This window comes from Shewanella decolorationis S12 (assembly GCF_000485795.1).
In the GTDB taxonomy this organism is placed as follows: domain Bacteria; phylum Pseudomonadota; class Gammaproteobacteria; order Enterobacterales; family Shewanellaceae; genus Shewanella; species Shewanella decolorationis.
The window spans coordinates 1-44037 of sequence record NZ_AXZL01000024.1 but is presented as its reverse complement, the minus strand read 5'-3'; the positions used below and the strand labels follow the sequence as shown (position 1 = coordinate 44037).

Here is a 44037-nt window from a genome sequence, read left to right as displayed (position 1 = left end):
AGAAAATTCAGACATAAAAAAATCAGCCGCAACTTAGGTTGCGGCTGATTATGAAGCCCTTGAAAGATCGTTCAACTATTTAAAACGATCTGTATTAACTCTATGGTCGCGTTTTTTGCTTTTATGTTTTGCGTTTTATGGTTAGGGCAGTTTATCGAACACCACCTCGAGATCTTTGCCGCTAAGCAGTTCGACAAATTCTTCACTCATCGCTTTACTCGTCTCGTTACTAAAAGTGCCGAGCGGAATTAAACCATCGGCGTAGCCAAAGTCCCTATAGAACAGGGCTAAATTACCCCAAGGGGCGTAATAGGTGATATCACCGCGTTTAGCGCTGGTGCCTTTTGGGGCCTGTGCTTTGGTGAGCTTTTGCTCGAGCATGGCGATTTTTTCGGTATTAGCATAGTCCTTAAGCGTGAGTCTTAAGGGTAAGCGGGCGTAGAAATCCTTTGCCGTTGGATTATCGAGGAGGGTAAATCGATATGATCTGCCGTTTGCGGTCACACTAATGTTCATCGAAATCTCTTTAGGTTGAGTCATGGCGTTTTTAGCTTGCTTTGATTTAACTTGATTTGGTGAAGAGTCGTTAAGCTTGATTCAGGGCTTGTCATACTAGGCAGGGGAGACACTCTCTAGCCATGTGACCACCTTACCCGCGTTGGCTTCTTGTATGGCGATATGCGTCATGGGTGTGCTGCCCGTCGCGCCATGCCAATGTTTGACATTCGCAGGGATCTGCACCACATCCCCTGGCTGGATTTCAAGGCGTGTTTGACCTTCTTGCTGTACCCAGCCCATTCCTGAGGTGACGATTAAGGTTTGCCCTACTGGATGAGTATGCCAATGGGTGCGACTGCCCGGCTCAAAGGTGACTAAGGCGCCAGATGCGCGACCTTCGCCCTTGGCCTGAAACAAAGGCTCAACGCGCACTCGGCCGGTAAAATAGTCTTCGAGCCCCGTCGCAGGGAGCTGAGTGCCATTGCGGGCAATACTAATTTGCTCAAAGGCAATCGCTGTTTTAGGCATTATCTCTGATACAGGCACTGATGCTGGCACTGGCTCTGTTGCCTGAACGCCAAGCGTTAACAATAGCAGGGAGCCTAATCCAAAATGCATGGGTTTCATCGATTTTCTCCTTTATTCAATCGCTAATAAATCACTTACTCGGCCCCTTATTCTTGCCACTTGCGGACGCGCAGGGTAGTTCATTCGTCGGTAATGCTTGCCTAATTCTCCAATTGTTAGGCATTTCGTATGCTAACGAGTTAGGTAGCGAGTAAGATAATTTCAAATGGCCGATTGCCTACTGCTACTGATAAAAACGGGTGAAAACTGATGAGTGAGATGCAAATGATGGATTGTTTTTCCCAAGTGCTTGCTGACAATGTGGCCAAAAGAACCCTTGGCGTCGAATGGGCATCATCTGAGGTCGAGGGGCTCGAGTTTTATCGGCAGAATGCGCCCACCTCCCATTCAGTCTGTATTGTCGAGCCAAGTATTGCGGTTGTGGTGCAAGGCGCGAAGAGCATGACCTTGGGGGAGCAGGTATTTATCTACGATCCGAGTCGATTTTTAATCACGTCTTTAGAGTTACCCGCCACCATGCAAGTGTTAGAGGCCAGTGCTGAAAAACCTTACCTCGGTGTCGTGCTAAAACTCGATTTGGCGGTGATGAGTGACTTAATGTTGCAAACGCCCTTAGCGAGGCAAAAGGATACAGTTACTGACCAAGGCATGATTTTAGGCCATTCCACCCCAAGCTTGCTGAATGCTTTCAGCCGTTTAGTCGCCTTACTCGATGAGCCTGAGTCGATTCCTGTGCTTGCGCCTCTGATTAAAAGAGAGATTTTTTGGCGAGTGCTTATCAGTGAGCAGGGCGCGCGCTTAAGGCAAATAGTCTCGGCGGGCAGCCACGGTTTACGTATCGCGCATGCTATCGAGTGGCTGAAGGTGAATTTTGCCCAGCATTTTAGCATTGATGATTTAGCCGATATGGCACGAATGAGTAAGTCGACCTTTCACCATCACTTTCGCCAACTGACCTCGATGAGTCCTCTGCAATATCAAAAACGGTTACGCTTGATGGAGGCTCGCCGATTGATGTTAAGCGAGAGCATAGATGCTGCCGCAGCCGCCTATCGTGTAGGCTATGAGAGTCCATCGCAATTTTCCCGGGAATACTCGCGTCTGTTTGGCAATTCACCCAAACGAGATGTCGATATCCATTGGTTATCATCGACCGGCCTGAGTGTGTAAGTTATTCGTAACAAACCAAATCGTTTAAATGATTTATTATGTGCGCAGCCTCATGGTAGGCTTACCTACTCAAGAGACTGCTTAAGTGGCGAGAGCCGCAGACTGGATTCGATGTCAGTCCATCCAATAGATCAAGGTAAAACAACCCCATGACCCAAGCCAAATTTGTTGAAGGTTCGATTCTTCGTCATATCCTCGTGATGAGTTCGACCGCCGCCGTGGGGATTTCTGCCTTATTTGTGGTCGATTTGCTCGATATTTTCTTCTTAAGTTTACTTGGTGAACATGAGTTGGCCGCGGCGGTGGGCTATGCGGGCAGTATTTCGTTTTTTACCACTTCTATCGGTATCGGCCTGTCGATTGCCCTCGGCGCGTTAGTTTCCCGCTCGATTGGCGCAAAGGATGTGGAGCTGGCTAAGCGTCTATTGCTCAATAGTGCGGCGGTGACCACCTTAATCAGCCTTTTCGTGAGTGTGGTGGTGACCTGCTTTATCCCCGAATTAGTGACTTTGGTGGGGGCGCGCGGCCATACCGCGGAACTTGCCGAGAGTTATTTGTACATTTTGGTGCCTTCTTTACCCTTTATTTGCCTTGCGATGGCCCTTGGCGGTGCGCTGCGTGCCGTTGGGGATGCCAAGCTGTCGATGATGTCGACCTTAGCGGGCGGCGGTGTTAATGCGGTACTGGATCCGATTTTTATTTTTCTGTTTGCCATGGGGATTGAAGGCGCGGCACTGGCGTCGGTGCTTGCCCGTATCGCGGTCTTTATCATTGCAGGGCGCGGCGTAGTGGTCAAACATCAACTGCTGGGTAAGTTTAACTTCAGCTATTTTGTTGCCGATCTCAAACCGATTTTCGCCATTGCCGGGCCTGCCATGCTGACGAATATCGCTACACCTATTGGTAACGCGTTTGTGACCCGCGCCATTGCCGATTTTGGTGATGCCTATGTTGCCGGTTGGGCGGTGCTTGGCAGGTTAATCCCAGTCACCTTTGGGATGATTTTTGCGTTATCCGGTGCCATTGGGCCGATTGTTGGACAAAACTTTGGGGCGGGCAGATTCGACCGGGTGCGTGAGAGTTTAACCAAGGCGATTCAATTTTGTACCTTGTATGTGGTGGTGATGTCGCTATTGCTGTTCTTGCTCAAATCGCAGGTGGTGAGCCTGTTCGATATGAAAGGCGATAGCGCGGCGCTTATCGAGTTTTTCTGTAGCTATATCGCGGTGTTTTTTACTTTCTCCGGCATTTTATTTGTGGCCAATGCTTCGTTTAATAATCTAGGCAAAGCTAAATATTCCACTCTGTTCAACGTGGGTAAAGCGACGTTAGGTACTGTGCCATTTGTGTATTTCGGCGCGCAGTGGGGCGGGGTATACGGTGTGTTAATCGGCCAAGTATTAGGCTCGATTCTTTTTGGGATCATGGGCGTGTGGGTGGCCTACCGCTTAGTCGATAAGGTCGCACTGGCAAGCTGCGCGAGCGCAGCACAGCCTGTCGTGAGCGATACCGAAGAGGCGCAGAATAAGTGCCAGCAGCTACTCGCGGGAGATGAGGAAGAAATTGCCAATTGTGTTGGCCAAAATCTGCCCTCATCTACGAGTCCGTTTTCATCCTCCCATGTGCAAATGGGCCAATTGACCGAAGAGCAGGAATGCGAGGCGGCCGCTAACGCAGTGGATTTTGATAAAGCAAAACCGAATACGCCGTAGCGCCTTAGATAACCATCCTGGTAATTTAAAGAGATAAAAATTGATAAAACATAAAGGCCACTTTTCAGTGGCCTTTATGTTTGGCATATTCGCATTAGCGCGAGAGCGTTTTATGCGAGTGCGAGCATCATGAGAGTCACGACACAAAGAGGCTTAACTTGCCGCCTTATCTTCCGCGCTAGAAGCGTCGACACCTGCAATGTCTTCTGCCGCTTCAGGGAATAGAGTTTCTAGGGCTACGGCTTCTGGCGTTTCGGCTTCAAGACGTGCGCGCTCCGCTTTAGAAATATAACGCGGCTTTGCACCTACCTTGGGCTTCTCGATTTTGTTCTGTTTGGCTTTTTCGCGCTTAGCCATCTTCTTAACGATCTTTTGCTTCTTGTTCATAACATCTCTAATTCGGTTTTTGCCTATGCAGGCTGAGTCCAGTGGCTCAATTAAAGCTGGATTCTAACTGAATATTGCCAATCTCTCCATGTTTTGCTGTTAAGGCGCAGTCGAAGTTGTATCTAGAGCGAGATCAAGGCTGTGCTAGAATATGGCGTTTTTTACGGCTAATGCACTTTATTTATGTCAAGATTAGCGCGAATTACCTATTTAACATATTGATAGTCATCAATTTGTAATACTTTAAAAAAGCAATGGGCGGAGGTCATTTGTTAACTAAGATCACTTTCTTTGAGCGTTTCGAGCAGGATATTTTATCAGGGGCTAAGACCATTACCTTAAGGGATGAAGCCGAGTCCCATGTATTTGCCGGGCAAATTTTACCGGTATCGACCTTCGAAGCTGACCGTTGGTTTTGTGATATCAAGGTGATTGAGGTTGTGCCTGTATTGTTTTCGGCGCTGACAGAGCAACATGCTGCCCAGGAGAATATGACGCTGCCTGAGCTGCGCCGAGTGATCCAAGAGATTTATCCTGGCCTTGAGCAGCTATTTCAAATTCGCTTTTGTGTTGTGAATACAAGGGCGCACTCTATTAATTAACTCAATTGACTAAGTCCATTGATTTAGTCGATTGATTTAGCCCATTGATTTAGTCTACTGATTAACCCAATTGGTTAACGCTATTGACTAAGTGCTGCTTAAAAAATAGGCTGGCTTGTTTTGATGCAAGCCAGCCTATTATCTTTCAAGTGGAATGCGAACTTATATCGCAGACATCAATTAACTAACCGTCCAAGGTAGAAGTTTTTGGGCTATGCGGTTTGATTCACCCAGTCGCACCGCGGCGCGATAACGCATTCTGTAGAGCAGTTGGTAACACAAGGGCACCAAATACAGACTTGTCACCGTTGAGAACGACAAACCGCCGATAATCGCGATGGCCATTGGCGAGTACGGTGGGCCACCGCCGCCGATTTGTGTATCGCCCATTGCCAGTGGCACTAGGCCTAGTACGGTTGTTCCCACTGTCATCAGTACCGGGCGCAGACGGGTAATACAGACTTCGCGTATGGTGTCCGATAGCTTATCGAGATCCGGTGTCATCTGGTTGATTTGGTCGACCAATACGATGCCGTTATTCACCACAATCCCCATTAAAATCAAGATCCCTATCATAGCCATGACTGATATTGGCGTGCCTGTGAGCAGCAATGCCCAAAAGACGCCAGTGATCGAGAACAGAATCGAGGTGATAATTGCCGTCGGTAATAGCAAGGATTCAAACAGCGCCGCCATTACGATGTAAATCATGGCGATAGCAAGCAGCATATTAATGGCCATCACGCTCTGATCTTCATCCTGACGCTCAAACCCACCGCGCAACGAATAGTTATAACCATTCGGGAAGCGCACATTTTCCATCACCTGTTTGATCTTCGTTTGGGCTTCCTCTGTGGTGAGGTTATCTAAGTTCGCCCCAATAGAAAGCGAGGTTTGGCGATTGTAGTGCTTGATGGTATCGAATCTAGGTTGGATCTCGGTACTGGCAAGGTTATCAAGGGTATACAGACGTTGGTCGATACGCACGATCGGCAGTTGTTTTAGCTTCTCGAGGGATTTTTGCCATTCCTTCTCATAGGCCATTTCGATACGCAGTTCCCCATTGGGATCGTGCCTAAATGAGCGTAGCGGTGAGCCGCGCAGGGCCATTGAGATGCTAGAAGCCACTTCGTTGAGTTTTAAATCCAGTCGTGCCGCCATCTGACGATTTATGCGGATCACTACTTCCTGCTGTGCGCCGTTCACTTCGGAGCGCACATCCACTAGACCCTTAATATTGGAGAGTAAGGGTAATACTTGCTCACTCAAATGGATAAGTTCAGAGGTGGAACGACCAGTCAGTGTGACGCGAACGCCCGAGTTATCATTGCCCCAGCCGAATTGGGGTTTGGCGATGGAGTACTTAGGAAAGCCATTGCGAATTTTTTGCTTTAATTCATCCAGTGGTATTGGCAAGTCTTTTTTCAGCAAAATCACGGATGAAGCGTCGTCTGGCGCATAGTAGCTATACACTGAGTCGATATGGAATTCCTCTTTATTATTATAAAGATACTCTTCCATTTGGCTCACCATTGCCTCGGTCACATTAAGATTATGCCTACCTTCCACTTGGTAGTTGACGTAAATGCGCTCCTTACTTTGGCTGTCCTCCTGATCCTGTTTAACCATTAACAGCGGCAGGGCGGTGGATACTAAAATCGCCACCGAAATCAGGCCTGAACGCCAAGGACGCAGCAGCACCCAGTTGAGGCTACGATTGTAGAAGTTTTGTAACTTACCTGGCGCTTTCTCTGGCGTGATATCGAAGTGGAACTTAGTCAACATCAATGGAATTAATGTTTTAGCCACTAACAGCGAGGCCGCCAGCGAAATACAAATCGCAATCGCCACATGCTCAAGGAAAATAGTTAGTTGGACTTTTACGCCAAAAATATTGGGTAAAAATACGATAGCTGTGGTCATAGTGCCCGCAAGTACGGCAAGACTGACCTTATCGACCCCTACCATCACTGCGTTTTCACTGTCTTGAGCGTTCTGTATTGTTTGGCCTTGCTTTTCCTGTAGCACACTTTCTGTCACCACGACCGCATTATCGATAAGCATACCGACCGCCAATAACAACCCCATCATCGACAAAATGTTTAAGCTGTAACCCAGTAGATACATGGCGGCCAGTGTCATACCAATCGAAATCGGTACTGATGACACTACAATCATGGTCATCTTGAAATTTCTCAGGAATAAATACAGCACGATAAAAGACAGCAAGGCGCCGATTAATCCCGACAGCAGCAGATCCGAGAGGGAAGATTTTACGCCAGAGGCTTGATCTTCCATGATAAACAAGCGAATACCTTGGAATTGTTGATCTTGCTTGGCAAACTCAATCACCTTTAATACCCGGTCAGACACTTCCACTAAGTTGGCGCCGGATTCTTTAAACACATCCAGACCCACGGCGTAATGCTTATCTAAATGACGGCCTTCGGTCCGCTCAGGTAGCGCAAATTGCACATCAGCAACGTCACCCAAGGTCAGTCCTGGCAATAGCACTAGGGCTTTAATGTCTTCTAGATTGCGAAACTCGCCCTTAGGAGACACCTGATAAACCAGATTACTTTCCCGCAAAGTGCCAGCACTCAACACAAAGTTTTCGCGGCTAAGACGTGTCTGTAACTCGGTTGCCGAATAGCCACTGGCGGCGAGGCGGTTGGCATTAATACGCACTTCAATCTGCTTTTGCTCAACGCCATAGAGGCTCACCTTAGAGACGCCTTCGACGCGCTCCAATGGCCGCTTTAATTGCTTATCGAGCAAATCGAATGCGCCAGAGAGTTCGCGGTCGCTTGAAATACGTATGGTCAATACCGGCATATCGGCCGTAGAAAATTGGCGGATAAACACCCGCTCAACATCCTTGGGCAATAAATGCCGCACCGCATCGATTTTTTCCCGCGCTTCTAAGCTTTTAGTTGCGACGTTCTCACCCCATTTCATATTGATTTCGATTTCCGAACCCTCTTGGGAGGATTCGGATTCCAGCTCATCAATACCGCCCATAGTGGCGAGTGACTCTTCGAGCACCTTAGTGATATCGCGCTCAACTTCCGCAGGGGTTGAGCCTTTGTAAGGTACTTGCACCACAATTTGTGGAATATCGATGCCGGGGAACATTTCGAGCGGCAATAGGCGACTAGAAGCCAAACCAAACAGCAAGATAGCAAAGAAAAACATGCTGGTGGTGACTGGGCGTTTTATCGCTAAACGGGTGAGGTTCATAGGCGAGCCTCCGCAGTTTCTGCCGTGTTGTCTTGCTCTGTGGCGGTATGCGTAAACTCTTTACGGTCAAACAGGGCATAGAGCACAGGAATCACAATCAGGGTTAATAGGGTTGAGAGGCTCAGACCAAAGATCACGGTAATCGCCATCGGTGCGCGAACCTCTGAGCCATCGCCTAAACCTAAGGCCATAGGCAGTAAACCTAATGTGGTGGTTAGGGTGGTCATCATAATCGGGCGCAGACGGGATTTGGCCGCGACCTTAATGGCCTCAAGCTTGTCCACGCCTTCGGTGCGCAGCTGATTAATCCTATCGACGAGTACGATGGCGTTGTTAACCACAATCCCCGCGAGCATGATAAGGCCGATAAACACCACCACACTCAAATGGGTTTGGGTGATATAGAGCCCCAGCACGCTACCTGCCAGCGCCATCGGCACAGCGAATAAGATCAGCAGCGGATGCAGCAGCGATTCGAACTGACTCGCCATCACTAAGTACACCAGGAAAACTGCCAGGATTAATGCAATCTTCAGTGATTGGAATGAATGCTCCATTTCCTCATTTTGCCCACCAAAGCGCGCTTGAACCGAGGCGGGCAACACTTGTGCCGACAAAATTTGCTGCGCTTCGGCTACTGCGTCACTTAAGTCGCCATAGGCAAGGTTGGCCGATACTAAGGCCACACGTTGTTGGCTGATGCGGTTAATTGCCGATGGGCCTAGTTGCAATGACACTTCGGCCACTGCGCTCAGGGCTATGGGTTGGGAGCTATCAGGGTTGATGATTAAAGTATCAATATCACTGATTTGATCCCGCTCATCCAGTTCACTCCGAACGAGTATATCAATCTTGCGGTCACGAACTGTGTATTGGCTGGCGACCGTGCCACCGACGCGCTGGGCGATGCGATTGGCGACCGTGGGTGCATCCATACCTAAGGCGGCTAAGCGAGCATGGTCGAAGCGAATGCTGAGTTCTGGTTGACCATCACGCAGGCTAGTATTCACATCAGCGAATCGCTCGGAGGCGGAAAGCGCCTTAACCAGATTATCGGCACTGCGTTTGAGCAAGTGTAAATCGTAACCTGTTAGCTCAATCTCCAATGGGGTTTTAAAGCTGAAGAGTTCAGGTTGCTCGATTTTGGCTTCCAGCTCAGGGATGCGGCGTGCGGTGTCTCGCAGCACTTGCGTTACTTGGTGATAAGCCGTGTGATCGTTCAGAACGACCTGTAAACGCCCCCAGTTTTCGCCGCCACGGGCGGTATCAGAGGTCATTAGGCCGCCGCTGCCCGCTTGGCTGTAGGCATGTTTGACTTCCGGCCTGTCTTTAATCGACATCGCGAGTTGTTGCAGCACTTTATCGGTTTCACCGACCGCCGTGCCAGGAGGCAGCAGGATCTCCACATAAAACTCCCCTTGATTCATCGGTGGGATGAGTTCCATGCCAAGACGGGGGAGCAGGCTGATACAGGCGCCTGTGATCCCAATGGTCAGCAACAAGGTGGCGACTTGTTTACGTAGCGCCATCGCCAGCAGTTTGTGATAAACCGACTCGATAGCGTGGTAAACAAAGTTAAAACCACTGCTTAGTGGGCGCATCACTAACCCGAGTAGCCAAGAGAAGAAGCGGCCAATGACTAACGCTAAAGTCAGCAATGCACTCGGTAAGTAGCTAAAGAGCAACACAATCGGGAAGGAAAATACCGTCGCGCTATAGTGTTTTAACTTACCTAGCTTAGTAGTCGGTTTCTCCTTCGGGGTTTTCTTGATGAGTTCTGGCAGTGCTGTAAAGCCTTCGCGGGAGGCTAGCATTGGAATCGAAGTTAAAGCCACTAGGAGTGATGCGAGCAGGGCAAAGGTCACTGTGAGGGCTTGATCCGAGAACAGGGCACCGGCAATTCCATCGACAAAAACCAAGGGGACAAACACCGCGAGTGTGGTTAGGGTGGAGGCGAAAATCGCGCCCGCCACTTCTTTGGTCCCAGTCACTGCCGCATCTAACTTGCTCATGCCTTCGCTGCGGCAGCGGTCGATGTTCTCCAGTACCACAATGGCGTTGTCAACCAAGAGCCCAATGGCGAGCGCAATACCGCCTAATGACATGATGTTCAAGCTGATATCGGCAAAGTACATCATGTTAAAGGTGGCAATCACCGAGAAGGGGATCGAGATAGAGATAATCAGCGTCGGGATAATATTGCGCAGGAACAGGTAAATCACCAGCATAGACAAAATACTGCCCATCAACGCGGACGAGGTGACTTCGCTAACGGCACTCTCAATAAACTCGGACTGATCGTAAATCACTTCCAGTTTGTTTTGCTTAGGATCTTGGTTGATTTTGACTAGCTCATCGCGCAGCTTTTTAGCCACCGCGACCGTGTTGGCATCACCTTCCTTATAGATAGCCAGTTCAATCGACTCTTGGCTGCCGATACGAGTGATGTCGCTGCGCTCTTTAAAGGCATCGGTAATGCTGGCGACTTCAAATAGACGTACTAAGTTCTGTGCGTCGCGATAGACGATCACTTGTCCCAGTTCTTCCAATGAATTGAATTGGTTAAGGGTACGCACTAGATATTCGCGGTCGCCTTGGATCACTTTACCCGCAGATAAGTTGATGTTTTCCTCGTTGATGCGGCGTTTAATGTCATCGGCATTCAAATTGAGCTGGGATAACTTTTCCTGATTGAGCTGAATATGCACTTCCTGCTCTAAACCACCGGATAAACGCACCGCGGCCACACCAGAGAGGGCTTCTAAACGTCGTTTAAGCTCTTCCTCGGCGTAGGTGCGCATCTGCTTGAGTTCAGCCTCAGACGCATTAGGCACCGATAGCGCGAGACGCATGATAGGGTCAAGATTGGGGTTAAAGCGCAGCAATAATGGCTTTTTAACATCCAGTGGTAGGGCGATAGTGTCGAGTTTTTCACGCACATCGAGGCTCGCCATATCCATAGTGGTGCCCCATTCAAACTCGAGCACCACATCGGACATGCCAGAGCGGGAGATTGAGCTTATCTTACGTAAGCCTTTCACCACGCCGACGGCTTCTTCAATGGGTTTTGAGACCAGTTGTTCTACTTCAACGGGCGCCGCACCATCGTACATGGTTCGAATGGTTAAGGTGGGGTAGCTTAAATCGGGTAGGAGTTTTACCGCTAAGCGCGAAAACCCCACCATACCGAATAACATAATGGCCAGCATGAACATCCATACCGTGACTGGCCGTTTAACTGAGGTGCTGATGATTGACATGAAAGACTCCTATCAGTTCTTCGCTGAGGCCAAATCGAGTGGGGTAATGACTTCAACTAAGGATTGGTCTTTCAAATTTTGCTGACCACGGGTCACGACTTGCTCGCCGGGTTTGATACCGGAGACGACTTCCACCGAGTCACCTTCGCGGTAGCCGATTTCGACTTCGCGGCGGCTCGCGTTGCTGCCGTCAATCACATACAGGGCTTGCTTGTTGTCTTGGTTGATCAGGGCACTGTAGGGCACAGTGATCACATTCTCATGGGTGTCATACTTCAATTCGACCCGTGTGAACATCCCAGCTTTTAAATGCGCATTTTGATTGGGTACGGCCAAGGTGACTTTAAAGGTGCCGCTCTGTGGGTCGACCACAGGGCTGATGCGCAGTACTTTCGCGTGGATGGCATTTTTGCTCTGTTGATTGCTAAAGACTTGCGCTTCTTGGCCTAAACGTAGGCTAGTTAATTGCTGCTCAGGTAAATGGACAATCCCGTGCAGCTCGTCTTGATTGACAATATAGAATAAGTCACCAAATTCCTTAGCCATGTTGCCCGCTTTGACATAACGCTTAGCAACAATTCCGTCGATGGGCGAAACCACATGGCTTTCTTTGACTTGTAACTCAGCAAGATCCCGTCTTGCAATGGCGGCTTGCAGGTTGTATTCGAGCTTTGCCATAGAGTCGGCACTGATAAACTCCTTATTGGTCATCTTCTTCAAGCGGTTTAACTCTTGCTCGATGATTTTCACTTCGGCTTCGGAGCGGTCAAGATCGTATTGCTGACGTTTGGCATCGATAACCGCGAGGATTTGGCCTTTTTGCACCCGGTCGCCTTCTTCGACATTAATGGCTTCGATAAGGCCAGCGATGCGGCTGACTACATTAGCTTCCTGTGGGGCTTCGAGGGTGGCGGTAGTGCTATAAAACGAAGACACATTACCCTGCATCACGGTAGTGGTTTCGACGGGAATGGCATATTGTTCTTCTTTTTTAGCCACTTCCTCTTCGCCGCATGCTGCTAACATTGACACTAACAGCACGGGTAGGGCGAACTTAGCAATTGTTGACTTTTCCATAAGAGTATTACCTGTTGTCATTTTTGTGATGCCATCTGAAAGCAGAAAACATGCCAAAGTTAAAAATACATTAATTTCAGTAGATTAACTTAAATTTGTCAGATTGTAGATTAGGCAAACTTACTAAATGTAGCTAAAAAGTTTAAAAAGTGATGAGAAATGCTAAATAAGCTGAAGCGAGGTCATTCGGGATTGTGTTGCAGGGAGTGATAAGAAAAGCGAAGGGCGAGTATGAAAATCCCAATAAAAAAGCGCCCAAAGGGCGCTTTTAATCGATAAATGCCGATTAGCGTTTATCTTGGCTAACGAAGTCACGTGCAGTCTCGCCAGTATAAAGCTGACGTGGACGGCTGATCTTGTGACCTGGTTGATCCAACATTTCTTTCCAGTGAGCAATCCAACCCACAGTACGTGCTAATGCGAACAGTACGGTGAACATGCTAGTTGGAATACCAATGGCTTTCATGATGATGCCAGAGTAGAAGTCGACGTTTGGATAGAGTTTCTTCGAAATGAAGTACTCATCTTCCAGCGCGATACGCTCAAGTTCCATGGCCACATCTAATAATGGATCTTGTACCTTCAGCTCTTTTAACACTTCGTGACAGGTTTCACGCATCACTTTGGCACGTGGGTCAAAGTTTTTGTAAACACGGTGTCCGAAGCCCATTAGACGGAATGGGTCGTTCTTGTCTTTCGCACGGGCGATGAATTCAGGAATACGGTCTACTGAACCGATTTCTTCTAACATTTGTAGACAAGCTTCGTTCGCGCCGCCGTGTGCAGGGCCCCATAGAGAAGCAATACCCGCAGCGATACACGCGAATGGATTCGCGCCTGAAGAACCTGCTAAACGTACGGTTGACGTTGACGCGTTTTGTTCGTGGTCCGCATGTAGAATGAAGATACGATCCATAGCACGTTCAACGATTGGGTTTACTTTGTACTCTTCACACGGAACGGCAAACATCATACTTAAGAAGTTGCCTGCGTAGCTTAAGTCATTGCGTGGGTAAACGAATGGCTGGCCAGAAGAGTACTTGTAGCACATAGCGGCAATCGTTGGCATTTTGGAGACTAGGCGATACGCGGCGATTTCGCGGTGGCGAGGATCGTTGACATCGAGTGAGTCTTGATAAAATGCAGACAATGCACCAGTGACACCACACAACATCGCCATAGGATGAGCATCACGACGGAAACCTCTAAAGAAGAAGGCGAGTTGCTCATGAACCATAGTGTGGGTTTTTACTGTGTGTACAAATTCAGCATATTGCTCTTTCGTCGGCAGTTCACCGTAAAGCAGCAGGTAACACAGGTCTAAGTAATCTGAGTCAACGGCGAGTTGCTCGATTGGATAGCCGCGGTGTAACAATATACCTTGATCGCCATCGATATAGGTAATTGCAGATTCACAGGAGGCTGTCGCGAGAAAACCTGGATCAAAAGTGAAGTAACCCTTGCTGCCAAGTTTACTGATATCGATTACGTCAAAACCAGCGGATCCTTGCTTTACTGGCAATTCTATCGAGTCGTTCCCTGGTAATTCTAATTTGGCTTTTAAATCAGCCATACCCCGTTCTCCTTACTTCGTTCTTATCTGTGAGTGCGGCATGTCAAACCGCCATTACTTTACAGCCATTCTAGATCACATTTCAATTTAAATAAGCGTTTAAATTTGTTAGACCATGGTATAAAACGCTTTACTTTCCTTGCCACAACTGGCACTTAGGTGAAAATATCCTTAAAAAAACAAAATTTGCATTCTGTGATGTTTGTATTTGACATTTCCCGCGAGTATACTTGCCTCCGCCTAATAATGGCTGCAAACGATGATGTTAAAGCACCCTTTATTTACATGTTAAATAGGTGAGTGTTCAAATAGTTATCTGTTTGTTTAAACTTTGCTTTTGTGTTTACTTTTGCCTTGAATTACCCCTTGGTTTAAAGTTTGTACAAAAGCGGTTCACATAACAAAAAAAATGCTCAATGGAGCTGAGTGAGCAGAACGTGAAAAAGCAAAGACCTGTCCATTTAGATCTGCAGACCATTCGCTTTCCTGCAACAGCGATTGTGTCAATTCTTCACCGTGTATCCGGTGTCATCATGCTATTCGCTGTTGGCATTCTTATTTGGTTGCTAAAATCATCTTTAGCCTCCGCTGAAAGTTTCGCAGGCGTACAATCTCTGTTTGATAACTTCGTTGTGAAGTTCATCATGTGGGGCATTTTGACTGCACTGGCTTATCACTTATTCGGTGGCCTACGCCACTTAGTAATGGATACCGGTCGTTGGGAAGAGTTGGCTTCGGGCACCGCCTCAGCGAAAGCTGTATTTGTACTGACGGTAGCCTTTTCAATTTTAGCGGGGTTATGGGTATGGTAACCAATGCAGCAAGTTTTGGACGCAGTGGTGTTCATGACTTTATTCTACTACGCGCTAGTGCAGTAATCCTCGCCTGTTACACCATTTTCATGGTTGGCTTTATTGCATGTAGTTCCCCTCTCACCTATGACGTTTGGCACGGCCTGTTTAGTGCTCTGCCAATGAAAGTGTTTACCCTGCTTGCGCTGGTTGCACTGCTTGTTCACGCCTGGATTGGTGTATGGCAAGTGTTGACGGATTACGTCAAGTGCACTTCGTTACGCGGTGTTTTACAGTTCACCTTCGTCGTCACCGTCTTTTGTTATCTGGCGGCCGGCATTGTTATTGTGTGGGGTGTCTAAGTGAGTATTCCAGTACGTGAGTTTGATGCTGTAGTGATTGGTGCCGGCGGTGCCGGTATGCGTGCAGCATTACAGATTTCTAAAGAAGGTAAGAGCTGTGCGCTTTTATCTAAAGTATTCCCAACCCGTTCTCATACCGTATCTGCGCAGGGTGGTATCACAGTTGCGTTAGGTAACGCCCATGAAGACCATTGGGAACAACACATGTACGATACCGTAAAAGGTTCCGACTTTATCGGTGACCAAGACGCTATCGAATTCATGTGTCAAACCGGTCCAGAAGCCATTATTGAACTCGAGCACATGGGTTTACCATTCTCTCGTTTCGATAACGGTAAGATTTACCAACGTCCTTTCGGTGGTCAATCTAAAAACTTCGGTGGTGAGCAAGCGGCGCGTACCGCTGCTGCGGCAGACCGTACTGGTCACGCACTGCTTCACTGCTTATACCAACAGAACGTTAAACACAAAACTCAAGTGTTTTCTGAGTGGTATGCCCTCGATTTAGTAAAAAACCAAGACGGTGCCATCGTAGGTTGTACTGCGATTGAAATCGAAACGGGTGAAATCGTTTACTTCAAAGCCAAAGCCACTGTACTCGCTACTGGCGGTGCAGGCCGTATCTACGCCTCAACCACAAACGCACACATCAATACCGGTGACGGTGTTGGCATGGCGATGCGTGCTGGTGTTCAGATGCAAGATATGGAAATGTGGCAATTCCACCCAACCGGTATCGCTGGCGCGGGTGTACTTGTGACTGAAGGTTGTCGTGGTGAAGGTGGTTACCTGCTGAACAAAGACGGCGAGCGTTTCATGGAGCGTTATGCACCAAACGCGAAGGACTTAGCATCTCGTGACGTGGTAGCACGTTCTATGATGACTGAAATCCGTGAAGGCCGTGGTTTAGATGGTCCATTAGGCCCACACTGCTTACTGAAACTCGATCACTTAGGTAAAGAGACCTTAGAAGCCCGTCTACCAGGCGTTTGTGAACTCTCTCGTACCTTCGCGCATATTGATCCGGCCGATGGTCCAATCCCTGTTTTGCCAACCTGTCACTATATGATGGGTGGTTTGCCAACGAAGGTGAGCGGTCAAGTTATTCGTAAGAATGAAGATGGCAGCGAGCAAGATGTGGTTGGTTTATTCGCAGTAGGTGAGATTGCCTGTGTGTCTGTGCACGGTGCCAACCGCTTAGGCGGTAACTCTCTGCTCGACTTAGTGGTCTTTGGCCGCGCCGCGGGTCAACACTTAGGTAAAGCACTCGATGAGACTGCGGATCCAAAAGATGCGACCGATGCAGAAATCCAAGCGACATTAGCGCGCTTAAACCGCTGGGAAAACAACAAAACTGGCGAAGATCCTGCGCAAATTCGTAAAGATTTACAACTTTGCATGCAATTAAACTTCTCTGTATTCCGCCGTGGCGATGCAATGGCAGAAGGTTTAGAGCAGTTAAAAGCTATCCGTAAGCGTTTAGAAAATGCCAAGTTGTCTGATAACTCTCGTGAATTCAACACTCAACGTATTGAATGTTTAGAGTTAGATAACCTGATGGCGACGGCAATTGCCACCGCTTATGCCGCTAACTTCCGTACAGAGAGCCGTGGTGCTCACTCACGTGAAGACTATTTAGAGCGTGATGATGATAACTGGTTATGTCACACCCTGTTTGACCCTGTGACTGAAACCATGGACCGTCGTGCTGTGAACATGGCACCTAAGTTACGTGAAGCATTCCCGCCGAAGAAACGTACCTACTAGGAGTTGCAAAGATGAAATTGGAATTTGCAGTTTATCGCTACAATCCTGATGTAGATACAAAGCCTTACATGCAGGATTACAGCCTTGAAGTGGCTGATGGCACTGACATGATGGTGCTCGATGCACTGATCAAGTTAAAAGAGCTGGACCCAACCTTAGTGTTCCGTCGCTCATGCCGTGAAGGTGTTTGCGGTAGTGACGGTGTGAACATGAACGGTAAAAACGGTCTGGCTTGTATTACACCAATCTCTACCTTCAAAGGTAAGAAGTTGGAAATTCGTCCACTGCCAGGTATGCCAGTCGTACGTGACTTAGTGGTTGATTTAACTCAGTTCTACAAGCAGTACGAGAAGATCAAGCCATACCTCATCAACGATGAGAAGATGCCTGCCCGTGAACATTTACAGTCACCTGAACAACGTGCGCATTTAGATGGCCTGTACGAATGTATCATGTGTGCATGTTGTTCTACGGCTTGCCCATCGTTCTGGTGGAATCCTGATAAGTTTATCGGTCCTAGCGGTCTGCTACACGCTTACCGTTTCTTGATCGACAGCCGCGATACAGCAACAGAAGAACGTCTTTCTGAGCTGGACGACGCCTACAGCGTGTTCCGTTGCCACGGCATCATGAACTGCGTTGACGTTTGTCCAAAAGGACTTAATCCGACTAAAGCAATTGGTCACATTAAGTCAATGCTGCTTAAGCGAGCTGTGTAATGCGAGAACCCGAGCTTAAACCAATAATAATATAGCTCTCGAAGAGTCACTTTCTGGGTATAGAAGGTGGCTCTTTTGTGTATGTAATGGAAGACAACGCGCCGTGAAATCTGGATATCTAGGGGCGGCAAAATTTATGCGTCGCAGGTAAATGCTTGAGATTGCATATAAAAACTATGGCTAAGCACGTGTATAAAGTTTGAAAGGAATAGCAATGCACCAAGGCATCATGAAAGCCTGGCTCGAATCATCTCACTTAAGCGGTGCAAATTCGACCTACGTAGAAGAGATGTATGAAGCCTATCAAGAAGACCCACAGTCAGTTTCTGACGATTGGCGTGCGGTATTTGATAATCTCCCTCCGGTAAACGGTGCCTCTAAAGATGCGCCTGAAGCGGCTCACTCCAAAGTACGTGATTATTTTCGCAGTTTAGCGATGGAAGGACGTCATAAGAGCGCCGCTCGTGTGACCGATCCTGAGTTGGATGCTAAGCAAGTTAAAGTGCTACAGCTGATCAACGCCCACCGTTTCCGTGGTCACCAAGGGGCTAACCTCGACCCGTTAGAATTGTGGAAACGTGAACCTGTTGCCGATTTAGATCCCGCATTCCACGGTCTAACTAAAGAAGACATGGAACGTGAGTTCAACACTGGCTCGTTCGCCCACGGCGGCGAAACCATGAAGCTGGCTGACTTAGTCAAAGCGCTAAAAGCCACTTACTGTGGTTCGATTGGCGCCGAATACATGCACATTACCGATACTGATGAGAAGCGTTGGATCCAACAACGTCTCGAACCATCCTTAGGTAGAGCCAACTACGATAAAAGCGTTAAGACCCGCATTCTCGAAGGCCTAAATGCTGCTGAAGGCATTGAAAAATATTTAGGCGCTAAATTCCCTGGTGCAAAACGCTTCTCGTTAGAAGGCGGCGATGCGTTAGTCCCTATGATGCGCGAAATCATTTACCGCGCAGGTGAAGCGGGCACGAAAGAAATCGTCGTTGGTATGGCTCACCGTGGTCGTTTAAACGTACTGGTGAACGTATTAGGTAAGCGTCCCGCTGAACTGTTTGACGAGTTCGCTGGTAAGCACGCCGATACCCATGGTTCTGGCGACGTGAAATACCACCAAGGTTTTTCATCTGATTTCGAAACGCCGGGCGGCAATGTGCACTTAGCACTGGCCTTTAACCCATCACACCTTGAAATCGTTAACCCTGTGGTTATGGGCTCTGTACGTGCTCGTCAAGACCGCCGTGGTTGCAAAGACGGTTTACAGGTGATGCCAATCACGATCCACGGTGACTCTGCAATTGCTGGTCAAGGTATCGTGCAAGAGACATTCAATATGTCTCAAACCCGTGGCTTTAAAGTGGGCGGCAGCATCCGTATCGTGGTTAACAACCAAGTAGGTTTTACCACATCAAATCATCACGATGTGCGTTCAACTGAATACTGTACTGACATCGCTAAGATGGTTCAGGCACCGATTTTCCACGTGAACTCGGACGATCCAGAAGCCGTTGCCTTTGTTGCTCAGCTGGCTGTTGATTACCGTAACGAGTTTAAACGTGACGTGGTGATTGATTTAGTGTGTTACCGCCGTCATGGCCACAACGAAGCTGATGAGCCAAGTGCAACTCAGCCATTGATGTATGCCAAGATCAAGAAACACCCAACGCCACGTAAGATCTACGCTGATAAACTGATCGCTGAAAATACAATCGGCGCTGATGAAGTGACTAGCATGATTAACACCTACCGTGACGCCTTAGACCAAGGTGACTGTGTGGTGAAAGAATGGCGTCCAATGACACTGCACACAGTGGATTGGTCACCTTATATTGGTCGCGAGTGGGACGAAGCTTATGACGCCTCAACACCGCTATCACGCTTACAGAATTTAGCTGACAAGCTGAGCTACGTACCAGAAAGCCACCCATTACATTCACGTGTTGCTAAAATTTATAGTGACCGTGTTGCAATGGCAAAAGGCGAGAAGTTGCTCGACTGGGGCTTTGCTGAAACCTTAGCTTACGCGACGATTCTTGAAGACAAACAACGTGTTCGCATTACAGGTCAAGACTCTGGCCGTGGTACTTTCTTCCACCGTCACGCGGTTCTGCATAACCAAAACGATGCGACAACTTACTTGCCACTGCGCAACCTGTCTGAAGACCAAGGTCCAATCGACATTACTGACTCAGTATTGTCTGAAGCATCAGTATTAGCCTTCGAATACGGCTATGCGACAGCGGAACCAGGTGGTCTGGCGATTTGGGAAGCCCAATTCGGTGACTTCGCTAACTGTGCGCAAGTGGTTATCGACCAGTTCCTGTCGTCTGGTGAGCAGAAGTGGGGCCGTTTATGCGGTTTGACCATGCTGTTACCACACGGTTACGAAGGTCAAGGTCCAGAACACTCAAGTGCCCGTTTAGAGCGTTTCTTGCAGCTGTGTGCTAACCACAACATGCAAGTGTGTGTGCCATCAACGCCAGCACAGGTTTACCATATGCTGCGTCGCCAAGTGGTGCGCCCAATGCGTCGTCCACTGGTGGTGATGTCACCTAAGTCATTGCTACGTCACCCATTAGCGGTTTCTAGCATGGAAGAATTGGCTAATGGCACCTTCCAAAACGTGATCGGTGAAATCGATACGTTAGAAGCGAGCAAAGTCGATCGCGTCGTGTTCTGTAGCGGTAAGGTGTACTTCGAGCTACTGGAAAAACGCCGTAAAGAAAACATCAACAACATCGCAATAATCCGTGTCGAACAGTTATATCCGTTCCCACATGAAGAAATGGTTGCAGCCTTAGCTGACTACCAACATGTGACCGATTTTGTATGGTGTCAGGAAGAGCCGCAAAACCAGGGTGCTTGGTACTCTAGCCAACATCACTTCTGGGCTGCTATCCCTGCGGGTGCAAAACTGACCTATGCTGGCCGTGAAGCATCTGCTGCACCAGCCTGTGGTTACCCTGAGCTGCATGCTCACCAACAAGAATCTTTAGTGAACAGTGCCCTAAAGCTGTAATAGCTAAGACTGTAGTAATAGACATTTTATAAAAAAGGATCGTTTTTCATGAGTATCGAAATCAAGGTACCCGTACTGCCAGAATCTGTTGCCGATGCAACTATCGCCACTTGGCACGTAAAAGTGGGTGAGCAAGTTTCTCGTGATCAAAATCTGGTTGATATTGAAACTGACAAAGTCGTACTGGAAGTGGTTGCACCAGAAGATGGTCACATCGGTGAGTTCCTGTTCCAAGAAGGCGACACCGTTCTGGGCGAGCAAGTGATTGCTAAGTTCATCGCGGGTGCGGTTTCTGGTCAAGAAGTGACTAAAGCCGAAGCTGAAGCTGCTGCACCTGTTGCCGCTGCTGCAACTGAAGAGTCTAACGATGCATTAAGCCCATCAGTACGTCGTTTACTGGCTGAGCACAATGTTGATGCGAGCAAAGTGAAGGGCACTGGTGTCGGTGGCCGTATCACTAAAGAAGACGTTGAAGCCTTTATCAAGTCTGCGCCTAAAGCTGCTGCCCCTGCGGCTCCTGCGGTACAACCACTCGCTGCGGGTCGTAGCGAGAAACGTGTTCCAATGACTCGTTTACGTAAGACTATCGCTAACCGTTTATTAGAAGCGAAAAACTCTACTGCAATGCTCACGACGTTCAACGAAGTGAACATGAAGCCAATCATGGATATCCGTAAGCAATATCAAGATATCTTTGAAAAGCGCCACGGTATCCGTTTAGGTTTCATGTCTTTCTACGTGAAAGCGGTAACCGAAGCGCTGAAACGCTTCCCAGAAGTAAACGCGTCAATCGACGGTGATGATATTGTTTACCACAACTACTTCGACGTCAGCATCGCGGTATCGACTCCTCGTGGTCTGGTCACTCCAGTATTGCGTGATACCGATACTATGAGCCTAGCTGATATCGAAAAAGCAGTCCGCGATCTGGCGATCAAAGGCCGCGATGGCAAGCTGACTGTGGCTGATATGACTGGCGGTAACTTCACCGTGACTAACGGTGGTGTATTCGGCTCTCTGATGTCTACCCCAATTTTAAACCTGCCACAAAGCGCGATTTTAGGCATGCATGCCATTAAAGATCGCCCAATGGCAGTGAATGGTCAGGTGGAAATCCTGCCCATGATGTACCTAGCTCTCTCATATGACCATCGTATTATCGATGGCCGTGAGTCAGTTGGCTTCTTAGTCGCCATTAAAGACTTCTTGGAAGACCCAACTCGTCTGCTACTTGACCTATAATCTAACGCGCTAAACGATAAAGTTTAGCCTGTTAGTTAAAGACAAGCGTCAGACATACCCTCGTGACTGGCCCCGTGGGGCCAGTTGGATTTGATTAGAAGTATACGGATAGATCATCATGAATTTGCATGAGTATCAGGCAAAATCCCTATTTGCCGAATATGGTTTACCAGTGTCAGAAGGTTTTGCATGTGATACAGCCCAAGAAGCTGTAGAAGCGGCAGGCCGTATTGGCGGAAATTTATGGGTTGTTAAGTGTCAAGTACACGCAGGCGGCCGCGGTAAAGCGGGTGGCGTTAAAGTCACTGGCGATAAAGAAGAAATCAGAGCCTTTGCCGAACACTGGTTAGGCAAAAATCTGGTGACTTATCAAACTGATGAGAAAGGTCAGCCGGTTGCTAAAATTTTAGTAGAAAGCTGCACCGACATCGCTAACGAACTGTACTTAGGTGCAGTAGTTGACCGCGCTACCCGTCGCGTAGTGTTCATGGCGTCAACTGAAGGTGGTGTTGAGATTGAGAAAGTGGCAGAAGAAACGCCAGAACTCATTCACAAAGCGATCATCGATCCACTGACTGGTCCTCAACCATACCAAGCACGTGATCTTGGCTTCAAACTGGGCTTAAACCCAACTCAAATGAAGCAATTCACCAAGATCTTCATGGGTCTGGCGACTATGTTCGTTGATCACGATTTCGCTCTGCTGGAAATCAACCCACTGGTTATCACCACTGAAGGTAACCTGCACTGCTTAGACGGTAAAATTGGTATCGATGGTAACGCACTGTTCCGTCAACCAAAAATTAAAGCAATGCACGATCCATCTCAAGACGACGCCCGTGAAGCTCACGCTGCAATGTTCGAACTGAACTATGTTGCGCTGGACGGAAACGTAGGTTGTATGGTGAACGGCGCTGGTCTGGCGATGGGTACTATGGACATCGTTAACCTGCACGGTGGCAAGCCAGCTAACTTCCTCGACGTAGGAGGTGGCGCGACTAAAGAACGTGTTGCTGAAGCATTCAAGATCATTCTGTCTGACAGCAATGTGAAAGCCGTTCTGGTTAACATCTTCGGTGGTATCGTACGTTGTGACATGATCGCAGAAGGTATCATTGGCGCTGTTAAAGAAGTTGGCGTTAAAGTTCCCGTTGTAGTGCGTTTAGAAGGTACTAACGCTGAATTAGGCCGTGAAGTATTAGCTAAATCAGGTCTTGATATCATTGCAGCTAACAGTCTGACTGATGCGGCTGAGCAAGTAGTTAAAGCTGCGGAGGGCAAATAATGTCTGTATTAATTAACAAAGATACCAAGGTAATCTGCCAAGGCTTTACCGGTGGTCAAGGTACTTTCCACTCTCAACAAGCTATCGATTACGGTACGCAAATGGTCGGTGGTGTATCTCCAGGTAAAGGCGGTACTGAGCACTTAGGTCTGCCAGTGTTCAACACTGTGAAAGACGCTGTGGCTGCCACTGGCGCGACTGCTTCTGTTATCTACGTTCCTGCTCCTTTCTGTAAAGATGCAATCCTTGAAGCAATCGACGGTGGTATTGAGCTGATCGTTTGTATCACTGAAGGTATCCCAACACTGGATATGCTGGAAGTGAAAGTGAAGCTAGAAGAAACTGGCGTTCGCATGATCGGTCCAAACTGTCCAGGTGTTATCACCCCAGGTGAATGTAAGATTGGTATTATGCCAGGACACATTCACTTAAAAGGCAAAGTGGGTATCGTTTCTCGTTCAGGTACGCTGACCTATGAAGCGGTTAAGCAAACGACTGACGAAGGTTTCGGCCAATCTACTTGCGTAGGTATTGGTGGTGACCCAATCCCAGGTACTAACTTCATCGACGTATTGGAAATGTTCCAAAACGATCCACAGACTGAAGCCATCGTGATGATCGGTGAAATCGGTGGTACTGCTGAAGAAGAAGCGGCTGCTTACATCAAAGCTAACGTGACTAAACCAGTTGTGTCTTACATCGCGGGTGTAACTGCTCCTGCTGGTAAGCGTATGGGTCACGCGGGTGCGATCATTGCTGGCGGTAAAGGTACTGCTGCTGACAAATTTGCTGCATTAGAAGCCGCGGGCGTGACAACTGTCCGCTCGTTAGCGGATATCGGCAAAGCGCTGCGTGCTAAAACGGGTTGGTAATCTAACCGTTAACACACGAAAAGGCGCCTAAGGCGCCTTTTTTATTGCGCGTCTGTTAGCGAGTGCCGAGCAGTAAAGTGTGAGAATGGGCAAGCTAACGCTGCCTAGGCTAGCATTTTGAGTTACAAAGGGTTAGATTGGGTTTCTCTACGGGCGTCATCACCTGATTGATGTATGAATACACGAGTAGAGCCACAACCCTAAGCCCTGCGCTTAAAGCACCACGGCTGTTCTGCAATAAATCTTGTACTTAATTATCACGCGGTTGCGGCATTAAGCTGCGAGCGTATTTTTTTATCGGTTTATCCCATTGGGGGAGGATAGGCCAGCACAGATGTTTAACCCTAAGGGGCATCTATTTACACGAGGGAAAGACAGTGAATACACCAAAGATTATTATTTCAGAAATCGATTTAGAAAGAATCGAGCGTCTGCTGGAGTCATTACCGGCGAACGCCTTCCCAGGGCGTGCGGCATTGGAGGCGGAACTCGACCGAGCCGATATTGTGCCCGCAGCGCAAATGCCAGGGAATGTGGTGACGATGAACTCTGAAGTAAAATTTAGCGTGTCATCCAGTCAAGATACCTTCTGCTTACGGTTAGTTTATCCCAAGGATGCGGCAGGTGAGGGCACCATTTCTATCCTCGCGCCCGTGGGCAGTGCTTTATTGGGTTTATCACAAGGGGATGAAATTGAGTGGCCAGGCCCTGGTGGCTCAATGGTCAAAGTACGTATCGAAGAAATTATGTATCAGCCAGAGCGAAGCGGTGACTTTCACCGTTAATCGCAGCTCTGGATATTAGTGTGTAGAGGGCAATATCAAGGAAGCCAATATGATTATACAAACAGAGCGTTTAATACTCAGACCATTTACTGAGCAGGATATCGATGCCCTCTATTTAATGAACAGTAACCCTGCGATGTTGAAATACATTCCAACCGTACCTTTTACTGATCGTGAGCAGGCGCGGGAGCTATTCCATAACGTGATTTCGCAGGATTATCAGCAGCGTGGGTTTGGACGCTGGGCCGTCGAGCATAAAGCCGATAATAAAGTGATTGGCTTTTGCGGACCAAAGTTTATTCCTGAATATAATGAAGTCGAAATTGGCTATCGCTATTTTCCCGAGTATTGGGGCAAGGGGATTGGTACCGAAGCTGCTCAAGCGGCAATTAGCGTGTTCCCGCAGTTTGGTATTACGCAAATCATTGCATTGATCCTAGAGGGTAACATTGGCTCTGAAGGCGTAGCTAAAAGCATAGGAATGCATTGGCGTGAACCTAGCGAGTTTATGGGGCATAAAGTGAATGTGTACGCAAAGCTGCTCTAACAGTGCTTGAGCGTTCCAACAAAAAACCAGCCTAGATGGCTGGTTTTTAATTAGGCCTGTCTGGTTGATATCCAGATTGAGCTAAATCTGCTTACTCGTCGTTATGATCGCACTTATCGTTGGTGCAATGACCGTACAAATATAAGCTGTGGTTGGTCAGTTTAATGTTGTACTTGCTGGCGATCTCGTCTTGGCGACGTTCAATCACTTCATCTGAAAACTCAATCACTTTGCCACAGGAAAGGCAAACTAAGTGATCGTGGTGGTGTTGAGTCGATAACTCGAATACCGCTTTGCCACTTTCGAAGTGGTGGCGAGATACGATACCAGCATCATCAAACTGGTTTAATACACGGTAAACTGTTGCTAGACCAATTTCTTCACCTAAATCGAGCAGTTTCTTGTATAAGTCTTCTGCACTGATATGTTGGTTTTCAGGTCCTTGCATCAGTTCGAGGATCTTGACTCGTGGCAGGGTGATTTTCAAACCGGCTTTTTTGAGCGCTTGATTTCCATCTGTCATTGCTAATCTCTTGATTGCAGAACCAATAGGTTCATCCGTGGATAGTGAATGCCATTATAGGGGGTCAAATTAAAAACTTAAACCTTTGTTCTAGCTTTATGAGTCTATATGCAGATAAATTGTGTCTCTTAGCGCGAAATTGCAATAAATTGCGGCAATTCAAGCATAGTTTTTGTAAGGTTATACCAAGGAATAATGTTCACGAATGTAAAAATTCGGGACAATGGACAGAATAATTACAATAAAAGGAAGCGGTATGTACCAGCATATTGTGGTGTTAACTGGCGCGGGCATTTCGGCTGAATCGGGATTACGTACCTTTCGTGATCAAGATGGTTTGTGGGAAGAGCACCATATTGAAGACGTGGCGACACCCGAAGGTTATGCCCGCGATACCGAACTGGTTGAGCGATTTTATAACAGTCGTTGGGAGCAGTTGCACAGTGGCACAGTGATGCCCAATGCGGCGCATCTTGCTTTAGCCAAATTAGAGGCGGAATTTTCTGGTCAATTATTGGTTGTGACTCAGAATATTGATGATTTACATGAGCGTGCTGGCTCAAGACGCTTATTGCATATGCATGGTGAATTGTCTAAAGGTCGCTGCCCACGCTCGCGTCAAACCTTCTTATTAAGAGAACCCTTCGGCCCCAATAATTGCTGTACCTGCTGCATTCCCGCACAAAGACTACGTCCCCATGTGGTGTGGTTTGGTGAAATGCCGTTAGGGATGGACAGAATTCATGATGCACTCGATAACTGCGATTTATTCATTGCCATTGGTACGTCGGGCACAGTGTATCCGGCGGCTGGGTTTGTCGATACGGCCAATCATCATGGCGCGCAAACAGTGGAGGTCAATTTAGTCTCGCCCGATAGACACAGTCAGTTTCAATATCATTTAACTGGTAAAGCGGGTGATATAGTACCTAAACTGGTCGAGACCATTTTGGCCGGACAAGTCATTGGCTCAGACTTGCCGAATGAGTGATTAACGGATGACGCAAAAACTCGCTATTATTATGCGGGGATTGCCGGGGAGCGGTAAATCCCATTGGGTTGAGCAGTTTGTCGCTAATCTACCGTTAGAAGATGCGTTGCGTATCCGCCAAGGTGGTATTTTTTCGACCGACAGTTTTTTCTACGAGGGAGAGGTGTACCGATTCGATGCGAAAAAACTTTCCGAATACCACCAACGTAATTTAACGGCATTTATTCAAGCACTCAGCAATGACCAGCCTATTGTGATTTGTGATAATACTAATCTCTGCCGCTGGGAGTACATGGCATACGAGGCCGCGGCTAAAGCGCTCGGTTATCAAGTTCGTATTGTGTTGATCGGTGAACCATTAGACGATGCACATCAAAAGTTGTGCGCCGAGCGTAATCGCCATCGCGTGCCGTTAACGCAAATTCGACGAATGGCAAAACAGTTTGAGGATTTTTAAGCTCACTTTGTTTGTCATCTTGTTATACCAATCACATTAAATATCTAATCAGTTCAGATGCCTGTGAGGCTCCCGAAGGGCGGGGTTGAACGGGCTTTATACTGCGTTTAAGGCTTTGGACAGAGCGCCACTGTGCCTTCAAGCCTTCGCCTTGTCTAAAGCCTGTTTAACTCACTCTGAATGAACAGATAGTTAATACGATTGGTATTACGCTATTCTCTCATCAAGCTTAAGCACAAATACCTTATATAAGAGTTGCATAAGCTTGATCTTAATGACAGTTTCCTTTTAGGCATATCGAGTATAATTCGACAAGTCTGCCCCCTCTGGAGTGTATCTTGTTAACAAAACTGCTGCTTACCTTAGCCGTAATTATTATGGGGATTTTGTTGCTGGCTAAGCGTGAACCTAACGCTAAAGCCATAGCCACAGTGAATGTTCCTGCTATGCCAAGTCTCTGGCGTCGATATGGCATGCGGGGTGCATTTTTACTGCTGGGACTCAGCCTTCTAGGCTACAGTGTTTGGTATTGGCGGGATCAGCATAAGGTCGTGACTGTGACCATAGTGTCCCCAGCCGGCGTACTCTCCGGCGTCTATAAGGCGCGCAAAGGGGATATCTCTGAGGCCAAAATGGTGACGGTTGAAGGAGTACATATTCGATTTTCTAATGCGGAGCGGCTAGAGATATTGGAAGACTAAAACAGATTTATTTTATGAATTTATCGCTCTCGCCTTTTCATTACTAAGTTATGCGTTAAACTAGCGACAATTTTTTAGCCTGCACTTAAGTGGACTTTTTAGCTTAAGTTTTTTTCAGGAGGACACATGATTACTGCCTATGTCTACGAAAACCGTCAACTGACGGCCACTGAAATTAACACACAAGACAGTATTCCAGCGTCGACCATATGGTTGGATCTCTATAAACCTGATGATGCAGAGCGAGAATGGTTAAGTCGTTTTTCTGTTGAAGAAGTCCCCGACGAAGAAGATATCAACGAGATTGAGGCCTCGGCGCGTTTTTACCAAAACAGCGACGGCTTACATATCAACTCATTATTCCCTCAGCGCGTAGGGCAAGACGTGCGGGGCGTCAACGTTTCCTTTAACCTGCGCAGTAATTTCCTGTTGACCATACGTGAGGAAGATGTCGGCCTGATCCGTTTATTACGTAACTATTTACGCCTTGGTCGTTTAGAAGTCTCAACCCCGCAGGAATTGTTTCTCGAACTGTTTAATCTTAAAGTGGATTATCTCTCCGACTTGATTGAAGACGTCTACACAGTGCTTGAAAATGTCGGTGAGCAAGTTTTCGAGAGCGAAGAGCTCGATGATGTGTTCAAGCTTATTACCTTGCAGGAAGACTCTAACGGTAAAATTCGGTTAAGTTTGCTCGATACTCAGCGCTCACTGCGTTATATGCAAAGGTATTACCGCGGGCAGTTGTCGGATGAACATTTAAAAGATTTGCGGGAAATGCTTTCGGATATCGAGTCGTTAATGCCCCACAGCCAGTTTATCTTCGATAAGTTAAACTTTCTGCTCGATGCCGCCATGGGTTTCAGTGGTTTACAGCAGAATAAGATCATTAAAATCTTCTCGGTTGCGGCCGTGGTCTTTCTGCCGCCCACGTTGATTGCCAGCAGTTACGGGATGAACTTCCATGGTATGCCGGAGTTAGGTTGGCAATATGGTTATCCTATGGCGATATTGATGATGCTCGCCAGTGCTGCAGGGACATATTTCTTCTTTAAGCGTAAACACTGGCTCTAGTTTTTTGCTAAAACGCATGTCAAATATAACAGCCGGAGATTGTCCGGCTGTTATATTTTGATTATTCATCATTTTTTATGGGCTACTTACGACTATCACCGCCAAAGTAGTAGCTGACACGCTCGCGCGGGTTAAGATACTCATGTACTTTTTCGGGCAAAGCGGCGGGCGGCAGACAGCGGACTATCGTTATCCCTTCAACTTCAAGATCGACAATCGGCGCCTGATCTTTAGGGACGAGAGCGTCATAAACAAGAATTTTCGGACAGAGCAGCTTTTGCAGATTGACCGACATCACCATGGCATATTGACCGCTCGACAACTCCACCACACTTCCGGGTGGATAAATACCCAGCATTTTGATCATTTTACCAATATAGTCTTGATTTAATTTAGTTTTATACTGCTTGTATAAGTGCCCTAATGCCGCGTAGGGCATGCGTGCCTTACCTTGGTTACTTGGATAGCAAAGTGAATCATATTCATTCACTACCGCGAGTAGTTGCGACATTTTATCAAGTTCTGCTTCTTTTAATCCCTTGGGATAACCACTGCCATCAAGAAACTCATGGTGATTTGTAATTGCAGGCAAGGCTGCCTCTGGGAAGTTTTCGGCAAGTTTGAGTAAATCGACCCCGAGCAAAGGATGTTGCTTGATAAAGTTGAGTTCAGGTGCAGACCAAGGTGTGGTTTTTTTCAAAATTTGTGGTGGGACCTTAAGCTTGCCCACATCATGAAATAAGGCACTTAAGCCAACTAACTCTATTTCGCTGCGATCCCATTCCATCTCTTTGGCAATCAGCATCGAGAGTATTGCCACGTTTAAAGAATGGTAATAAATGCTCTCATCCTGCTTTGCATCACTCATAAGATGCAGCACTAGGTTATCGGAGGTTAATAGCTGTTCTACCATGCTGTGAACTAACACTTTGGCGTCATCGACAGCATTTAAAGGACGGTTACGTAACTTGGAAATTAGGCTACGCATCATAGCGACAGAACGGGTGAAGTTTTGCTCGGTTTTATGGATGTCTCGGCGAAGCTTCTTTTGTACTTCGATTTGCTCAGCTTTATAGAGATCCATATCATTTTTAAGATCATGGATTTCCGGGCTGGGAGGCAGTTTTATAGGGTTTACTGCTTCAGGATTTAATGGCGCGGTTTCGCTACGCTCTAAATCCACGATCACATGTTCTATACCTAAATTTTTGATTAATTCAATCTGAGCAGCTTGTTTGATATGGAAGCTACTGAATAAAAAAGGATGATCTTTCCAAGCCACGGGCAAACGCACAAAATTGCCGACCTGTAATTGATGGACTGAAACTTTACAGCTTTTTTTCATATTCTTGTTATCGTGAAGCCAATGGGGTTATTTTATATCAATGATGCAGCTTTACAATTACTTAACTAACGTGTCAGCATAGTAAGATTAGAAAATAGCCGAAGCATTGAGCCTATATGGACTTTATAGAAGTATACCCGAATGCAATACCTAATGACCTATGTGATCGTCTCATTCTTGCATTTGAGCAACACACAGGCGTTGTGGATGGACAAACAGGCAATGGTGTGGATTTAGAAAAAAAGATTAGCCGCGACCTCACTCTTGATAACTTTGCCGATTTACAGCCCCTGAAAAATGAGCTTTTATCCTATACCCTAAAGGGTGCTGCCGACTATTTTACTAAATATTCTATGGCGTTAATGGGAGCCGTTGCTGTTTCCGTGAGTGATGAACAAGGGCAAGCTGTCACATTAACACCCAATAATTTTGAACGTTTAGGTAAGCCTAGAGCCGAAGCATTAGTTAAATATTTATACCGAAGCGGCAGTATCAATGTGCAGAAATATCAGCAAAATAAAGGCGGATACCCCCATTGGCATTCGGAGCAATTTCCCCAACTAAACCACAATGAGGCGCTGCATCGTGTCGTGCTGTATATGTTTTATTTAAACGATGTGGAAGAGGGCGGAGAAACCGAGTTTTATTACCAGCAGCGTAAGATTTCGCCAAAGAAAGGTACTATGGTGATTGCGCCCGCAGGTTTTACCCATTCCCATCGCGGCAATATGCCGATCAGTAACGATAAATATATTGCCACGTCATGGGTAATGTTTAACCGCGCCGAGCAGTTATACGCAGTATATGCTTAATAGCCTGAGACCTACTACTTAGACTGGGATGCGAATGCGAAAGCGCGCGCCCTCTAAGTGGCTTTCTTCAATGCTGAGTTCGCCGCCATAACTGCTGACAATCTCATCACATACGGCTAAGCCAATGCCTTGCCCTGGGGATTGGGTGTCGGCTCTCACGCCCCGTTGAATGATTTTTTGGCGCAGCTTCTCTTCAACCCCAGGTCCGTCATCTTCGACGATTAATTCAAAATCACCTTGATCTGTATAGCGGGCGCTGACCTGAACTTGGCTGATACACAAACGGAAGGCATTTTCCATCAGGTTGCCACATAGCTCCATGAGATCGCCTTTATTACCGGGGAATTGCAGGTTTGCGGGTATATTTGCTTTAAATTGTACCTGCTTGTCGCGGTAAATTTTAAATAACATTTGTGCGAGTTGATCGACTAGCGGGGCGATAGTGGTGTGTTCTTGTTTCAGGCCTTGGCGACCCAACATGGCACGTTTAAGTTGATATTTAACCAGTTGATCCATTTGACTTATCTGCTCCATGATTTTTTCATTAGCAGATTGCTTTGTTAGACTGGTGTCATCGGTAATAGCATGAACGGCTGCAAGGCGGGTTTTAAGACTGTGGGCCAGATCGTTCATCGCGTTTTGATAGCGTTGCTGTTGCGCGCTTGATTGCTGTAAGAGTTGGTTAAGGGCTTGAGTGACCCCTTCAAGTTCGACAGGGTAGCCTTCTGAAAGCGATTTAGTCTTGCCTTGGTTAATCGATTGCAACTCGTTTTGCATCCGTACCAACGGTCGCATCCCCCAATATGCCGCACTGACCAGCAGGATCAGCGCGAGTGCGAGCACCATGGCCAAACGGATATAGGTGCGTTTACTGAATTTGCTGTATTCCTGCTCGAGCTTGGCGGCATCCTTCATTACCAATAAGTTGTAATGTACTCCCGCGATTTCAACCGCGAGTAAATACACAAAGTAACCTCGGTCATCGGCCATGGTCAGGTAGTAAGGCGGGGAGTCATTACGTATTTCGTTGAAACGTTCGCAGGTGTCAAACAAGCCACGGTCGACAGCGAGGGAAGATGTCCATACCTGTTTAAATTTTTCATCGCAGCTCGCCATCACATAGCGCTCTTGCTTGTTATTTTCCTCTAACCAAGCACTGGTATCAGGAATAAGATCATGTTCTCTAAGCTCGGCGGCCACTTGAGGGATCTCGGCAATAAGCTGCGCAGTTTCTTCATTGTAGCTATTTTGCGCATGCAAAATATTGACCATCCATGCGAGGCCAAATCCGACTAAGGTGATGATTGATAATGAGGTGAGAAACATCCGCGTGAGCAGACGTTTCTTCATTTTGAGTTTTAGTTGCATGGTAAATTGAATTTATAACCTTGGCCACGAATGGTGGCTATCGGGTTGTCTATGCCATCGCGAGTGAGTTTTTTACGTAGGCGGCTTACCATCACCTCAATCGTGTTCGGGTCACCTTCCTTGTCGCCATAAATCACATCCAGTAGCCGCTGTTTGGCGACGACTTCATGGCAATGGCGCATCAAATATTCGAGGATAAGGTATTCGAAGGCCGTAACTTCCATAATCTCGTTGCCGAGGGTCACTTGCTTAGCTGCAAGATCCAGTTTTAACTCACCACTGCTAATGACGGGTTTGACAAAGCCTGCGCTGCGTCTGACTAAGGCGTCTAGTCTGGCAACAAGTTCTTCTTTCTGGAAGGGTTTCACTAAATAGTCATCGGCACCCGCATTGAGACCTTCGACTTTATCTTGCCAGTTGACCCGAGCTGTGAGGATTAATATTGGTGCTTTGACGTCTTCTTCGCGCAATTGTTGGATAAGGCTAATGCCATCCTGATCAGGTAAACCTAAGTCGACAATGGCAACATCGATAGGATAGTTAGTCGCTTGAAAAAATCCTTCCTTGGCTGTGAGGGCGACTTGGACTTGATTGCCCAAATCGCTTAATTGTACTTTTAGATGGTGGGATAAAATAAGATCATCTTCAACAACCAAAATTCTCATAATTCTCATGCCTTAAAGTCGACTGGGCTCAGTGTACGCAAAATATACGCGGGAGCCAAATATTGTCTTATTTTAGACAATGGCAACTTAACCTCGGCTGACCAAACGAGAGCTGTGGTTAAAATTAATACTAATCTATTGTCTTTAAAGCAGTTTAGATAATCACAGCTAGAGCGCTTGCTTTTCATCAAGCACGGGTTTACGGCATATTCCATTTGCGATCCAAACTGCACCTAGACTAAAGAAAATTACGCCGCCCATGATAATGGCCAGCCTTATCCAAGGAGCATTGTGTGCGATACGCATTTGCACAGCGTCTATTGCTGTGGTTCCCCAAACGACGACCACACTAATGCACAATATTGCTTGCAATAGACGAATCACGGCAGGATGTTTGATGAATAATCCAATTGGCGCTAATGCATATAGGCCCATCAAAACAAGCTGGTCATAACGTAAAGAATGTGCACTCAGTAGCCAAAAAGCAACAATTATCCAACCCACTCTCCACCACATGGTTTTCTCCTATCTCAATCTTGATTTGGGCTAATGTAGTGGAATTAAAACAATCATTCTATTTGCTTGTTCACAGAATGAGGATTAAGCAATAAAAAGCCCAACTAAGTTGGGCTTGTATAGCGAATAAAATGCAATTTAAAGTCTAAAGAGGGTTTACTCGACTTTATGCACTTGTTCATCAAAACTACCGGCAGTTTTACCCGCTTGGGTATTGTTGAATACGGTTTCGTTAAATTCACCTTCAGATTTGGCAATAATGACCGTTGCCACGCAATCGCCAGTGACGTTCACTGCGGTGCGCACCATATCGAGTAGTCGGTCAACACCAATAATTAAGGCAATACCTTCAACGGGTAAGCCGACTTGGTTCAGCACCATAGCGAGCATAATTAATCCTACTCCAGGCACGCCCGCAGTACCAATTGAGGCTAACGTGGCGGTAACAACCACAGCAGCATAATCGGTCAGCGTTAATTCAATACCAAATACTTGAGCGATAAACACTGTGGCGACACCCTGCATAATCGCCGTGCCATCCATGTTAATGGTGGCGCCTAAGGGTAGGGTGAAAGAGGCAATTTTGTTATCAACACCGAGTCTGTGCTCTGAGGCTTCAATTGTAATTGGCAAGGTAGCGTTAGAGCTTGCTGTTGAAAAGGCAAACAATTGCACATCGCGCATCTTACGAATAAATATTACTGGATTGAGGCCTGAAAAAAGTTTGAGAAGTGTAGGGTAAACAATAAACGCATGGATAAGTAATACACAGAGAACCACAAAGAAATATTTGACCACACTCTCGAATGTTCCCAAACCTAGCGTTAACGCCAGTTTTGCCATCAGTGCAAACACCCCATAAGGCGCAAGCTGCATGATCAAAGTAACGACTCGCATAATCACTTCATTCAAATCTTCGAATAAAGCGGCAACACGTTTCCCACGCTCGCCAATATGCGCAATCGCAAAGCCAAAGATCACTGCGAAGATAATAATCTGCAGCATATTTCCTTCGCTCATGGCTTGCATCGGATTCGTTGGCACTATATTGATTAGGACACTTGAAAGACTGGGCGCCTCTTTGGCGGTGTACTCCATTTTTTCGGAAGCTAGCGAAGCATTACCTGGATGAACTAATACCGCGCTGACAATGGCCAGAATTAAAGCAATCGCCGTTGTGAATAAATAAAAGGCTAATGTTTTGCCGCCTAAACGACCTAATTTTGAAGGTTCACTCAGTGAGCAAGTACCACAAACTAATGAAATAAACACCAGTGGAACCACTAGCATTTTCAAACTTGAGATAAAAATAGTGCCGATAACATGTAAGAAACCTTCTGTAATATAGTCTTTTACGATATCGCTTTCTGGAAAGGCATTGCGGAGTATGAGGCCTAAAACAATACCTGTTGCCATACCGAACAGAATTTTGCTTGTAAGGCCGAATTTCTTTTGTAATAAGGTTGCCATGGGGATTCCTGTGTGTTTTTTATACATTCTAATATTGGCGACGACAAGCCTAGCAAGAAAATGCAGAAGTTTAAATGAGTTCCGATGTTAAACTAACTGCAAAATATGAGAAATAAAATAAGAGAGTATTGGAAAAGTTAGGTGAAAATTGTGTAATGTTAGCCTATAAGTTATAAGCGTCAATCTTAGTATTATCATCAGAGTAACAGGGAGCCTGACAATGAAGTCAGCGTATAAGGTTTTTCTTGCAGGATTATGTTCATTATTCTTGGTTGCATGTGGAGGCGGAGGCAGTATCTCCGATGACGGCTCCGGCACCACCCCAACCCCAGGTGTTATCACTGTCACTATGGGAATTTCCAATACCGATATTTCCGCTTTAGCTCCCGCAACAGTAACTGCTAAAGTTGTTGACTCCAAAGCTGGTGCGTTAGTTGGTGAATTGGTAACATTTAGTTTAAGTAATTCCAATATCGGTTCATTTGACCCTGCTACAGCGACAGCATTAACTAATGGCGAAGGTATTGCGACCATTATATTAAATACCGCAACTATCGCAGGTGCAGGTACAGTTACTGCAAAAATAGATACGGGCGAATCTGGCAAAATTGGTTTTGTTATGAAGGGCGATGGCGGTGAGGCTGGCGGTGGTGCGCAAGTTAATCTTGCTCTCACTGATTCGAACGGAAACGCAATCCAAACTATCACCTCATTAAATCCCGGAAAACTCACCGCAACAGTGACAGGTATTAATAAACCTACGATTGTTACATTTGATAATGATATTGGTGATTTACCGATAAAAACTGCAGTAACCAATGCTCAAGGAAAAGCGAGTGTTGATATTTATGCTGGCAATACCTTAGGTGCCGGAACCATTACTGCTTCGCTTGCCAGTGGTGAAAAAGGTACGGCTGTTGTGGTGGTGGGTGCAACTAATGTTGTAATGGGTAGTGGCAATCCATTTGTTGCTGGTAAAGCAAGTGTCAGCGTGACTGACTTAACTGCAGGTGGCACAGCCACAATTTCTGTTGTGATTCAGGATGACCAAGGTAAGCCTTTTACTCAACCTGTCGATGTTAAATTCTCTTCTTCATGTTCCACTAAAACTTCTCCAGAAGCAGAGATTAGTTCTCCTGTACCTTCTGTGAATGGCGTTGCCACCACGACCTATTTAGCTAAGGGGTGTGTGGGTCCCGATCCCATTAATGTGACGGCCAATGCTGGTGGTTTAAACCTTTCTGCTACAGCTTCAATCAATGTAATGCCTGCCAATGTTGGCAGTATCGTATTTCTTTCAGCAACGCCACAAAACATTGCCATTTTAGGTACGGGTGGTGCGGAGTCTTCTGAAGTTAAGTTTAAAGTGTTGGATACTAACAGTAATCCTGTGAGCAATCAGCTAGTTAACTTTAGTCTTAACACTACAACTGGTGGTATTGAATTAGATCCCGTAAGTGCGACGACTAACAACCAAGGGATTGTCCAAACTGTCGTTAAAACTGGTACAGTCGCTACTTCTGTTCGTGTCACAGGTGTTGTCGCAGGTTCGTCCCCAGTTATCTCTAGTCAATCTAGTCAATTAATTGTATCTACAGGCATTCCTGACCAAGATAGTTTTTCACTATCTGCATCGACATTGAATGCTGAAGGTTGGGATGTTGATGGTACTAAAGTAACAGTGACGGCTCGCTTAGCCGATGCATTTAACAACCCTGTACCAGATGGAACTACAGTTTCATTCACTACTGAAGGTGGTGCGATTGAGGATGCTTGTCAAACCGTAAAAGGGACTTGTAGTGTGGTATGGACCAGTCAACTTGCCAGACCTGAAGGTCAAACGTTGATAGACGCTACTGGCGCATTAGTTCGTCCACCTGTTGCTACACTCGCGGCTAATTTAGGTAACTTTTACGGCCAAAAATACGGTGGTAGAGCAACCATAACGGCTACCGCAATTGGTGAGGAATCTTTCCCTGACCTTAATGGTAATGGCCGTTTTGATGCATCCGAATTTAGTGCCTTTTTAAATCAAAAGGATGTGAGTGGCAAGCCCTTCGATTTAGATGATGCTTTTAACGACTATAATGAGGACGGCTTTTTCAACCCTCAACAGTCTGGAGGCCAAGCGGGGGGCGAGTTAGAAGAGTTAATCGATTTTAACTCTAATGGTGTTTTTGACCTCAAAGACAGTAAATACAATGGTGTTCTTTGTTCTGTACCTGCTCATGCTGGTTGTGCAGATGGCATATCTGAGCCCAAATCACTCTATGTTCGAGGCAGTTTAGTGATAGTGATGTCAGGAAGTACTGCTTATGCAACACCTAGAGCGGATGTACTTATTGACGATAGCTATAGCCTAAGTAAAGACCAGAGTATTGATATTATTGGTAAGGATGCCGCTACGGTTTACTTCACCATCTCTGATTTGCACAACCAACAAATGCCTGCAGGCTCGATCGTTAGATTTAAAGCAAGTGCAGGTTCAATAGCTAGTGGCACAGAATATACATGGCCAAGCAGCAATTATAATGCTGGACGTGAGTTTAGTGTGTCCATTAAGGGTGAGGAAAAACCTAACGCGGGCACCTTCATTGTTGAAGTTGAAACCCCAAGTGGGGTGGCAACCCAAGTTCTGTCTTTGCCGATAAGAATTAATTAGTCATTAAAATTTCTAATTAAAACGGGGAGCTATATGCTCCCCGTTTGTTTTTGATTGGATACTTGGTAAAACGTCAGCATGGCATTTACCATGCTGGCGGTTGATTACTCTGCAAGTAAACCGCGGCTACGCAATAAAGGCTCGATGCCTGCTTCTTTACCGCGGAAGTTTTTATACATCAACATAGGGTCGTCACTGCCACCCTTAGACAAGATGTTGTTACGGAAGGCATCGGCGGTCGCTTTAGCGAAAATGCCATTTTCTTTAAAGGCTTCGAAGGCATCGGCGCCCAAAATATCCGACCAGAGGTAGCTGTAGTAACCGGCAGAATAACCGCCCGCGAAGATATGCGAGAAGTAAGTGCTGCGGTAACGTGGGCTGATCTCATTAATCAATCCCATGGCGGCTAAGGAGTCGGCCTCAAACTTGGCGGCATCCTTAGGCGTGGTATCGGTCAGGGTGTGCCAATCTAAATCGAGCTTAGTGGCGGCCATATATTCAACGGTCGCAAAGCCTTGGTTGAACTTGCTGGCGGCTTGGATTTTTTTCACCAGTTCCTGCGGGATCACTTCACCGGTTTTGTAGTGCTTCGCAAATTGCGCGAGCACTTCAGGCTGAGTCATCCAGTTTTCGTTGACCTGTGAAGGGAATTCTACATAGTCGCGCGGTACTGCCGTTCCGCCTTGTGAGCGATATTCGACATTGGATAACATGCCGTGCAGCGCATGACCAAACTCATGGAACAGGGTGCTGGCTTCATCGAAGGTGAGTAACGCTGGCTCATTACCCGCTGGACGAGGGTAGTTCAACACGTTGACAATTATGGGTTTAGAATCGACGCCGTTCATATGGTATTGCTTGCGGAACGAGTTCATCCAAGCGCCGCCGCGTTTGCTATCACGGGTAAAATAGTCGCCCATAAAGATGGCCATAAGCTTGCCGTCTTTATCGTACACTTCCCAAGTACGCACCTCGGGGTTGTATTTGGGTAAGTCGGTACGTTCTTTAAAGGTTAAGCCATAGAGGCGATTGGCCGTATAGAACACGCCTTTTAAAGTGCTGTCGAGGGAGAAATAAGGGCGAGTTTGCTGCTCGTTAAAGCTGTACTTTGCGACACGGATTTTGTCGGCGTAGTAATCCCAATCCCAGGCTTGCAGCTTAAACTTGCCACCTTGGTTGTCGATTAATGCCTGCATATCGGCAACTTCGGCCTTGGCTTGGGCAAGCGCTGCTGGCCAGACTTTGTTTAGTAAGCCGTATACATTTTCTGGTGTCTTGGCGGTGCGCTCTTCTAACACGAAATCCGCATGGGTTTTATAGCCCATAAGCTGTGCACGTTCGGCGCGCAGCGCGGCAATTTTTGCCAGAATGACTTTGTTATCATTGGCATTATTGTTGTTACCACGCTCGATATAACCCTTATAGAGCTTTTCGCGTAGCGCGCGATTATCGGCATAGGTTAAAAACGGCGTGATAGACGGGCGTGACGTGGTAAATACCCATTTGCCTTCATGGCCACGCTTTTTCGCGGTTTCGGCGGCGGTGGCAATCACATCGGCGGGTAAACCTGATAAGTCTGCTTGCTTATCAATTACTAGCTCGAAGGCATTGGTTTCAGCTAACAGATTGTCGCCAAAGGCTAAGTTAAGCTTGCCGATTTCTTCGTTCAGGGCGCGCAGCTTGGTTTTATCCTGCTCGCTGAGGTTAGCACCGCCACGGGTGAACGATTTATAGGTGTCTTCCAGTAATTTAGCCTGCGCCGTGTTGAGCTTTAGGCTGTCTTTGCTGTCGTAAACGGCTTTAACGCGTTGAAATAGCTTATCGTTCAGTAAGATATCGTCTTCGGCAGACGATAACATCGGCGAGACTTCCTTGGAAATCGCTTGCAGCTCTGGAGTGGTATCTGCACCAGTTAAGTTAAAGAAGACGTTGGATACGCGGGTGACGAGATCGCCCGAAAACTCCATCGCTTCAATGGTATTGGCAAAGTTAGGTTTATCTTTGTTATCAACAATCGCTTGAATTTCTTCGTGTTGCTGGGTGATACCCGCCTTAAATGCAGGGAGGAAATGCTCGGGCTTAATTTTATCGAAGGCCGGAATTTCCATAAACGTATCATAGGGTTTAAAGAAAGGGTTGCTGGCATTTTGGCTGATGATCTGCGCCGACATCGCATTCGGTGCGACTGTCGCCTGCGCCGCAGTATCGCTGTGTTGTGCACTACAGCCACTTAAGGCGAGGGCGAGCGTGATGGCGCTAAAGGTCAGTTTGATGGCTCGCGGCTTAAGTGTTGGCGCGTTAAGGGCCGGTGATTTTAGGCTTAGTCCCTTCATGTCAATTCCCCGTTAGGTGATTATTATTCTGTCGGATTAATGGTACTGCAAACCATTAATATTATTTTAAGGTGACTGTTTAGCATGTATCCGACTAAGGGTTCCATCGATTTTGTGTTTTGTTTGTAACAAATGGTTAGTCTGCGGTTTTTAATCGAAGAACTATGGCAAACTGAGCCGCGTATCAAGGCAATATTTGGCAAGGGATAAAGCCATTGCTTTGATGCGTTTTAATGTAAGTCCCTAATCATACAAATAATAAATAGGACCTCTATGGAATTGCCTCAGTTTAGCTATACGCGCCTCTGTCGTCGTTTTTCTTATTCCCTATTAGCCGCTGCACTGTGGACATCGACGCAAGCAGCAGCGTCGCCAACCACGCTTAGCCAAGATGCGCTTAAGGTGGCCGATTATGCGGTGAGCACCTATGACACGCAGATGGTCGAGAGTCTGGCGCATTTAATCAGTTTTAATACCCAAGCGGTTGAGGGGAAAACGCCCGATACCAACCCCGCCTTTATTGGTTTTAAGTCGAGTTTAAAAAGCTTGAGCCAAGAACTCGGACTCGATTATGCCGACCACGGTTATGTGGTGCTGATTGGCCTCGATGCTAATGCTGTCGATGCACAACAATCACAGGTTGAGAAATTAGGAATCGTCACCCACGGCGATGTGCAACCCGCCAATCCCGCCCTCTGGACTAAGAGTCCCTATGTGCTGGATACCGAGTCTGAACCTGGTAAGCTGATAGGTCGCGGCACCGAAGATGATAAAGGTGCGATTGTCACCGCCATGTATGCGATGAAGGCCATCAAAGATAAACAAATCAAACGGGAAAAACGCATTGAACTGTTGGTGTATCTAGCTGAAGAGTCCGATTGGGATCCGCTAAAGGCCTTTTTAGCCCATTACACTCCAGCGCAGATGAATATCACCATAGATGCCGAGTATCCAGTGGTCACCGCCGAAAAGGGTTGGAGTAAGATTGGCTTTACGGTACCGAATATCGAGTCAACACAGGAGCTGGGCACGGCAACGAATGTCCCTAGCCTAACGGCATTCTCCGGCGGCTATTTTGCCAGCCAAGTGCCGCAGCAAGCCGAGGCGCAAATTCATGCCATCACCCCAAGCTTGTTTGAACAATTACAAACGAGCGCCGCCAACCAGCAGGGGATGAAGTATCGATTCGAGCGAACTTGCGAGCAGGCCGTATGCGACTTGCATATTTTTGCCGACGGTAAGGCGGCTCATTCCTCTACGCCTGAAGATGGGGTGAATGCAGTAACGCATTTGGCCGCGTTACTGCAGCCATATACTTGGCCTAAAACCACGGCGGCACTCACTGTCGCCGCTATGAATGAGTTAGTGGGTTTGGGGATTTATGCCGAGCAGTTTGGTGAACTGGCCTATAAAGATGATTTTATGGGCGCCTTAACGCTGGCTCCCACAGTCGTTGCGCAAACGAGTAAAGGGACGGAAGTCACTATTAATTTACGTCGCCCAGTGGGCAAAACGCCTGAGTTACTCTCTGCCCAAGCCAAGGATGCGCTGAACAAATGGCAAGCGGAGCATCAAGTGACTCTCATCGATGTGGAAAGTTATTGGGGCGAGCCTATGGTGATGAAGGATGCACCCCATCAACAAACCTTACTCGATGTGTTTGCCCACTTTACCGGCATAGCATCACCCAAACCTGTGGCCATTGGCGGCTCAACCAACAGTAAGTTATTCCCCAACGCCTTAAGTTTTGGCCCCGCCATGCCGGGTGTGGAATACACAGGCCACACAGAGAAAGAATTTATTACCCATAAACAGTTTATTCTGAATCTGAAAATGTACACCGCCGCCTTTATTGAGTTAACCGCTGCAAAATAGTGTGCTTTGCGGTTAAAAAGGGAATTGCCCAAGTAAAGTTTTGCCTATAGAAAAGTTGATGGTTCTAGTTAGACGTTATGTATCCCATCTTTTTCGTAGTTTGAATGCTTTAATCAAAATCAACGTCTGCAATTGAAAAGGAAGGTTACTTAAGAGCAACCAGAAGAAAAAACAAAATGCAGAGAGTATTATTTATGCGAATACACAGTGTTAAATAAGAATGAGTACATTGAACAGCCTCATGATAATGTATTTAAAGGCAACTAAAACAGTTGGTTACGTTTCGCTTCGCGATATATTTTAACTTAACCCAATATTTTGTCCGCTTAATGCGGAGTTAGGAGAATAGAGCGGTGGTTACATTTAGACCGGCTAAGAATTTAGCAAAAGCAGCACATTTTACTCTGTCGAATATGCAGCCATATTATGAACAACACTCTGTAGATTGGGATGAAGCTAAGATTGAAAAAATGACGCAAGAGCTTGTGAACTTAGATATTTTGTTTGAAGAAAAGCTTGTTGGTGTCGTTAGATTATCTTTTGACATTGAAGAGTGCTGGTTACGAGATTTGCAAGTGGATCAGCGTTACCAGAATCGTGGGATTGGCTCAATCGCTATTGCTGAGGCGGAACGTCTGGCTAAAGAGCATTGCTCTCACATTTTGAAGCTTAAAGTGTTTAAAAATAGCCCTGCCGTTCATTTGTATAAGAGACAAGGGTTTGGTTTAACAAGTGAAGATGATCGGTTTTACTACATGAGCCGTGCCGTCTCCTAATAATCAAAATTTATCGCCAGCAAAAAGTGCTGGCTGCGACATCAATCCGCTGCGCGTTTTTTGCGCTAAATTTAGGCGTTAAATGGGATTTGAAATGGGTGGCTAATTTACCTTTAAAGGAGTTTTATCGGTGAAATGGAGTAAGTTGAAATCGCTGGTAGAAGACAAGTTTTCTCAATCTCTTGGTGGGAGAATTGCTATTTTCAGCACAAGATATGGTAATTGTACTTGTGGTCACGCTTGGCTGACACTTGATAAGGAAGTTATAGCTAATTTCTGTACAAGAGCATTTTGGAATCGTGCTGCTGGCGATTACTATTTTAAGGATGGACGGTGGGTTACAGACTCACCAGTTCCTGAGCATGTTTCTGCACACCAGAAAAAGTCTTTCGGCGAAATGGAGTACGGTGAACTATCAAGGCAAGATGTTTATGAGGCTTGCTGGAGTTACGTGCACAACCTTACTATTGATGAGTCTATATCTTCTGAAGATCCTTTAATTCAGTCACTTGCTATGCTTGATAAACGCTTGGGAAAACGCAGATTAAAATCTATTGACCAAGCTAAGTTGCATCCTTTAGCAAAAAAGCTACTAACTGTTCGTCTAGAATCCGAAGGTGTTAGAGTCGATAAAACCATGAGGTAAAACATTGACACCCGACCTTAATGATAAAACATTGGAATAAAACATGGATGGAATAAAACATGGACACCCTGGAATAAAACATGGACACCCAGCCTTAATCGCGCGGTAGCTAACCTCCGACTATGCTTTGGTTAAGCATTGAACAAGGAGGTTTGTATGCCGCACCCTCGCAGAACTCAGATAAGTCTTGAAGACACGCCCTATTATCATTGCTGTAGCCGCGTGGTGCGGCGGGCATTTTTATGTGGTGATGATGCCTTTTCGGGTAAAAACTATGACCATCGCCGTGATTGGGGAGAATCGCTAATGTTT

36 protein-coding genes and 1 pseudogene are annotated in these 44037 nt (G+C 46.7%); 23 read left to right on the top strand and 14 right to left on the bottom strand.

What is annotated here, in order from left to right; genetic code table 11:
- Positions 1 to 141 precede the first annotated feature (141 nt).
- Together SHD_RS01230 and SHD_RS01225 are read right to left on the bottom strand one after the other, a co-directional pair.
- Positions 142 to 516 (bottom strand): cyclophilin-like fold protein, encoded by a 375-nt coding sequence (locus tag SHD_RS01230; protein ID WP_052030944.1) that lies wholly within the window; start codon positions 514 to 516, stop codon positions 142 to 144.
- A gap of 96 nt (positions 517 to 612) precedes the next feature.
- Positions 613 to 1125: a (R)-mandelonitrile lyase gene (locus SHD_RS01225; protein ID WP_023265473.1), complete on the bottom strand. Its 513-nt coding sequence runs from the start codon at positions 1123 to 1125 to the stop codon at positions 613 to 615.
- A 210-nt stretch (positions 1126 to 1335) separates the two neighbouring features.
- Here SHD_RS01225 and SHD_RS01220 point away from each other — a divergent pair, with 210 nt between their 5' ends.
- Positions 1336 to 2256, top strand: coding sequence for an AraC family transcriptional regulator (locus SHD_RS01220; protein ID WP_023265472.1), 921 nt, complete (start codon positions 1336 to 1338; stop codon positions 2254 to 2256).
- A gap of 149 nt (positions 2257 to 2405) precedes the next feature.
- Positions 2406 to 3968, top strand: a complete 1563-nt coding sequence (locus SHD_RS01215; protein WP_023265471.1) for an MATE family efflux transporter — start codon at positions 2406 to 2408, stop codon at positions 3966 to 3968.
- 153 nt (positions 3969 to 4121) lie between these two features.
- Here SHD_RS01215 and SHD_RS01210 read toward each other — a convergent pair whose 3' ends face one another.
- Positions 4122 to 4355, bottom strand: coding sequence for a DUF2986 domain-containing protein (locus SHD_RS01210; RefSeq protein WP_023265470.1), 234 nt, complete (start codon positions 4353 to 4355; stop codon positions 4122 to 4124).
- A gap of 269 nt (positions 4356 to 4624) precedes the next feature.
- Here SHD_RS01210 and yqfB point away from each other — a divergent pair, with 269 nt between their 5' ends.
- Positions 4625 to 4957: a N(4)-acetylcytidine aminohydrolase gene (gene yqfB, locus SHD_RS01205; RefSeq protein WP_235056918.1), complete on the top strand. Its 333-nt coding sequence runs from the start codon at positions 4625 to 4627 to the stop codon at positions 4955 to 4957.
- Positions 4958 to 5137: 180 nt separating this feature from the next.
- Here yqfB and SHD_RS01200 read toward each other — a convergent pair whose 3' ends face one another.
- The 4 genes from SHD_RS01200 to SHD_RS01185 form a co-directional block, all read right to left on the bottom strand.
- Positions 5138 to 8197 (bottom strand): efflux RND transporter permease subunit, encoded by a 3060-nt coding sequence (locus SHD_RS01200; RefSeq protein ID WP_023265468.1) that lies wholly within the window; start codon positions 8195 to 8197, stop codon positions 5138 to 5140.
- A complete protein-coding gene (locus SHD_RS01195; RefSeq protein ID WP_023265467.1) occupies positions 8194 to 11457 on the bottom strand; it encodes an efflux RND transporter permease subunit in 3264 nt (1087 codons plus the stop codon). Before SHD_RS01195 ends, SHD_RS01200 begins: the two co-directional genes overlap by 4 nt.
- A gap of 12 nt (positions 11458 to 11469) precedes the next feature.
- On the bottom strand, positions 11470 to 12534 hold the full coding sequence (locus tag SHD_RS01190; RefSeq protein ID WP_039977052.1) for an efflux RND transporter periplasmic adaptor subunit: 1065 nt from the start codon (positions 12532 to 12534) through the stop codon (positions 11470 to 11472).
- 286 nt (positions 12535 to 12820) lie between these two features.
- The gene (locus SHD_RS01185; protein ID WP_011622409.1) at positions 12821 to 14107 is read right to left on the bottom strand and encodes a citrate synthase; all 1287 of its coding nucleotides are present in this window, start codon (positions 14105 to 14107) and stop codon (positions 12821 to 12823) included.
- A 416-nt stretch (positions 14108 to 14523) separates the two neighbouring features.
- On the opposite strand from SHD_RS01185, the gene sdhC reads away from it, so the two are divergent.
- The 10 genes from sdhC (at position 14524) to SHD_RS01135 (ending at position 25511) form a co-directional block, all read left to right on the top strand.
- Entirely contained in the window at positions 14524 to 14919 is a 396-nt protein-coding gene (gene sdhC, locus SHD_RS01180) for a succinate dehydrogenase cytochrome b556 subunit (protein WP_023265465.1), read from the top strand.
- Positions 14913 to 15260 (top strand): succinate dehydrogenase, hydrophobic membrane anchor protein, encoded by a 348-nt coding sequence (gene sdhD, locus SHD_RS01175; RefSeq protein ID WP_011622411.1) that lies wholly within the window; start codon positions 14913 to 14915, stop codon positions 15258 to 15260. Before sdhC ends, sdhD begins: the two co-directional genes overlap by 7 nt.
- Entirely contained in the window at positions 15261 to 17027 is a 1767-nt protein-coding gene (sdhA, locus tag SHD_RS01170; RefSeq protein WP_023265464.1) for a succinate dehydrogenase flavoprotein subunit, read from the top strand. It abuts the gene before it with no gap.
- Positions 17028 to 17038: 11 nt separating this feature from the next.
- A complete protein-coding gene (locus SHD_RS01165) occupies positions 17039 to 17746 on the top strand; it encodes a succinate dehydrogenase iron-sulfur subunit (protein ID WP_023265463.1) in 708 nt (235 codons plus the stop codon).
- Positions 17747 to 17960: 214 nt separating this feature from the next.
- Positions 17961 to 20780 carry a 2-oxoglutarate dehydrogenase E1 component gene (gene sucA, locus SHD_RS01160; RefSeq protein ID WP_023265462.1) on the top strand — a complete coding sequence of 940 codons (2820 nt, stop codon included), beginning with the start codon at positions 17961 to 17963 and terminating at the stop codon, positions 20778 to 20780.
- A gap of 48 nt (positions 20781 to 20828) precedes the next feature.
- A complete protein-coding gene (gene odhB, locus SHD_RS01155; protein WP_023265461.1) occupies positions 20829 to 22022 on the top strand; it encodes a 2-oxoglutarate dehydrogenase complex dihydrolipoyllysine-residue succinyltransferase in 1194 nt (397 codons plus the stop codon).
- A gap of 118 nt (positions 22023 to 22140) precedes the next feature.
- Positions 22141 to 23307 carry an ADP-forming succinate--CoA ligase subunit beta gene (gene sucC, locus SHD_RS01150; RefSeq protein ID WP_011622416.1) on the top strand — a complete coding sequence of 389 codons (1167 nt, stop codon included), beginning with the start codon at positions 22141 to 22143 and terminating at the stop codon, positions 23305 to 23307.
- The gene (gene sucD, locus SHD_RS01145) at positions 23307 to 24179 is read left to right on the top strand and encodes a succinate--CoA ligase subunit alpha (RefSeq protein ID WP_011622417.1); all 873 of its coding nucleotides are present in this window, start codon (positions 23307 to 23309) and stop codon (positions 24177 to 24179) included. Before sucC ends, sucD begins: the two co-directional genes overlap by 1 nt.
- 377 nt (positions 24180 to 24556) lie before the next feature.
- Entirely contained in the window at positions 24557 to 24964 is a 408-nt protein-coding gene (gene rnk / locus SHD_RS01140; RefSeq protein WP_023265460.1) for a nucleoside diphosphate kinase regulator, read from the top strand.
- A 49-nt stretch (positions 24965 to 25013) separates the two neighbouring features.
- Complete coding sequence (locus SHD_RS01135) at positions 25014 to 25511, top strand: GNAT family N-acetyltransferase (protein WP_023265459.1); 498 nt, start codon at positions 25014 to 25016, stop codon at positions 25509 to 25511.
- 91 nt (positions 25512 to 25602) lie between these two features.
- Here SHD_RS01135 and fur read toward each other — a convergent pair whose 3' ends face one another.
- Positions 25603 to 26034, bottom strand: coding sequence for a ferric iron uptake transcriptional regulator (fur, locus tag SHD_RS01130; protein WP_011716738.1), 432 nt, complete (start codon positions 26032 to 26034; stop codon positions 25603 to 25605).
- A gap of 256 nt (positions 26035 to 26290) precedes the next feature.
- On the opposite strand from fur, the gene cobB reads away from it, so the two are divergent.
- The 4 genes from cobB to corA all read left to right on the top strand — a co-directional run bounded on the left by cobB (position 26291) and on the right by corA (position 29257).
- A complete protein-coding gene (gene cobB, locus SHD_RS01125) occupies positions 26291 to 27025 on the top strand; it encodes a Sir2 family NAD+-dependent deacetylase (protein WP_039977046.1) in 735 nt (244 codons plus the stop codon).
- A gap of 7 nt (positions 27026 to 27032) precedes the next feature.
- Positions 27033 to 27482, top strand: coding sequence for an ATP-binding protein (locus SHD_RS01120; protein ID WP_023265457.1), 450 nt, complete (start codon positions 27033 to 27035; stop codon positions 27480 to 27482).
- A gap of 338 nt (positions 27483 to 27820) precedes the next feature.
- A complete protein-coding gene (locus SHD_RS01115; protein ID WP_023265456.1) occupies positions 27821 to 28183 on the top strand; it encodes a hypothetical protein in 363 nt (120 codons plus the stop codon).
- A 126-nt stretch (positions 28184 to 28309) separates the two neighbouring features.
- Positions 28310 to 29257: a magnesium/cobalt transporter CorA gene (gene corA, locus SHD_RS01110; protein ID WP_023265455.1), complete on the top strand. Its 948-nt coding sequence runs from the start codon at positions 28310 to 28312 to the stop codon at positions 29255 to 29257.
- Positions 29258 to 29339: 82 nt separating this feature from the next.
- Here the strand turns inward: corA and SHD_RS01105 are convergent, their stop codons facing one another.
- Positions 29340 to 30602, bottom strand: coding sequence for an HD-GYP domain-containing protein (locus tag SHD_RS01105; protein ID WP_023265454.1), 1263 nt, complete (start codon positions 30600 to 30602; stop codon positions 29340 to 29342).
- Positions 30603 to 30718: 116 nt separating this feature from the next.
- Here SHD_RS01105 and SHD_RS01100 point away from each other — a divergent pair, with 116 nt between their 5' ends.
- Positions 30719 to 31414 (top strand): 2OG-Fe(II) oxygenase, encoded by a 696-nt coding sequence (locus tag SHD_RS01100; protein WP_023265453.1) that lies wholly within the window; start codon positions 30719 to 30721, stop codon positions 31412 to 31414.
- 18 nt (positions 31415 to 31432) lie between these two features.
- On the opposite strand, the gene SHD_RS01095 is transcribed toward SHD_RS01100, so the two are convergent.
- From SHD_RS01095 to SHD_RS01080, 4 genes are all read right to left on the bottom strand, one after another.
- On the bottom strand, positions 31433 to 32782 hold the full coding sequence (locus SHD_RS01095; RefSeq protein ID WP_023265452.1) for an ATP-binding protein: 1350 nt from the start codon (positions 32780 to 32782) through the stop codon (positions 31433 to 31435).
- Entirely contained in the window at positions 32773 to 33447 is a 675-nt protein-coding gene (locus SHD_RS01090; protein ID WP_023265451.1) for a response regulator, read from the bottom strand. Before SHD_RS01090 ends, SHD_RS01095 begins: the two co-directional genes overlap by 10 nt.
- A gap of 168 nt (positions 33448 to 33615) precedes the next feature.
- Complete coding sequence (locus SHD_RS01085; RefSeq protein ID WP_023265450.1) at positions 33616 to 33963, bottom strand: hypothetical protein; 348 nt, start codon at positions 33961 to 33963, stop codon at positions 33616 to 33618.
- Between the two features lie 156 nt (positions 33964 to 34119).
- Positions 34120 to 35433 carry a dicarboxylate/amino acid:cation symporter gene (locus SHD_RS01080; protein ID WP_039977043.1) on the bottom strand — a complete coding sequence of 438 codons (1314 nt, stop codon included), beginning with the start codon at positions 35431 to 35433 and terminating at the stop codon, positions 34120 to 34122.
- Positions 35434 to 35653: 220 nt separating this feature from the next.
- Here SHD_RS01080 and SHD_RS01075 point away from each other — a divergent pair, with 220 nt between their 5' ends.
- Entirely contained in the window at positions 35654 to 38095 is a 2442-nt protein-coding gene (locus SHD_RS01075) for an Ig-like domain-containing protein (protein ID WP_023265448.1), read from the top strand.
- 104 nt (positions 38096 to 38199) lie between these two features.
- Here SHD_RS01075 and SHD_RS01070 read toward each other — a convergent pair whose 3' ends face one another.
- Positions 38200 to 40428 (bottom strand): M3 family metallopeptidase, encoded by a 2229-nt coding sequence (locus tag SHD_RS01070; RefSeq protein WP_023265447.1) that lies wholly within the window; start codon positions 40426 to 40428, stop codon positions 38200 to 38202.
- A gap of 273 nt (positions 40429 to 40701) precedes the next feature.
- Between SHD_RS01070 and SHD_RS01065 the strand changes: the two genes are divergently transcribed.
- The 4 genes and pseudogenes from SHD_RS01065 to SHD_RS01050 form a co-directional block, all read left to right on the top strand.
- Positions 40702 to 42303, top strand: a complete 1602-nt coding sequence (locus SHD_RS01065; protein ID WP_023265446.1) for a dipeptidase — start codon at positions 40702 to 40704, stop codon at positions 42301 to 42303.
- Positions 42304 to 42656: 353 nt separating this feature from the next.
- Positions 42657 to 43079 (top strand): GNAT family N-acetyltransferase, encoded by a 423-nt coding sequence (locus SHD_RS01060; protein WP_023265445.1) that lies wholly within the window; start codon positions 42657 to 42659, stop codon positions 43077 to 43079.
- A 130-nt stretch (positions 43080 to 43209) separates the two neighbouring features.
- Positions 43210 to 43725, top strand: coding sequence for an SF0329 family protein (locus tag SHD_RS01055; protein ID WP_023265444.1), 516 nt, complete (start codon positions 43210 to 43212; stop codon positions 43723 to 43725).
- A gap of 156 nt (positions 43726 to 43881) precedes the next feature.
- Positions 43882 to 44037 (top strand): annotated as a pseudogene (locus SHD_RS01050) (transposase); the annotation flags it as partial.

What these genes read in the sequence shown, in the direction of transcription:
- SHD_RS01075 (WP_023265448.1), top strand. Translation starts at nt 35,654, where the DNA reads ATGAAGTCAGCGTATAAGGTTTTTCTTGCAGGATTATGTTCATTATTC.
- SHD_RS01225 (WP_023265473.1), bottom strand. Translation starts at nt 1,125, where the DNA reads ATGAAACCCATGCATTTTGGATTAGGCTCCCTGCTATTGTTAACGCTT.
- SHD_RS01090 (WP_023265451.1), bottom strand. Translation starts at nt 33,447, where the DNA reads ATGAGAATTTTGGTTGTTGAAGATGATCTTATTTTATCCCACCATCTA.
- sdhD (WP_011622411.1), top strand. Translation starts at nt 14,913, where the DNA reads ATGGTAACCAATGCAGCAAGTTTTGGACGCAGTGGTGTTCATGACTTT.
- SHD_RS01065 (WP_023265446.1), top strand. Translation starts at nt 40,702, where the DNA reads ATGGAATTGCCTCAGTTTAGCTATACGCGCCTCTGTCGTCGTTTTTCT.
- odhB (WP_023265461.1), top strand. Translation starts at nt 20,829, where the DNA reads ATGAGTATCGAAATCAAGGTACCCGTACTGCCAGAATCTGTTGCCGAT.
- sdhC (WP_023265465.1), top strand. Translation starts at nt 14,524, where the DNA reads ATGGAGCTGAGTGAGCAGAACGTGAAAAAGCAAAGACCTGTCCATTTA.
- sucC (WP_011622416.1), top strand. Translation starts at nt 22,141, where the DNA reads ATGAATTTGCATGAGTATCAGGCAAAATCCCTATTTGCCGAATATGGT.
- SHD_RS01135 (WP_023265459.1), top strand. Translation starts at nt 25,014, where the DNA reads ATGATTATACAAACAGAGCGTTTAATACTCAGACCATTTACTGAGCAG.
- SHD_RS01195 (WP_023265467.1), bottom strand. Translation starts at nt 11,457, where the DNA reads ATGTCAATCATCAGCACCTCAGTTAAACGGCCAGTCACGGTATGGATG.
- sucA (WP_023265462.1), top strand. Translation starts at nt 17,961, where the DNA reads ATGCACCAAGGCATCATGAAAGCCTGGCTCGAATCATCTCACTTAAGC.
- SHD_RS01230 (WP_052030944.1), bottom strand. Translation starts at nt 516, where the DNA reads ATGAACATTAGTGTGACCGCAAACGGCAGATCATATCGATTTACCCTC.
- corA (WP_023265455.1), top strand. Translation starts at nt 28,310, where the DNA reads ATGATTACTGCCTATGTCTACGAAAACCGTCAACTGACGGCCACTGAA.
- SHD_RS01185 (WP_011622409.1), bottom strand. Translation starts at nt 14,107, where the DNA reads ATGGCTGATTTAAAAGCCAAATTAGAATTACCAGGGAACGACTCGATA.
- SHD_RS01120 (WP_023265457.1), top strand. Translation starts at nt 27,033, where the DNA reads ATGACGCAAAAACTCGCTATTATTATGCGGGGATTGCCGGGGAGCGGT.
- SHD_RS01105 (WP_023265454.1), bottom strand. Translation starts at nt 30,602, where the DNA reads ATGAAAAAAAGCTGTAAAGTTTCAGTCCATCAATTACAGGTCGGCAAT.
- SHD_RS01085 (WP_023265450.1), bottom strand. Translation starts at nt 33,963, where the DNA reads ATGTGGTGGAGAGTGGGTTGGATAATTGTTGCTTTTTGGCTACTGAGT.
- SHD_RS01165 (WP_023265463.1), top strand. Translation starts at nt 17,039, where the DNA reads ATGAAATTGGAATTTGCAGTTTATCGCTACAATCCTGATGTAGATACA.
- fur (WP_011716738.1), bottom strand. Translation starts at nt 26,034, where the DNA reads ATGACAGATGGAAATCAAGCGCTCAAAAAAGCCGGTTTGAAAATCACC.
- SHD_RS01100 (WP_023265453.1), top strand. Translation starts at nt 30,719, where the DNA reads ATGGACTTTATAGAAGTATACCCGAATGCAATACCTAATGACCTATGT.
- SHD_RS01215 (WP_023265471.1), top strand. Translation starts at nt 2,406, where the DNA reads ATGACCCAAGCCAAATTTGTTGAAGGTTCGATTCTTCGTCATATCCTC.
- SHD_RS01190 (WP_039977052.1), bottom strand. Translation starts at nt 12,534, where the DNA reads ATGGAAAAGTCAACAATTGCTAAGTTCGCCCTACCCGTGCTGTTAGTG.
- SHD_RS01220 (WP_023265472.1), top strand. Translation starts at nt 1,336, where the DNA reads ATGAGTGAGATGCAAATGATGGATTGTTTTTCCCAAGTGCTTGCTGAC.
- cobB (WP_039977046.1), top strand. Translation starts at nt 26,291, where the DNA reads ATGTACCAGCATATTGTGGTGTTAACTGGCGCGGGCATTTCGGCTGAA.
- SHD_RS01095 (WP_023265452.1), bottom strand. Translation starts at nt 32,782, where the DNA reads ATGCAACTAAAACTCAAAATGAAGAAACGTCTGCTCACGCGGATGTTT.
- SHD_RS01070 (WP_023265447.1), bottom strand. Translation starts at nt 40,428, where the DNA reads ATGAAGGGACTAAGCCTAAAATCACCGGCCCTTAACGCGCCAACACTT.
- SHD_RS01200 (WP_023265468.1), bottom strand. Translation starts at nt 8,197, where the DNA reads ATGAACCTCACCCGTTTAGCGATAAAACGCCCAGTCACCACCAGCATG.
- SHD_RS01210 (WP_023265470.1), bottom strand. Translation starts at nt 4,355, where the DNA reads ATGAACAAGAAGCAAAAGATCGTTAAGAAGATGGCTAAGCGCGAAAAA.
- SHD_RS01080 (WP_039977043.1), bottom strand. Translation starts at nt 35,433, where the DNA reads ATGGCAACCTTATTACAAAAGAAATTCGGCCTTACAAGCAAAATTCTG.
- sucD (WP_011622417.1), top strand. Translation starts at nt 23,307, where the DNA reads ATGTCTGTATTAATTAACAAAGATACCAAGGTAATCTGCCAAGGCTTT.